The sequence below is a fragment of the Delftia sp. NA_296.1 genome, assembly GCF_052692095.1.
On sequence record NZ_JBQZGF010000009.1, the window covers coordinates 167435 to 223573 of the forward strand.

Genomic DNA, 56139 nt, shown 5'->3' on the forward strand with positions numbered 1-56139 from the left:
CCCACCCAGGCCACGCGGCCCTGCTGCACCACGATGCAGGCATCCTCCCCGTCACCCACGGCCTGGCCGGCCTCGAACATGTCAGGCGCCAGGCGCAGGTTCTGCCAGCAGCCGTCGGCCGAAGAGGATGGAGCGAGTGCGGAAGCGGGTGCGTGGGACTCGGTCATGGGTGGATTCCTTGGATGTCGTGGGTCGTCAGCAGGCTTGCAGCAGCACCTGCACCAGCCGCGCGTCGTCGGTCTGCGGCGCCAGCTGCTGCGGGTCGGGCTGCGGCGCGCTCCACCACAGGCCCTGGCCGGGGATGAGCGCAGCGCCATCCGCCTGCCAGTTGCCCTGCAGCACCATGCACAGGCCGGCGTCGGCGCGGCCGGCGTCGGCAGCGCTGTCCAGCACCTGGACCTGCGCCCGCCACCGGCCGCGCCGCGCCATCACGTTGAAGTCGGTGGAAGTGCCGCCCAGCAGCGAGCAGCCCAGCGCCACATCGCCGGAGAAGGCAAACGGCTGCCAGCGCGCGTCCAGCACATGGTCGATGCCTTCGCCGCGCAGGTGCACGCCGTCGCCATCGAGCAGCATGATCTGCCGGTCCACGCCCGCAAAGGCCGAGAACGGGCCGGGCTGGTCAATGGTGGCCACGCTGATGCGCCAGCCGAAAGCCTCCATGCCCGCCCCGGGCGGCCAGCAGGCGATCTCGCGCGTGCTGCCGCCCCCGTTCTTCCAGGGGCTGGCGGCGATCTGGTTCAGGTCGAAACGCTGCATTGCCGTGGTGTCCTGCAAGCGGCTCACTTGACCATGGGCAGGTTCAGCTGATGGCGCTTGGCCGCAGCCACGGCAATGTCGTAGCCCGCATCCGCATGGCGCATCACGCCGGTGGCCGGATCGTTCCAGAGCACGCGGCCCAGGCGGGCGGCGGCCTCGTCCGTGCCATCGGCCACGATGACCACGCCCGCATGCTGGGAGTAGCCCATGCCCACGCCGCCGCCGTGGTGCAGGCTGACCCAGGTGGCGCCGCCTGCGGTGTTGAGCAGGGCGTTGAGCAGCGGCCAGTCGCTGACGGCGTCCGTGCCGTCCTTCATGGATTCGGTCTCGCGGTTGGGGCTGGCCACGGAGCCGCAGTCCAGGTGGTCGCGGCCGATCACGATGGGGGCCTTGAGTTCGCCGTTCTTCACCATCTCGTTGAAGGCCAGGGCCGCCTTGTGGCGCTCGCCCAGTCCCAGCCAGCAGATGCGCGCGGGCAGGCCCTGGAAGCTGATGCGCTCGCGCGCCATGTCCAGCCAGCGGTGGGTGTGCTTGTTGTCGGGGAACAGTTCCTTGATCTTGGCGTCGGTCTTGTAGATGTCCTCGGGGTCGCCGGACAGGGCCACCCAGCGGAACGGGCCCTTGCCTTCGCAAAACAGCGGGCGGATGTAGGCGGGCACGAAGCCGGGGAAGTCGAAGGCGTTCTTCACGCCCTGGTCCAGGGCCACCTGGCGGATGTTGTTGCCGTAGTCCACCGTGGGAATGCCCATGGCCTGGAAGTCCAGCATGGCCTGCACGTGCTGGGCGCAGCCCTGGGCGGCGGCGGCCTTGAGCTGGGCATGGCGCGACGGGTCGGCGGCGGCGGCACGCCACTCGTCCACGGTCCAGCCCACGGGCAGGTAGCCGTTGATCAGGTCATGGGCCGAGGTCTGGTCGGTCACGATGTCGGGGCGGGCGCCGCCGGCCTGGGCGCGGCGCACCAGCTCGGGCAGGATTTCGGCGGCATTGCCCAGCAGGCCGATGGAGATGGCCTCGCCCGCAGCCGTGTGCTGGGCGATGAGCTCCAGCGCGTGGTCGATGTCGCGCGCCTGCTTGTCCAGGTAGCGTGTGCGCAGGCGGAAGTCGATGCTGCTTTGCTGGCATTCGATGGCCAGCACGCAGGCACCGGCCAGCACGCCGGCCAGGGGCTGGGCGCCGCCCATGCCGCCCAGGCCCGCCGTGAGGATCCACTTGCCCGTGAGGTCGTTGTTGTAGTGCTGGCGGCCGGCCTCGACAAAGGTCTCGAACGTGCCCTGCACGATGCCCTGGGCGCCGATGTAGATCCAGCTGCCGGCCGTCATCTGGCCGTACATGAACAGGCCCTTCTGGTCCAGCTCGTTGAAGTGCTCCCAGTTGGCCCACTGGGGCACGAGGTTGGAGTTGGCCAGCAGCACGCGCGGTGCGTTCTCGTGCGTCTTGAACACGCCCACGGGCTTGCCCGACTGGATCAGCAGGGACTCGTCGGCCTCCAGCTTTTTCAGCGACTCCAGGATCTGGTCATAGCACTCCCAGTTGCGCGCCGCGCGGCCGATGCCGCCGTAGACCACCAGGGCCTTGGGGTTCTCGGCCACGTCGGGGTCCAGGTTGTTCTGCAGCATGCGGTAGGCGGCCTCGGCCAGCCAGTTCTTGCAGTGCAGTTCGCTGCCGCGCGGGGCGCGGATGACGCGGCTGGCGTCATAGCGGGGATTGGTGGCAGCCGTGGCAGCGTTGGCGTTGAGGATGGCGTCGTTGGCGTTCATGGCGATCTCCTGGATGCGGGGGGTGAGCGGTTGCGGGGTTCAGGCAGCCTGGTGGCTGGGCAGGTGGCGGACGATGGCCTGGGGCCAGTCCGTGGCAAGCGCCCACTGGCGCATGGTTTCGATGTCGGGTGCCAGGTAGCGGTCACGGTCCAGGTGCGGAACCTGGCTGCGGATCAGCGCGTACTGCGCCTCGATCAGCTCGGAGCTGTTCAGGCTGCGGTCGAAGTCCATGCCCTGGGCGGCGGCCATGGCTTCCACGCCCACGATGACGGCCGTGTTGCGCGCCATCTCGCCCAGGCGCCGTGCGCCGTAGGTGGCCATGGAGACATGGTCTTCCTGGTTGGCCGAGGTGGGCAGGCTGGTGACGCTGCTGGGGTGGGCCAGGCACTGGTTCTCGGCAGCCAGGGCGGCGGCCGTGACCTGGGCGATCATGAAGCCCGAGTTCACGCCGCTGTCGGCAATCAGGAAGGCCGGCAGGCCCGACAGGCCGGTGTCCAGCAGCAGGGCCATGCGGCGCTCGGAGATGGCGCCGATCTCGGCCAGGGCCAGGGCGATGATGTCGGCCGCGAAGGCCACGGGCTCGGCGTGGAAGTTGCCGCCCGAGATCACGTCGCCGTTGTCGAAGACCAGCGGGTTGTCCGAGGCGGCGTTGGCCTCGATCACCAGCACGCGGGCCGCATGGCTGAGGTTGTCCAGGCAGGCGCCCATGACCTGGGGCACGCAGCGGATGGAGTACGGGTCCTGCACGCGGCCGCAGTGGGGGTGGGAGGTGTCGATGGCGCTGCCGTCCAGCAGTTCGCGCACGGCGGCGGCCACGGCGATCTGGCCGAGCTGGCCGCGCGCCTCGTGGATGCGGGCGTCAAACGGCTTGACCGAGCCCTTGATGGCCTCCAGCGTCAGGCAACCCGCCACCAGGCCGGCCGCGAACACGCTCTCGCCCTGGAACAGGCCCACCAGGGCCAGGGCCGTGGATACCTGGGTGCCGTTGAGCAGGGCCAGCCCCTCCTTGGGGCCGAGCACGAAGGGCTCCAGGCCCACGTGGCGCATGGCCTCGGTGCCGGACACCACCTGTCCATCGATCTTGGCCTGCCCTTCGCCGATCAGCACGCAGGCCAGGTGCGACAGCGGCGCCAGGTCGCCCGAGGCACCCACCGAGCCCTTGGCAGGGATCACGGGCAGCACGTCGGCATTGGCCAGGGCCAGCAGCGCATCGACCAGCTCGGGGCGCACGCCCGAGTGGCCGCGCGCCAGGCTCACGGCCTTGGTGGCCAGCACCAGGCGCACCACGGCGTCAGGCAACGGATCGCCCGTGCCCACGCTGTGCGACAGCACCAGGTTGCGCTGCAGCTCTGCCAGGCGTTCATGGGCGATCTTGGTGGAGGCCAGCTTGCCGAAGCCGGTGTTGATGCCATAGACGACCTGGTCCTCATCCACGATGTGCTGCACATGGGCCTGGGCGGCGCGCATGCGCTCGTAGGCGGGCGCCGCCATAGACAGGCGCACGCCGCCCTGCTGGATGGCCCGCAGCTGGGCCAGGCTGACCTGGCCGGGCTGCAGCGTCAGCGCGGTGCCGGGACGAGAGGTGAGGCCGGGAGTCGTGATGGTGTTCATGGTGATGCCCTGTCGGTGTCTGGGAGGGTGTGCCGGGATGAATGTCTATGCCTGTCTATACAATATCAATCGAAGCGGAACAGCGCAAGAGCGGGAACCCCGCCTTTCAGGCCTCAGCCGTCGTGCGATCCGCCGTCGGTGCGAAAGCGGCTGCCCAGCCGGTAGCGCATGCCCGGATGCACGCAGTGCACCCAGGTCACGGGCGTGCCCAGGTACCAGGTGCGGCGCGTCAGCGTCAGGCAGGGCTGGTCGGCGTCCATCTGCAGCCAGCGCGCCTGCTCGGGCGTGGGCAGCATGGCGTCCACCACATGCTCGATCTGGTCGAAGGGCACGTTGCGCACCAGATACACCGAAGGCTGGATCAGCGAAAAGTCCTGCTCCATGAAGTCCGGCGCCATGCGCGGGTTCACATGGCGGTCTTCCAGCTGCACGGGCACGTCGTTCTCGAAATGCACGCCCTGCAGGTGGAACACCGAGCTGCCCGCAGACAGCTGCAGCGAAGCTGCCGCCTCGGGCGAGGCCGACTCGCGGCGCACGCTGATCAGCTCGAAGCGGTGGTCATGGCCGCGCTGGCGGATTTCCTCGGCGATGTTGGCGATGCGCAGCAGCGTGGACTGCGGCTTTTCCTCGGCCACGAAGGAGCCCACGCCGGCCACGCGCACGATCACGCCCTGCTCGGCCAGCTCGCGCAGCGCGCGGTTGGCCGTCATGCGGGCCACGCCGAACTCCTGCACCAGCTCCTGCTCGGACGGCACGCGCTCGCCGGCCGACAGCGAGCCATCGGCGATCTTGCGCAGCACATGGTCCTTGACCTGCTGGTACAGGGCCATGGGCACCTCCGCCGTCGTTGCGGAAAGTCGGGAAGCCGTGGAACGCGAAGACATGGTGTGGGCAGTGGTCATGGAAAAGCGTCAGTGTGCAGCAGCGGCCAGCGACTCTGCGCGAATCTCTTCGGTCAGCCGGGCTTTCAGCTCCATGAACTCGGGCGAGGTCTTGACCGTGTAGTGGCGCGGATGCGGCAGGTTCACGGGGATATCGGCCTTGATGCGGCCCGGGCGCGCGCTGAACACGGCCACGCGGTTGGCCATGAAGATGGCCTCGTCGATGTCGTGGGTGACGAACATCACGGTCTTGCGCTCGGCCTCCCAGATGCCCAGCAGCAGCTCCTGCATGAGCACGCGGGTCTGGTTGTCGAGGGCGCCGAAGGGCTCGTCCATGAGCAGGATCTTGGGATCGTTGGCCAGCGCGCGCGCAATGGCCGTGCGCTGCTGCATGCCGCCCGACAGCTGCTTGGGAAAGTGGTTCTCGAAGCCGCGCAGCCCCACCTTGGCGATGAAGTAGTCGCTGCGCTCCTTTTGCAGCGCCTCGCTCACGCCCTTCTCGCGCAGGCCGAAGCGGATGTTCTGGGCCACGGTCAGCCACGGAAACAGCGTGTAGCTCTGGAACACCATGCCCCGATCGGCGCCCGGCCCGTCCACGGCGCGGCCGTCCAGCAGCACCTGGCCCGTGGTCGGGAAATCCAGCCCCGCTGCAATGCGCAGCATGGTGGACTTGCCGCAGCCCGAGGGGCCGAGGATGGTGACGAAGTCGTTCTCGCGGACCTCGAAATCCACAGGCAGCAAGGCCTGCGTGCTCGTGCCCTTGTGGCTGGTGAAGGTGCGCGAAACACCTTGAATGGACAGCAGATTCATCACAGGGTGCTCCACTCGAACATGCGACGGTTCAGAGATTTGAAGATGAAATCGGACACCAGGCCGATGAGGCCGATCACGATGATGCCGAAGATGATCTGGCCCGTGTTCAGCAGCGCCTGGCTGTCGGTGATCATGTGGCCGATGCCCGAGGACGAGCCGATCAGCTCGGCCACGATCACATAGGTCCAGGCCCAGCCCAGCACCAGGCGCAGCGTCTCGGCAATGCCGGGCGCGGCGCCCGGGATCAGCACGCGGCGCACCACGCCGGTGTTGGAGGCGCCCAGCGTGTAGGCGGCCTCCACCAGGTCCTTGCGCGCGCCGCCCACGGTGACGGCCACCATCAGCGTGATCTGGAACACCGAGCCGATGAAGATGACCAGCAGCTTCTGCGTCTCGCCCACGCCGGCCCACAGGATCAGCAGCGGGATGAAGGCCGAGGCCGGCAGGTAGCGGCAGAACGAGACAAAGGGCTCGAAGAAGGCCTCGACCGGCTTCCAAGCGCCCATGGCAATGCCCAGCGGCACGGCCACGACGGAGGCCAGGATGAAGCCGCCCATCACGCGCCATACCGTCATGCCGATGTCGTGCAGGAAGCCGTACTCGGTGAACAGCAGCACGCCCTCGCGCGCCATGGTCATGGGGCTGGCCAGGAAGGTCGGGGAGACGAAGCCGCCCAGCGTCACAGCCGCCCAGACGAGAAAGAACAGCACGAAGAAGGCCACACCCAGCACCCACTTGGCCGTGGGGCTGACGGGCTCCAGCGGCGCCATGCGGCGGCGGCGGACGGGGGCTGGCGCCGCGGCGGGCGCGGGAGCGTGCGGTGTGGCGTGGGTCATGGGCTTGTTAGCCGGCTGGACTGCGGAAGTGGATGCGGCTTGCATGGTCATCCCCTGGCGGGCTTACTGGATGAAGCTGGCGTCGTACATCACGCCATAGTTCTCGGGGATGGAGCGGATGATGCCGGCCTCCTTGAGGATCACGGCCGATTCCTTCATGAACGGCACCAGCTCGTTGGCGAAGAATTTCTGGTTGGCTTCCTTGTCGGACCACTTGAGGTAGGAGGCCGACTTGCCGAACTGCTCGCCACCCTGCTTGACGGCCGCGCCCATGATCTCGAAGGACTTGGCCTTGTCGGCCTCGATCATGGCCACCGCATCGAAGTACGACTGGGCCAGCGCCTTGGCGGCGGCCGTGTTCGCCTTGAGCCACTTGGGATCGCAGCCCACCGTGTCCATGACCATGGGGTAGTCGATGGTGGTGGCCAGGATCTTGCCCGCCGCCGGGTTGGCACGGATGGTGGACAGGTAGGGCTCGTAGCTCATGGCCGCATCGTTCTGGCCGGCCACGAAGGCCTGGGCCGCGGGCTGGGGCTCCAGCGAGACGGTCTTCACATCCTTCATGGTCATGCCGTTCTTGTGCAGCATCCAGGCCAGGCCGAAGTACGGCGCCGTGCCCGGCGCGCTCACGGCCACCGTCTTGCCCTTGAGGTCGGCAAAGCCCTTGACGTCATTGCGCACGGCAATGCCGTCGGCGCCATAGGACTTGTCCATCTGGAAGATCTGCACGATGGGCACGCCGTTGGTGTTCCAGGCCACATGCGTCTCGATGGTGGTGGCCGCGCACTGGATGGCGCCCGAGGCCAGGGCCAGGTGGCGGTCCTTCTGCGGAATCATCTTCAGGTCCACCGCCAGGCCGTTCTTCTTGAAGATGCCGGCCTTGTCGGCCAGGGTCAGCGGCGCGAAGCCGGTCCAGCCCGACATGCCCAGGGTGATCTTGGTCTCCTGCGCGGCAGCGGGCTGCAGTGCGGCGGCAAGGCAGAGGGCGGCGGCCAGCGGCCCCAGGGGCAGGCGGCGGAACGTGGGGATCGAACTCATGTGGCACTCCTCGGTCGGGAAAGCAAGTTGGCGATGGCAGTTTCGGGGTCCGCAGGCAGACAAGTGCGGGAGCCCGAAGTGTGTTTTTGCCGACCGGACATGTATATACAGGATTACCCGGCAAACCGGTGATGGAGCGAGCATCCTGCATCTACCTGCGATCAACACGGAGAGCAACAGCAAATGCCGTGCCAACCAAGCTTGTCCATACAACCTGGGGAAAATCCCGGGTAACCGCTCACCACCGTGGTGCATGCCACGGGGCTGCGCGCCGCTACGGTGCAATCACGGCACGCGCCACCTTCAAGAACGGTGCAATCAGCGGCGAGGCATTGCCCGCCGGCACGGCCAGCACCACGCCCTGGGGGGCCACGCGGCCCCGGATGCGGCGGCAGGCCAGGCGCTGGCCATCGTGGGCGCGGTCCACCACTGGCCGCGTGGTCAGCACGCTCAGGCCGTGGCCATTGGCCACCATGGAGCGCAGCATCTCGATGGAGGCGAACTCATGGGCCACCAGCGGCGTCACGCCGGCCTCGCGGAACAGCGACAGGAAATACTCGCGGCTGTGCGGCAGGTTGATCAGCACCAGCGGGTAGCGGGCCACCTCGGCCAGCCCCACGCTGGTCCTGGCCGCCAGCGCATGGCGCTGCGGCAGCAGCACATAGGGCGGCAGCGCCGCCACGGGCAGCAGCTCCATGCGGGGGCGCGCCAGGCCCGTGTCGTACTGCAGGGCCGCATCGAGCTCGCCGCGCTCCACCTGCTGCGTGAGCGAGGCGATATCGCCCTCCACCAGCTCCAGCGCAATGCCGGGGTGCAGGCGCTGCATCTGCGCCAGCAGGGCCGGCACCCAGCGCGCGCCCAGCGTGCTCAGAAAACCCAGGCGCAGCACGCCCGCCATCGCCGCCGTGCGCGGCCCCTGCAGGCTGCGTGCGCCGTCCAGCAGCGCCTGGGCCTCGCGGCTGCGCACCGCGCCGGCCGCCGTGAGATCCAGCCCCTTGGCATGGCGGCGCACGAACAGCGCCTCGCCCCACAGCGCCTCCAGGTCGGCGATCGCCTTGGAGATGGACGGCTGGGACACGCCGATGGCCTCGGCCGCGCGCGCCGTGCTGCCATGGCGTGCGGCGGCCACGAAATACTCCAGCTGGCGCAGGCTGATTTGGATCATCTTTTTGAATGCAGTGAATCAGGAATGAATATTTTCCATTGATTCAATCACGCGCCAGCATGCAGCCATAGACCACCCGTCCAAGGCTGCACCCATGACCGAGTCCACCCCCCTTACCGCCCGCCCGCTGGACGGGGTGCGCATCCTCGACTTCACGCGCGTGCTGGCCGGGCCGCTGTCCACGGCCCTGCTGGCCGACCTGGGCGCCGAGGTCGTCAAGATCGAGCCGCCGCAGGGCGACGACTACCGCGCCATCGGCCCCATGAACAACGGCGAAAGCGCGCTGTTCACGGTGATGAACCGCAACAAGCAAAGCCTGGTGCTGGACCTCAAGCACCCTGAGGCCGTGGCCCTGGTCCACGAGATGGCCGCCCAGGCCGACGTGGTGGTGGAGAACTTCCGGCCCGGCGTGGCCGAGCGCCTGGGCATAGGCGCAAGCCAGTTGCGGGCACTCAATCCGCGCCTGGTCTACGTCAGCGTCTCGGGCTTCGGCCAGACCGGGCCGCTGGCCCACCGGCCGGCCTACGACATCATCGTGCAGGCCATGAGCGGCCTCATGGAGGCCACGGGCGAGCCCGATGGCGCGCCCACCGTCGTGGGCGAGGCCGTCAGCGACGTGGTGGCCGGCCTGTTCGCCTCCTGGGCCACGCTGGCCGCGCTGCTGCAGGCGCGCGCCACGGGACAGGGCCAGCAGGTGGACGTGGCCATGTTCGACACCACGCTGAGCTTTCTGGCCACCTCGGTGGCGCGCTACCTGTTCACGGGCCGGCCCGCACGCCGTGTGGGCAACCGCCATCCGCTGTCCGCACCGTTCGGCGTGTACCGCGCAGGCGACGGCCACTTCGCGCTGGCCGTGCTCAACAACAAGCTGTTCGCCGCCGCCCTGCAGGCCATGGAGCTGGGCGGGCTGGCCGGCGACCCGCGCTTTGCCAGCGACGAATCACGCTCGGCCCACGAACCCGCGCTGCGCGAGGCCATCGAGGCCTGGGCCGGCAGGCATGAAGTGGCGCAGGTGGTGGCCGCGCTGGATGCGGCCGGCGTGCCCGCCGCCCCCATCTGGAACATTGCCCAGGCGCTGGAGTCGCCCCAGAGCCAGGCGCGCGGCCTGCTCGGCGCGGTGCAGGACCCGCGCCTGCCCGGCCTGCGCCTGCCCACCCAGCCCGTGCATTTCAGCGGCGCCGCACCCAACCGCGCCGAGCGCGCACCGGCCCTGGGCGAGCACACCGAGGCCCTGCTCTCGCAGTGGCTGGGCCGGGGCGCCGAAGCCATTGCCGCGCTGCGCGCATCCGGTGCCCTGGGCACCGCAGGCGCGGCCCCCTCTTCCCCATCACATTGAGCCAACCGACATGAACCTCCAACGACTGGGCACCACCGCCGACGACCACGCCATTGCCGATGCCGTGGCCCGATTTGCCGACGACGCACTCGCCCCGCTGGCGCAGCGCATGGACGAAGAGGCACTGTCCGCCACCTGCCATGTGCCGGGCCTGTCGGCCCTGGGCGTGATGGGCATGAACCTGCCCGAGGCGCTGGGCGGCCCCGGCGTCACGCCCACGGCCATGCTGCTGTCCCTGGTGGCCATCTCGCGCGCCTGCGCGGCCACCTCGTCCATGATCGGCGCCCACTACCTGGGCACCGATGCCGTGCTCATCGGCGGCGACGACGCCCAGCGCCAGCAGTGGCTGCCGCACTGCGCCAGCGGCCAATGGCTGGCCGCCTTTGCGCTGACCGAGCCGCGCGGCGGCTCCCACCCGGCAGACATGCGCACGCGCGCCGTGCGCGATGGGGACGACTATCTGATCACGGGCGTCAAGCACTTCATCTCCAACGCCGCCGAGGCGCGCCTCATGGTCGTCTTCGCCAAGACCGACATGGAGGCTGGTGCACGCGGCGTCAGCGCCTTCATCGTGCCGCGTGACCTGCCCGGCATCCAGATCTCGGCCCCCGAAAAACTCATGGGTATCCGCGGCGGCCATGCCTTCGAGGTATCGCTGGACGGCGTGCGCGTGCCTGCCAGCCACCGGCTGGGCGCCGAGGGTACAGGCTTCAAGACGGCGATGAAGGTGCTGGACAACAGCCGCCTGGACGTGGCGGCCACCGCCCTGGGCGTGGCCGAGGCCGCCCTGGCCGCCGCCGCGCAATGGGCCAACCAGCGCCTGGTCGGCGGCGAGCCGCTGGCCACGAAACAGGGCATCCAGTGGAAGCTGGCAGACATGAAGCTGCGCCTGGAAGCATCGTGGGCACTGACCATGCAGGCCCTGGCCTTGCGCCAGGCCGGCCAGCCCTTCACCCAGCACTCGGCCATGGCCAAGCTCCATGCATCCGAAATGGTGGGCTTCGTCACCGACGAAGCCCTGCAGATCCACGGCGGCTACGGCTACACGCGCGAAATGCCGCTGGAGCGCCTGGTGCGCGATGCACGCATCCTGCGCATCTACGAAGGCTCGTCCGAAGTGCAGCGCAGCATCATTGCGCGTGGGGTGCTGGGCGGCAGCTGAATGCAGCAGCGGGTGGCTAGGAGAAATCTGAAAATGGCACCCTCGCGCCTGGAAAAGGCCGTTGATGCAGTGCGGCTCAAACCCCAGGTCTTCCCTGGACCTTGCGAGGGGGCGCAAAATGGCGGCTGTTGCGGCCTTCGGGCCGCAGCGCATTTTTTGCGGGAAGCGCCCGCATCCCGCTCCCTCCCGCGCCAGCCGCCTCTGCCGAAAGAAGTCCCCGTTGTCCGCCGCGCATTCCGTCCTGCAAGCCGTGTTCGGCTACGAACAATTCCGCGGTCCGCAGGAGGCCATCGTCTCGCACGTGGTCGCCGGCGGCGATGCGCTGGTGCTCATGCCCACGGGCGGCGGCAAGAGCCTGTGCTACCAGGTGCCGGCCATCGTGCGCCAGCAGCAGGGCCACGGTGTGGCGGTGGTGGTGTCGCCGCTGATCGCGCTCATGCACGACCAGGTCGGCGCGCTGCACGAGGCCGGCGTGAGCGCCGCCTACCTGAACTCCACGCTGTCCTATGACGAGACGCAGGAAGTCGAATGGCGCCTGCAAAGCGGCGACATCACATTGCTGTATGCCGCGCCCGAGCGCCTGAACACGCCGCGCTTCCTGGGCCTGCTCGACGACCTGCATGCCCAGGGCAAGCTGTCGCTGTTCGCCATCGACGAAGCCCACTGCGTGAGCCAGTGGGGCCATGACTTCCGGCCCGAGTACCGCGCGCTGAGCGTGCTGCACGAACGCTATGCGGGCGTGCCGCGCATCGCGCTCACGGCCACGGCCGATGCGCTGACGCGCGCCGACATCGTCGAGCGGCTGCAGCTGGAGAGCGCGCGGCACTTCGTCAGCAGCTTCGACCGCCCCAATATCCGCTACCGCATCGCCGAGAAGAAGGACGTCAGCAACCAGCTGCTGCGCTTCATCGAGCGCGAGCACGAGGGCGAGGCCGGCGTGGTCTATTGCCAGTCGCGCAAGCGCGTGGAGGAGCTGGCCCAGACGCTGAGCCAGGCCGGCGTGCCCGCCCTGCCCTACCACGCGGGCCTGCCCTTCGAGACGCGCCAGCTGCACCAGGACCGCTTTCTGCGCGAGGACGGCATCGTCATCGTCGCCACCATCGCCTTCGGCATGGGCATCAACAAGCCCGATGTGCGCTTCGTGGCCCACGTGGACATGCCCAAGAACATCGAGGGCTACTACCAGGAAACCGGCCGCGCAGGCCGCGACGGGCTGCCCGCCGATGCCTGGATGGCCTACGGCCTGTCCGACGTGGTCAACCAGCGCCGCATGATCGACGAAAGCCCGGCCGAGGACACCTTCAAGCAGGTCATGCGCGGCAAGCTCGATGCCCTGCTGGGCCTGGCCGAGGCCACGGACTGCCGCCGCGTGCGGCTGCTGGCCTACTTCGGCGAGCAGTACGGCCTGGGCGCACCGGGAGAAGACGCAGAGACGGACCTTGAAGGCAGGCCGCTGCAGCGCGTGGCAAAGACCGCCTGCGGCAACTGCGACAACTGCATGGAGCCCCCGGCCCTGTGGGATGGCACGGACGCCGCGCGCAAGCTGCTGTCCACCATCTACCGCGTGCACGAGGCCAGCCAGCTGACCTTTGGCGCGGGCCACATCATGGACGTGCTGCGCGGCAAGGACACCGAGAAGGTGCGCCAGTACGGCCACGAGAAGATCTCCACCTTCGGCCTGGGCAAGGACTACAGCGAGCCCCAGCTGCGCGGCGTGATGCGCCAGCTGCTGGCCACGGGCGCCCTGGGCCTGCACAAGATCACCAGCGAGAACAGCGGCCACAGCTTCGACACCCTGTGCCTGGCCGATGGCTCGCGCGACGTGCTGCGCGGCAATGTGCCCGTGCAGCTGCGCGAGGCCGTGGCCGCGCCACGCACGCGCACCTCCAAGCGCGCCACCCAGCCCAACGCGGCCGCCGCCAGCCTGGGCCCCGATGCCCAGGTGCGCTTCATCAACCTCAAGGCCTGGCGCGCCGAGGTCGCGCGCGAGCACAACCTGCCGGCCTATGTGATCTTCCACGACGCCACGCTGGCCGCCATTGCCGAACGCAACCCGGCCTCGCTGGACGACCTGCAGGGCATCAGCGGCATGGGCGCCAAGAAGCTCGACGCCTACGGCGCCGAGGTGCTGCGGGTGGTGGCCACGGGTTGAGGCGCATAGCCCTCATGCACATCGCATGGGGCTGGGCTTCACCATGAGAAAAGGCCTGCACATGGGGGCAGGCCTTTTTCGTGAAACCGGAACCCCTTACTGCGCCAGCACCCTGAAGGTCAGCGTGTAGTTGTTGCCGTACTGCGGCGCGGCGGCGCCGGCGGGGGCGTCGGCGCGGTAGCGCACCAGGGCCAGGTAGATGCCGGACTTGGGCAGGGCGTAGGAGATGCGGCCCTCGCCATCGGTAGTCAGTGCATCCACGCTGTGCTGGCTGGCCAGGTCCATGGCCGAGCGGAAGATTTCCACCTTCTGCGCAGCCAGCGGCTTGCCGTCGTACTGCACGGTGAAGTCGAACTTCTCGCCCGCGAACAGGTCGGCCGGATGCGTGACAGGCACGATCTCCAGGCCCTTGCCTGAGGGCGCGAGCGCGGCCCGGCTGGGCTTGCCCACCGTGATGTAGGTCTCGGAGACCGACAGCGACTGGTAGTGGCTCAGCAGCCTGGCATCGGCCGGCGTGGGCGTGGCGGGATCACGCGCCGTCTCCACCTTGCCGTTGCGCTCCCACGAACGGAAGACGGCGCCCAGGCGCGGGCCGGTGCTCACGCGGTAGGTGCCCTTCTCGTCGGGCAGTTGGTGCTCGGCCACGGTACGGGTCTTGAACTGGCGCACATCGGCCATGGGCGTGACCGAGCCGTCGGGCGCCGTCACGGTGAAGCGCGTTTCGCCAAAAGCCACTTCGGGGATGAAGAACTTGTCGGCAAAGCTGGCGTCCACGCTGATGACGGCCCGGGGCTGGGCCTCGAAGCTGGTGGGCAGCAGGTAGGGCGTGTGGGCCTGGGCGGAGATGCACACGGCCGACAGCAGTGGCAGCCACCAGGCCAATCGCTTGGATGGGGTTTTGTCCATGTCCGCTCAGGGCTTCTTGACGTCGTTCTTGTCCACGACGCCATCGGCATTGACGTCGGCTTCCTTGAAGCTGCGTTCGGCGACGGCCATGTCTTCTTCCACGGTGTATTTGCCGTCGCGGTTCCTGTCCACGATGCCGAAGCGCACATGGGCCTGCTTCATGGACTGGGCATAGCGCTCGTCGGGCTGGCGGCCCGCGTACTGCTGCTTGAGGCGGGCCTCGAACTCGTCCACGTACTCCTTCTCGCTGAGCCAGCCGTCGCCATTGGTGTCGCCTGCCAGGAAGCGCTGCTTGCGCACGGTGTCGTACTCCTGGCGCGTGACCACGCCATCACGGTTGGCGTCGTAGCTGCCCATGAAGGCAGACTGGCCATGCCCGCCCGCAGGCTGGGCCGGGCCGCTGGCGGACGGTGCCGTGGGCGATGCGCAGGCGGTGAGCAGGGCCGCCAGGCCGGCAGCGGCCAGCATGCGGTGGGACAGAGAGAACTCGATCATGAAACGACTCCTGAAGTAGGCAGATACAGCGGCGGCTGCGATGGTGGTGGAGGCTTTCCGGCCGACACCGCCGCTGTAGGGAAGGCCGGCCGGCCCCTGGAGAAACTCCTCAGATCCGCGCCACGCGGCAAGTGAAGGTGGCGTGGATGCAATGGCATGGTGCGCAGGGTGCTCAGAACGCAACGTTCATGGACACGGCGAAGGTGCGGCCCGGGTTGCTCAGCAGCTCGATGTCGCGGCGGTCGCGCGCCACGCCGGGCTGCAGGCTGCGGGTGCTGGAATAGTCCCAGTAGCGCTTGTCGCCCAGGTTGTAGATGCCTGCGTTCAGGCGCACGTTCTTTGCGACCTGCCAGTAGCCGGCCAGGTCGAAGATGGCATAGCCGGGCACGCGGAACAGCTCGGTGGTCGAGTCGGTCAGGCCGGTGCCCGCGTTCTGGTAGCTGTCGCGGTTGGTGGCCACGGCCTGCTTGCCCGCGACGAAGGTGCCGGTCAGGTTCAGGCCCCATTGCCGGGCCGGTGCGTCATAGCCCACGCCCACGATGGCCTTGCGCGGCAGCACGCTGTCCAGCGGCACATCCTTGTCGCCTGCGTAGTAGGACTTGGAGGTGCCGCGGCTGATGCCCAGCGCCCAGGTGGAGTACAGGCCCCTGGCGGCGGGCATCCACTGGCCGTGGTCCAGGCGCGCGCTGGCCTCGAAGCCGTAGATCTTTGCGCTGTCGCGGTTCTCGGCCTGGTAGATGGTGCCGATGTGGGCGGGCACGTTGACGAACAGGTCGGGACGGCCCGCGCGCAGGTAGCGCGTGTAGGCGATGAAGTCGGAGTACCTGGTATAGAAGACCGAGCTGTTGAAGGTCACGCCCGGCGTGGGCGAACCCTTGAGGCCGAAGTCGAAGGCATTGCTGCTTTCCTCCTTCAGGTTGGGGTTGCCGACCAGCGCGTACTGGTTGCCGGTGTTGTAGTTGCTGGCCATGTTCCACGAGCCGAAGATCTCGCCGGCCGAGGGCGCGCGCCCGCTGCGCTTGAACTGGGCATAGGCGCTGAACGTGGGCGTGAGGTCATAGACCAGGGCCAGGCTGGGGCTGAGGATGGTGTTGCCACGCGTGCCGCCGTAGAGCTTCTGGACATCGGCGGCCGTGAGCACGCCCGAGACGAAGTTGTCCAGGTCGCGTGTCTTGATCTCCACGCGGTCCACGCGCAGCGCGGGAATCAGCGCCAGGCGGCGGCCACCGGCCTGGAAGCTGATCTCGTCCTGCAGGAAGGCGCCGTAGCGGCGGGTGGTGGTGTCGGGCTGGGGCTTCATGTTGCCGGACACGGCCCAGGGGCGCTCCGTGTCCTGTGTCGATGCATTCACGCCAAAGCTCAGGCGGTGGCGGTCGATGCGCTTGTCGCCCGTGCTCGAGAAACCCCAGGTGCGCGTCTCGTTGCCGGAGACGTTGTGCACCTTGGCGCCCGTGGCCAGCGTGGTGGTGTCGGTGACGTCGTTGGTGTCCGTGTTCTGGAAGTACAGCCGCGTGTCCAGCTGGTCCACCCAGGCGCCGGCCGGTGTCCACAGGTGCTGCAGCTGCAGCGTGTTGCGACTGGTGTCGCTGTTCTGGCGCGAGCTTTCGGTGATGCTGGTGTTGGTGGTGTCCCAGCCGTGGAAGGAGGTGTCGTTCTTGCGGCGGTACAGGTCGGCCGACAGCACCAGGCGGTGGGCCGGGTTGATGCGCAGGCCGCCCTTGAGCAGCAGCGCGTTGGAGTTCCAGTCATCGGGATAGCTGTTGACGATGGCGCTGTGGTTGCGCGTCTCGTGGCCGTCGCGGCGCGAATAGGCGATCAGGCCGTCGAGGTCGCCCGAGCGGCCAGCGGCCGTGAAGCTCTCGTTCCAGGAGCGGTCGGCCGTGTCGTGGCCGATCTTGCCGCCCAGGTAGGAGGTCTTGCCGCCCACCAGGTAGTCCTCGGCGGACTTGGTGCGAAAGCCCACCGAGCCGCCGATGCCACCGGCCGCGCGCCGCGCCGTGGTGGTGCCGGAGAGGATGTCCACGGCCGAGAACATCTCGGGGTCGATGAAGTCGCGGCCCACGCCGAAGGTGTTGGCGCCGACACGGCTCACATAGGGGCGCGTGGTGGCGTCGGGCATCTCGACGCCGTCCACATCCATGCCGATGCGGTTGCCCTCGATGCCGCGGATGTTGTAGCCCGTGGTGCCCGAGCGGTCGAAGCTGCTGCGGTTGCGGCTGGTGCCCGAGGCCGTGCCCGGCGCTGAGACCAGGGGCTGGTAGCGCACCACATCGGCCATGCTGCCGGCCTGCTCCAGCGCCGGGCCGCTGACGGTGGTGGAGGCGCCCGGCGTGCGCTGCACGGGCTCGGCTGCATCGACCACATCGACCTGGGCCAGCGCCTTGGTGGGAGCCTGTGCCATCAGCCGGGCCTCATCGTCCGCAGTCTGCACATGCGTCTGCGTCCGCGTCTGCGCCCAGGCGCCGGGCGAGGCCAGACCGATCACGGCGGCCTGCACGGCCACGGCCAGCAGGCTGGGCCGCAATGCCGGCGTGCGCGAGGGATTGCGGGAGAGGGAGAGGAAAGACGAACGCGAAGACACAGCCATGGCGGGAATCGGGGAAAGAGGGTTGCTGGCTAGCTGCCGACCTGTCCGCGGAGTGCTCTTGCGAGACCATTGCTCCCCCCGTGTGTGATTGTTCCTGCTGGCTTTCCGCGATTCTCCCATCAATTGATAATGATTATCATTTGTTTTGTCTCATTTACGTCACAGGGGCCGATCCAGTCTCCGCGCGGGCCTCCTCCACAAACCCCACACAAAGACTCGACAGCGCAGCAAGATTGCCCGCTCACACTGCGGCGGCTGAATATCTGGAGCCCTTTGCTGTGATCAATAACGCCCAACTTCTGGCCGACGAAGCCAAGTACTGCTCGTTCGGGGATACCGTCCACTACGTCAACCCGCCCAAGATCTTCTCGGGCTGCGAAGGCAGCTACATGTACGACGAGGCCGGCACGCCCTACCTTGATCTGCAGATGTGGTATTCGGCCGTGAACTTCGGCTACAAGAACAAGCGCCTCGAGCAGAAGATGATCGAGCAGCTGCAGACCCTTCCCCAGGTCGCCAGCCAGTACCTGCACCCCACCAAGATCGAGCTGGCCAAGTTCATCGCCCAGGATGCGGAGCGCAAGTGGGGCCATGCCGGCCGCGTGCACTTCAACGTGGGCGGCGCCCAGGCCATCGAGGACTCGCTCAAGGTCGTGCGCAATGCCAGCGGCGGCAAGAGCCTGATGTTCGCCTTCGAGGGCGGCTACCACGGCCGCACGCTGGGCGCCTCCAGCATCACCTCCAGCTACCGCTACCGCCGCCGCTACGGCCACTTCGGCGACCGCGCGCAGTTCATCCCCTTCCCCTACCCGTTCCGCCGCCCCAAGGGCATGACGTCCGAGGAATACGCGGACTCCATCGTCCGGGAATTCGCGCGCAAGTTCGAGAACGAATACCACGCCATCTGGGACCCCAAGACCAACCAGTGCGAGTACGCGGCCTTCTACGTGGAGCCCATCCAGGGCACGGGCGGCTACGTCGTGCCGCCGCCCAACTTCTTCAAGGGCCTCAAGAAGGTGCTGGACGACCACGGCGTGCTGATGGTGGTCGATGAAATCCAGATGGGCTTCTGGCGCACCGGCACGCTGTGGTCGGTGGAGAACTTCGGCGTCAAGCCCGACGTGCTGGTCTTCGCCAAGGCGCTGACCAACGGCCTCAACGCCCTGTCGGGCCTTTGGGCGCGCGAGGAGCTGATCAACCCCACCATCTTCCCGCCGGGATCGACGCACTCCACCTTCGCCTCCAACCCGCTGGGCACGGCCCTGGGCCTGGAAGTCATGAAGATGACCCACGAGATGGACTTCGGCCGCCAGGTGCGCGAATCGGGCGCCTACTTCCTCGAAGGCCTCAAGGAGCTGCAAAAGCGCCACAAGGAAATCGGCGACGTGGACGGCCTGGGCCTGGCGCTGCGCGCCGAGATCTGCACCGAAGACGGCTTCACGCCCAACAAGGCGCTGCTGGACAAGATGGTGGACATCGGCCTCGAAGGCGGCCTGGAATACCAGGGCCAGAAACGCGGCCTGGTGCTGGACGTGGGCGGCTACTACAAGAACGTGATCACCTTCGCGCCCTCGCTGATGATCTCGCGCCCCGAGATCGACGAAGCCATGGTCCTGCTGGACCAGTTGCTCACGAAAGCCAAGGCGGCCTGAAGGCGCGATGCCCGCAGAGCGCCTGCACAACCAGCTCGAACCCCCAGGCCTGCTCGCGCAGTTCGCGGCCCATCCTCCCGAGGGCTTCGCACTGCTGCAGGACTGGCCGGCGCCGGCCTTCACGGCGCCCTTCGATCTTCTGACCACGGCGGACGACGCGCTCAAGGCGCGTCTTTTGTCGTTGCCCGGTGGCGGCTGGCTGTCGCGCCGGCTGCGCCTGTCCACCGACTTCGTGGGCACCACGGTCAGCGAGTACGCCGTGCTGCCCATCGGCATCCCTGCCGCCCAGCAGGCTGCCGCGCTGCGTGCGCGCGCAGGCCGGCGCATGCTGACCATCGTCAAGGACCTGCCCCAGGATTCACCGCTGCTGCCGGACGCCGACAACGCCCACGCACGGGCGCTGGCGCAGGCGCTGGCCGATGCGGGCTTCATCCTGGTCGAGGGCCAGGCCCTGGCCCATGTGCCCATCGACTTCTCCAGCCTGGACGAATACCTTGCGCGCCTGCCCAAAAGCCGCCGCCAGAACCTGCGCCGCAAGCTCAGGAGCCGCGCGCAGCTGCAGGTGCAGCGCATTCCCACGGGCGCGGCCTTTGCCGATGACGCCTGCGTCGATGCCTACTACGCGCTGTTCGATGCGGTGTATGCGCAAAGCGAGATCCACTTCGACAGGCTCACGCGCGATTTCTTCGCGGCCCTGCTGCGCGATGCAGGCAACGGCGGCACCGTGTTCGAATACCGCGCGCTGCAGGACGACGGCACGCCCGGCGCGCTGCTGGGCTGGAACCTGTGCTTCGAGCACGGCGGCAAGCTGATCGACAAGTACATCGGCCTGTCCTACCCGGCCGCGCGCGAGGCCAATCTCTACTTCGTGAGCTGGATGGTCAACCTTGAATACGCCATCGAACGCGGCCTGAGCCACTACGTGGCCGGCTGGACCGACCCCGAGGTCAAGGCCCAGCTGGGCGCCAGCTTCACCTTCACGCAGCATGCGGTCTTCATCCGCAATCCGCTGCTGCGCGCACTGGGCCGGCGCTTTGCCGGCCACTTCGAAAGCGATCGCCAATGGAGCGAACAGAACTGAATGCCCAGCCGGTCGTGCTGGATGTGGATGGCTCGGTGGGGACCTTGCCCGGCGAGCTGCGCCTGCCGCTGCAGGACTGGCAGGAGCAGGTGCGCTTTGGCTGCGGCCTGCGCCGGTTTGCGCAGTTCCGCGCGGCGCTCGACGCGCAACTGCCCGCCGCGCATGGCACGGCCCTCATGGGCAGTGGCGACTTCCACCACCTGAGCTGGCCGCTGATCGAGCGCTGCATCACCGCCCAGGCCCTGTCCGCAGGCCGGCCGCTGCGCGTGGTCGTGCTGGACAACCACCCCGACAACATGCGCTTTCCCTGGGGCGTGCACTGCGGCTCCTGGGTGCGGCGCGTGGCCCTGCATCCGGCCGTCTCGCATGTGCATGTGGCCGGCATCACCTCCGGCGACATCGGCCGCGCGCACGCCTGGGAGAACTACCTCACGCCGCTGCGCGCCGGCCGCCTGAGCTACTGGAGCGCAGGCGTGGACACGGGCTGGGCGCGCCGCCTGGGCGTGGATGCCGCCTTTCGCGGCTTTGCCAGCGTGGCCGACCTGTCGCGCACGCTGGCGCGCATGCTGCGCGAGCAGGCCCAGCCCACCTACCTGAGCATCGACAAGGACGTGTTCGCGCCCGAGGTGGTGCGCACCAACTGGGACCAGGGTCGCATGCAGGAAGGCGAGGCCCTGGACATCATCAGCGCGCTGGCCGGCCAGATCGTGGGCAGCGACATCACGGGCGATGTGTCCTCCTGGCGCTACACGACCTGGTGGAAGCGCTGGATGAGCGCCGGAGACGGCCAGGACACGCAGATCGACGCGCAGACGCTGGCCACCTGGCAACTGGGCCAGCATGCGTTCAACGAACGCCTGGTGGAGCGTCTGCAGCAGGCCGGCTGAGGCCCCACCGGGGCTGCGGCGACCGGGGCTGCGAGGTCAGGCGGCGGCCTGCTTCGTGGCGCTTTCCAGCACCTGGACCAGATCGCCAAAGCGCGCGTCGTCGAACCACAGGCTGTTGCCCACCGCCACCAGGCGCTGCGCCCAGTCGCGCCCCTGGTCCACCACGTCCTGGCGTGCCAGGCCCAGCACATGGTCGTAGCGTCCATAGTCGGGCAGCACATGGACGAAGGGCAGCGACAAACCCCAGCCCCGCCCCCATTGCGCGCGCAGCAGCGCATCGCGCGTGGCGGCATCGCGCAGGCGCAGCAGCAGCACGGGCCAGACGCCTTGCGCACCCGGCACGGTGTCGCCCACCACCTCGATGCCATCGATGGCCGACAGCCAGGCGCCGCGCTCACGCGCCTGGCGCTGCAGTTGCTGCTGGAAATCCGCCAGCCGCGCCAGTGCGCGCCGGCCCACGCGGCGGCGCCAGGCGCCCAGTTCATGGCGGGGAATGGCGTCGTCGAAATCATCGCCGGCGGCCTGCACCCAGTCGCTGCGCGACAGCGCATCGCGCAGGGGACGGCCATAGGCCAGGTCCAGCCCGGCGGGGCGGTACAGCGCCGCATAGCCCAGCAGCTCCAGGCTGCGGCGCAACTCCCAGCCCCGGTCCTGGCGCACGCTGGCCGCATGTGTCTCGCGCAGTGCCTCGCGCAGCGCGGGGTCGCGCGCCAGCAGCACGCCGCCCTCGAAGGTGGTCAGGCCCTTGCCCACGGCCAGGCTGTAGAAGCCCACATCGCCCTGCCAGCCCACGGGCTCGCCGCGCAGGCGTGCGCCCAGGGCCTGGGCCGCGTCCTCCACCACCCAGGCGCCCACGGCGCGCGCGCAGTCCACGGCCGTGGCCACGTCGGCCACGCGGCCGCACAGATGCGTGGGCAGCACGGCCAGGGTGCGTTCGCTGCACAGGGCGCGCAGGCGCGCGGGCTCCATGTCCAGCGTGTCGGGATGCAGATCGCACAGGCGCAGTTGCAGGCCGCAGTGCGCCACGGCCAGGGCCACCAGCGGGCAGGTATAGGCGGGTGCGATGACTTCGCTGCGGCCCGGCGCCAGGCGGCGCAGGGTCTGCAGCGCCACCATCAGCGCCGAGGTGCCCGAGCATTCAAGCTGCACGGCGGGCACGCCCAGCCACTGCGCCAGCGCCGTCGCCAGGTCCGCGTCGCCCCAGGGCAGCAGGTCGGCCGCGCGCAGCGGCAGGCCCGCCGTGGGCGGCAGCACGCGTTCAGCCACGGTGCGAGCCGTGCTCGGCCGAGGCCGCCAGATGCGCGGCGCCCGCGCTGGCCGAGCCCGCGCCCGGGTTGCCGCCCGCATGGCCCGGCGTGTCATCGTCTGCGCCGGGCCCCTCGGCCTCCTGCGTCTCGCTGACGGCCAGGCAGGCGATGCCGGCCACGATGAACAGGCAGCCGATGATCTGGGGCATGCCTATGCGCTCGTCGAACAGCCAGTACGACAGCGCCAGCACGGAAAGAATCTCCAGGTGCGATGCCGCAAAGGCCGGGCCGATGGGCGCGCGCTTGAGCAAGGTCATCCACGAGAAAAAGGCGCCGATGTAGCCCACGAAGGCGCCATAGATCCAGGGCTGGCCGAACACGCGCGCCAGCCAGTCCACCGAGAACTCCAGCGGCAGCGCCGCATTGCCGGCCTGCTTGAAGCTCAGCTGGGCCAGCGTGTCGAAGGCCATGAGCACCAGAAAGCCGATGAAATAAAAGCGCTTCATTTCAATGGAGGCCCACGATGGCGACGCCGATGGACACCAGAACGATGCCTGCCACGCGCATGGGTGCCAGCTTCTCGGCAAACAGCAGCCGGCCCGCGATCATGATGGCCACGATGTTGATGGAGCCCAGCAGCACGCCTTCGGACAGCGGCACCAGCGAGAGAAAGGCCAGCCACAGCACGAACTCGGCCACGTAGCAGCCCACGCCCAGCCACAGCCAGGGCCTGGAGGCCATGAAGCGCCAGCGTGCCAGGCCGTCGAGGTCACCGGGCTGGCTGGCGGCGGCCTTGAAGGCCAGTTGCCCCCCGCTGTCCACCAGCACGTTCAGCACCCACAGCGTGATGACCAGCGGCGAGAGATCACTGCCCATGCCGTGCGGCCTCCGCAGCCCGCACCTCGCGGGGGGCGGCACCGCTGGCGATGCGCGCCACGAATTCGGTGGTGCGCGCGATCACGGTGCGGCGGTCGCGGTCGATGGTGACCATGTGGTAGCTGTTGTCCAGCAGCACCAGCTCGACATGGGCCTGGCTGGCGCCATGCACGATGTCATGGGCGTTGGCCACCGACGAGATGTCGTCGTTGCGCGCATGGATGACCAGGCAGGGCGAGCGCAGCTGGGGCAGGCGCGCCAGCACATGGGCCGAGAGGCGGCGCAGCTCGATGATGGACCACCAGGGATTGCCCGGCAGGCCGGCCGCCGCGCTGTCGCCCGAGTGCATCTGCTCGACCACGCGTGCGCGCAGCGCCTCGTCCTTGATGCCGTAGGGCGGCTGCTCCATGAACACGCTGCGGCGGCCAATGCCCAGCGCGCGGAACAGCGGCAGCAGGAAGGCCAGGCGCGTGTAGAAGGGAATGCTCCAGCCGTCGTAGCGGAAGGTGGTGGACAGGGCGCAGACGCCGTCCACCTTGTCGGGGTGGCGCTGGGCCACGGCCAGGGAGAGCACGGCGCCCATGGACAGGCCGCCGACCACCACATGGTCCATGTGCTGCGACAGTCGCTGCAGCCCGGCCTCCACGCTGGCCAGCCAGTCGGTCCAGCGCGTGTCCACGAGATCTTCCATGCTGCCGCAATGGCCGGCCAGCTGGACCGCATAGACGGTGAAGCCCTGCTTGTTCAGCCCCTTGGCCAGCAGGCGCATCTCGGCAGGCGTGCCCGTAAGCCCGTGCACCAGCAGCACGCCGGTGCGCGCGGCCGCGCCCGTGCCGGGCATGACGAATTCATGCTCGGTCACGCAGACGCTGTCCAGCCCCGTGGCAGGCTCGCTGCGCTGAACCAAGGAGAGCCCATCACTCAAATTCATGTCAATTTTCCATGACGCTGCGCGTCGCCCTCTGACCATGAAAATGGCGTGCCCTGAAGCCAGAGACACCAAGGAAGGGCCTTGGCCGGCCGCGCCGCCCCGCACCGAAGGTGTCGTCCCCCTTGGGGGGCGCCGTGCAACGGGAAGGCGCGAAGCGACTCAGGGGGTGGTATGTCATGCCAGCGCCTCCAGGCCCAGGACGACCTTGTCGAGGAGGGCCGTGGCCTGCTCGAAATGCTCGAAGGGCGCATGGGCGATGCCCCGGCTCTCGCAGTGGGCGATGAGCTTGTACTTGGCCAGCACGAAGTCGGCCCGGCCCGAGACGCAGAAGTCCGAGGTGCTGTCGCCCACGTAGAGCACGCGGCCGTTCAGGGCCTGCTGCTCGGCCAGGCGCTCGCACTTGCAGTTGCCGCTGGCGCGTGCGCACTGCGCGCTGGCCCAGGGAGAGTCCAGGCGCCAGTTGCGCTCGCCGGTCTGCACCAGGCGGTTGGCGATGACCTGCAGATGGCCCAGGCCATGGCGCTCCAGCACATGGCGTATGGCGTAGTCGATGCCGTCGCTGACCACCTGCACCACCATGCCGTGGGCCTGGGCGGCCGCCACGAAGCCGGCAAAGCCGGGGTCGATCTCGATGGTGTCCAGGTGGGCGCGCAGCTCGGCCTCGTCCATGTCCAGCAGCGCGACCTGACCCTTCATGCATTCGCGCGAGCCGATCTCGCCGCGCTCCCAGGCGTCTTCCAGTTCCTGCCAGCCGGGCTTGCCGAAGCGGTTGAGCAGGGTGTCGGTCACGTCCAGCAGGCTGATCGTGCCGTCGAAGTCGCTTTGCACCATCCAGCCGGGGGCGGCGGTGTCCAGATACAGGGGAATGCGCTTATTCATGAAACTGCACCCTTACGTTTTGACCCACGCGCACGGCGGCGGCGGGAGCTTGCTCGAAGACCAGCACGCACTCGATGACACGCACCGGCCCGCGCTGCTGGTCGTCCTGCAGCCGCGCCGTGCCATAGACGGGGCTGATGCGCAGCACGCGTGCCGAAGGCAGCTGCTGCTGTGCGGCGCCATCGGCGTCCAGCGTCACCGTGGCCCGCATGCCTTCGCGCACGGCGGCGGCGAAGCTTTCGTTGATTTCGGCGCGCACCTGCAGCGGGCGCTGCGGCAGCACCACCACGGCCGGCGTGCCGGGCACGGCCTGGCTGCCCGCATGGGTGGCCAGGCGCACCACGGTGCCGGCCTCGGGCGCGCGCAGTTCCTGGCGCTTGTGCTGGGCGCGCAATTGTTCGAGCTTGCGCTGTGCCACCTGGGCCTCGGCCGCGGCCACGTCGATCTCGGCCTGGGCATCGCGCAGCGCCTGCGCGGCCTCGTCCACGTTCTGCGCATCGGCGGCGCCCTCGCGCGCTGCGGCCTGCCAGCGAGACAGGGTCTGCTTGAGCTGTGGCAGGCGCGCGGCGCGTGCCTTCTGGCGGGCCTTGGCCAGCTGGGCCTCGGACTCGGCCACGGCCAGATCGGCCTGGCCCGTATCGTCGGCCAGCCTCAGCAGCAACTGGCCGCGCTGCACGGACTGGCCTTCCTTGACGGACAGCTGCTGCACCACGCCGGCCACGGCGGGCGACAGGTCCAGCAGGCCGCCTTCCACCTCGATCTTGCCGCGCGCCACGGCCACGGCCGCCGGGCCGTTTTGCTGCGCCTTGGCGCTGGCCTGGCCGGCATTGGCAGGCGCATCGTGCGAAGGACCGCAGCCCGCCAGCAGCGCGGCGGCGGCCAGCGCCGCAGCCAGACCGGCAGTGGACGCGGCAAGGCCGCTCAGGGGGTACTTCATTCTTTTTCCTTCAACGGGGAGGTCTGGCGCCAGTCGCTGCGGATGGCGCCGTCCTCCATGCCGAGCACGCGGTCGGCATGGCGCACCAGGCGCGGGTCATGGCTCACGCACAGCACGGTCGTGCCATGGTTGCGCGCCGCGCGGTGCAGGATGTCGATGACGCGCTGGCCGCTTTCGGCATCCAGCGCACTCGTGGGTTCGTCGGCAAACAGCAGCTGCGGCGCCTTGGCCATGGCGCGCGCGATGGCCACGCGCTGCTTTTCGCCGCCCGACAGTTCGGCCGGGCGCATGTGGGCGCGGTGGGACAGGCCGACCTCGTCCAGCGCCTGCTGCGCGCGGCGCAGGGCCTCGTCGCTGCGCAGGCCCATGTAGCCCAGGGGCAGCTGTACCTGCTCGATGGCCGTCAGCGCCGGGAACAGGTTGAAGCCCTGGAAGACGAAGCCCGTGTGGCGCAGGCGGAATTTCTCCAGCGCCCGCGTGCCCAGCTTGCCCAGGTCCTCGCCCAGCGCCATGGCGTGGCCGCTGTCGGGCGCCTGCAGGCCCGACATCAGCGACAGCAGCGTGCTCTTGCCGCAGCCCGAGGGCCCGGAGATCAGGCTCAGCTCGCTCGGGTACAGCGACACGGACAGGCCTTGCAGCACCTGCACGCTGACCATGCCCGACAGAAAGGACTTGCACAGGCGCACGGCCTCCAGGCTGGGTGCCGTGCGGGGCGCCGCCGTGGGCGCTGGGGAGTGGGCATTCATCACGTTCATGGGGTCTGGCCGTCTTCAGCGCAGCAGCGTGGCCGGGTCGGCACGCAACAGGCTGCGCATGGCGCCCAGGCCCGACAGCAGGGACAGCACGGCCACCAGCACGGCGCAGGCCAGCACGGCCGATGCGTTCAGCGCCACGGGCACGCGGTAGGCCATGGCCAGGGCCAGCAATACGGCGCTGGCCAGCGCGGCCATCACAAAGCCCAGGCCGCCGATCCAGCAGGCCTGCTCGACCACCACGCGGCCCAGTGCCGCGCGGCTCACGCCCAGCGCGTTGAGCACGGCGTACTCGCGCGAGGAAGCGGCCACCACGGCCTTGAGCGACTGGCTGGTGACCACCGAGCCCACCAGGCAGACGATGACGGCCATGAACAGCACGCCCGCGCCGGCGCCCGTGTCGAACATCCAGTAGCGCTGCGAGCGCCGCGCGAATTCCCTGGCCGTCCAGGCCTCGTAGGGGCCGAAGCTGGGTGTGGGCTGGTTCAGGCGCTGCTTCACGGCCTTGGCCGAGGCGCCCGGGCGCACGCGCGCCACGAAGTAGGTGCTGCCCTGGCCGGGGTCGCCCGCAATCTCGCGGGCCGTGGCCAGCGAGGCCAATACGTTCACGCCGCCCAGGCCACGCAGGCCGTCCACGGCCGCCACCACCTGCACGCGGTGGTTGTTGACCCAGGCCACGCCGCCTTCGCTGGTGCCCAGGGTCTGCAGGTCGGCCCGGTCCACGATCACGGCGCCGGTCTCGCGCAGGCGCTGGCGCTGCCAGGGCTGGAGCACGTGGGAAAACAGCATGGAGGCGTCATCGGTGGCAATGCCCGACAGGTAGACCGACACGCCGCCGCCGTGCTCGCTCGCCGCGCCGCCGGCCGCCGAGTCCGAGCGCCAGTCGCCGTCCACCCAGACATAGGGCTCGACCGCCGCGACATCGGGGTCCATGCGCAGGCGCATGTCCACGTCGCGGCCGATGGTGCGGCCGAAGTTCACGCTCTGCGTGCCCGGGTAGCCGATCCACAGGTCGGCCGAGGAAGCCGTCACATACAGCGCGGCCGAGCCGAAGATGCCCAGCACCAGCGCGGCCTGCATGGCCAGCAGCACGCCGGAGAAGCCCACGGCGAAGACGGAGGGAATGAAGCGGCGCCACTCGTGCACCAGCGTCTTGCGTGCCAGGGCGATCATGAGGGCGCTCCTTGTGCGAGCGGAGCCAGTGGAGCCATGCCGCTGCCGGCAGCGTCCTGGTCCTCGGCCGGCAGCGGCGCGCCGCCCAGGGCCTTGTACAGCGCCACGTAGGCCAGCGCATGGGCAGCCAGGGCCGTGGTCTGCTCGCTGCGCGCCTGCAGCGCGGCGCGCCGGGGCGCCAGGCCCCCGAATTCGCTGTCCAGGCCCAGCTTCAGGCGCTGGTCCTGCACGCGCTCGCGCTCGGCCAGCACCTGCTGGGTGGACTGCAGCGAGGCGATGCGCTCGCGCTGGGCGTCCAGCGCGGCCAGTGCGGACTCGACCTCGGCCACGCCGTCGAGCACGCTCTGGCGGTAGGCCTGGATGGCGGCCTGCAGCGCCAGCTCGCTGGCGTCGGCCTGGGAGCGGCGGCGGCCCCAGTCGAACAGGGGAATGTCGATCTGCGGCCCGAAGGTGGGTGCGTTGTCCTGCGTGGTACGCAGGTTCTGGGTGATGTTGAACGAGTACAGCAGCGAGCCGCCGATCACGAAGCGCGGATACAGCGCCGCATGCGCAATGCCCTGCTCGGCCGCCGCGCGCTCCACGGCGGCCTGCGCCACCTGGATGTCGGGGCGCGTGCGCAGCAGGTCGGCCGGCAGGACGGCCACGCCCAGCGCCTGGGGGCCGGGCAGCGGGGCCTTGGCATCGGCCTGCAGCCACTGCGCATCGGGCCGCGTGCGGCCCAGCAAGGCGGCCAGCATGTGGGCGCTGCGGGCCTGGGTTTCGCGCAGGCTGGCACGCAAGGCCGCGCTCTGGCCGGCCTGCAGTTGCAGCTGGTGCACGGCCTCGGCCGTGCCCAGGCGCTGCTGCTGGCGCACCTGGGCCAGTTGCAGGGCACGCGCATCCAGCAGTGCCTGTTCGTCGATCAGGGCGCGCTGGCGCTGGGCCATGCGGATGTCCAGATAGCGGTGGACCACATCAGCCACCAGGGCCACGCGGGCCGCCTGCAGGCGGCCCCGTGCGTCAAGCACGGAGGCGGCGGCATTGCGCTCGCCGGCCTCGCGGGCGCCGAACAGGCCCAGGTCCCAGCTCACGTCGATGCTGGCGTGGAAATACGAGTCGATGGCCGCAATGTCCTGCAGCGTGCGCGCACCGGCCGTGAACACGGGCCGGAAGGCCGAGCCGGCCGTGCCGGCCAGCAGCCGTTGCTGGCGCAGGCGCGACTGGGCCTGGGACAGGTCGAGGTTGGCGGCCAGCGCCTCCTCGACCAGGGTGTTCAGGGATTCGTCGCCCCAGGCCTTCCACCAGCCCTGCAGGTCGGGCGCTGCGGCCGAGCCAGGTGCACCCGGCGCGGCGGCGGGCAGGGGCTGCGTCCACTGCGTGGGCACCGAGCCGTCAAGCTGCGCCGGCGGCGGCGAGGAGCAACCGGCCAGCGCCAGGGCGGCGCCCAGGCACAGGCTGGAGAGGCGATGCGTCGCGGCGGCGTGGTTCACGGGATGGGCAGGCGGGAGGGGATGATCGAGGGGAGGACCGGGAAAACGAGGCCAGGGAACCATGTCCCCGGATAGCCATTGGACGCGGCCAAGCTTGCGCGAGGTTGCAGGCTTTATGGAGGAAACATGGAGAGCGCGACGCCTTGCGGGAGCCTCTCTGCCCCAACCCGGGCAAGAGCCAGTTGCGGACCGCCCGATCACCGCGGACTCGGATGATTCCGAGTTTATTTTCAGAACGCTCCAATTCCATGGCCGCATGCAGGTCAGTACATTGGCCGGATATCGCGCCCTATGCCACCCGTCCCAAGGCATTGATCCATATCTTCCAGGCTGGAGTTCACAGCATGTCTTTCACAGCCATCTTGCGCCATGCATTGGCCACGCCTCTCCTCTTGATTTTCTTTATGGCCCCTATTTCATCCTGGGCCCGTTGTTCCTCCCAGGGCTGGAATGCCCAGTTTCCAGGTTCAGCCAACACCCCCACCATCGTCAATGAAAATTATCCGATTGGCAGCGTTGTCTATTCCAGGACAATGAATTTACAAAATACCGGGGCCGGCAGCTACCACATCTCTTGCGACAATGATTTTTATTACATAGAAGGCATTGGAACGGAAAGCGGTGGAATATATTCCACCGCCATCCCCAACCTGGGCATGAGAATCACGTGGGAAAGAGCCGCGCCTTATTCAGGGTCCATGCTGAAACAGGGCATATTCCATTCACTGCCAAGCAACAACATGACCCTCGAGCTCGTGAAAACCGGAGAACTCACATCTGGCGGTTCCCTGAATGGCAGCTTCGCACGAATCTACTCTGGGACCAGCAATGCCCGTGACTTGCTGGCCACGGTATTCTTTTCGAGTGGCATCACCGTCAACGTCAGCAGCCGCCCCAGGCCGCCGACCTGCCGGGTGTCCACGGGCAAGATCGACGTGACCATGGCCCCCACCCCGTTCGCCGATTTCAAGGGAATCGGGTCCGTCACGGCAGCCAAGGACTTCAGCATCGAGTTGACCTGCGCGGGAGGCGAAGCCAATACACGCCTTACCGCCTTCATCACGCTGACGGATGCCACCCAGGCGACCAACCGATCGAGCACGCTGACGCTGGCCCAAAATTCCAAGGCTCGGGGTGTCGGCATACAGGTACTGAGAAACAACGTGCCCGTGAGCTTCGGCCCTGACTCCGGCAGCCTGGGCAATGCCAACCAATGGAATGCGGGCCAGGTCGCACAGGGGCAGAACAGCCTGAAGATTCCGCTGAGCGCGCGCCTGGTGCAGACAGCCAGCAGCGTGACACCTGGCATGGCCTATGGCAGGGCGACCTTCACGATGAGCTACCAATAGCCGCTGATGGGTCCGCAGGAAATGAACAGCGCCAGCCTTGCGCGCGATTGCAGACTTCGTGGAGCCAATATGGAGGGGCGGCGGCATCCAGGGCATCGCACCATAATGTGCGCCTGGCCCTGCCAGCTTTCCCATGAACTCCACAGCACAGCCAACGGCAACCACCCCCCTCGTGCTCGTCGTCGAAGACGAGCCCGCCATCGCCAGCATCCTGACGGCCTATCTCGAGCGGGACGGGCTGCGTTCGCGCATGGCCTCGGACGGCCAGGAGGCTCTGCAGCTGTTCCGCCTGCTGCGGCCCGACCTGGTGCTGCTGGACATCCACCTTCCCGGCATGGATGGCATCGACGTGCTGCGCGCCATCCGCGATGACAGCCAGACGCCCGTGATCATGGTCACGGCGCTGGCCGACGATGTGGACAAGCTGCTGGCCCTGCGCCTGGGCGCCGACGACTACGTGGTCAAGCCCTTCAATCCGCCCGAGGTCGTGGCGCGCGTGCGCGCCGTGCTGCGCCGCACCCAGGCACGCAAGAACCCGGCGCCCGCGCCCATCCGCGTGGGCCCCATCGAGATCGACTCCGAGGCGCACAGCGCCGTGGTCTACGACAACGAGGGCCGCGCCCTGCCGCTGCCGCTGACGCTGACCGAATTCCGCCTGCTGGCCTGCCTGGCGGCCCAGCCCCGGCGCTGCTTCTCGCGCTCCCACCTGATCGAGCACTGCCTGCCCGAGAGCGATGCGCTGGAGCGCGTCATCGACTCCCATCTGTCCAAGCTGCGCCGCAAGCTGCAGCTGGCCGGCCAGGAAGGCCTGATCGAGACCGTGCGCGGCATTGGCTACCGGCTATGGCCCTGGGACTGAGGCCCAACCGCATCTGGGTGCGCTTCGGCCTGTGGATCACGGCCACCGTGCTCAGCACCATTGCCCTGCTGGCCATCGGCGTGCTGGTGTTCTCCGAGATCCAGTACCGCGACTTCTACAGCAGCCTGCCGCCGGCCGTGCAGATCGAGCTGGACGAACTCAACGCCCAGTCGCTGGAAGACAGCCCACGCGCCATGCAGATCTACGGCCAGTACTGGACGGGCGATCTGCTGTTCGGCGAGAAATGGTCCCTGGTCATCGGCCTGCTGGTGTGCCTGCCCTTCGGGCTGGCTGTGGGCTTCTGGGTCTCGCGCCTGGTGACGCGGCCCCTGGCGTCCATGGTCGAGGTGGCCAAGCGCGTGGAGCTGGGCGACTTCAGCGCGCGCGCCCTGCCCGGCAAGGCCCATGGCGAGATGGCCGAGATGGTGGTGGCCTTCAACCGCATGATCGATTCGCTGGAGACGCTGGAGGCCGAGCGCCGCGCCACGGCGGCCTCGATCTCGCACGAGCTGCGCACGCCGCTGACCGTGCTGCAGGCGCGCCTGCATGCCATCTGCGACGGCGTCATCGCCGCAGACGACACCGAGCTGAACACGCTGCTGTTCCAGGTCGAGCACCTGGGCCGGCTGGTCGGCGACCTGCACACGCTGTCCATGGCCGATGCCGGCCAGCTGTCGCTGCAAAAGCAGCGCCTGGACCTGGCCGAACTCGTGGCCGAGACGCTGGACCACCTGCACCCCCAGCTCCTGCAGCATGGCATGCAGCTGGAGATGCACCTGCCCGCGCCCAGTGACATCGGCATGGCCGACATCCGTGCCGACGCCGACCGCATGCGCCAGATCCTCTCCAACCTCGTCAGCAACGCCATCCGCCATGCGGCCAGCGGCGCATGGCTGGGCGTGGCGCTGACGGTGGAATCCGATATCGAGGGCCGTGCCTGGGCCGTGCTGCGCATCAGCGATGCCGGTCCCGGCCTGCCCAGCGAGCTGCGCGCCCACCCCTTCCAGCGCTTTGCCCAGGTGCCCGGCAAGCGCCGCCGCGAGGGCTCGGGCCTGGGCCTGTCCATCGTCAAGGCACTGACCGTCTCCCAGGGCGGCAGCGTGGAGGCCGACGACTCCGAGCAGGGCGGTGCCCGCTTCACGCTGCGCTTTCCGCGCGTCTGATCCCGCGCCGCTGGAGGCCGCTGGAGGCCGCCGGGGGCCGCTGCGGGGTCCGCTACGCGGACGGAGCCTGCGCCTCGCGCAGCAGCGCATGGATGGCCCAGCCCAGCGGCGCGCGCAGCTGCTGCAGCGTCTGCTGCGGCCCCAGCGCCAGCAGCGATTGCGACACCCAGCCATAGGTCAGCGTGTGCAGCAGCCGTGCCAGGGGCTGGGCCGGCGCGGGCAGCGGCGGATCGCAGTCCTGCAATGCCGTGCCCCACAGCTGTACATAGGCCTGGTAGTGGCGGCGGAAGGGCTCGGGCGCGGACACCTTACGCTCCAGCATGAACAGCGCGGCCCACATCGGCGCCTCGCGCGCAATGCCGTCGACCAGGGTGTCCAGCAGGCGGTCCACGCGCGTGGCCAGCGGCATGCCGGCACTGTCCTGCAGCGTCTGCAGCCCCTGGACGTGCAGGGCCTGCACCTGGCGGTGGATGCACATGGCCGCCAGCGTGTCCATGTTGCCGAAGTATTCATAGAAGGTGCCCAGGCCCACGCCGGCCACGGCGGCCACCTCGCGCACCGTGGTGCGCTCGTAGCCCTGCTCGATCACAAGCCGAACAAAGGCGTCCTGCAGCGCCTGCGACGTGGCCTGCGCGCGCGATTGCAGGGGGCGGCGCCGCACTTTGGGCGGCTGCGGCTGCTGCCGTGAAACCCGAACACCTTTGCTGGGCATTTTTCCTAGACTTTTGCGTTGAGACCAACGATCACGGAGACACGCATGAGCACCGGCCAGACATTGCAGACAGGGCACACCTGGAACACGCACGACGTCCTGAACCAGGTCGACGAACTCACCGACTTCAACCTGCTGGAGGCCGACCCTGCCCTGGCCGAGGCCCTTCAGCGCAACGGCGCCGCGCGCCACATTCCTTCGCTGTCGCGCTATGCGCAGCAGCTGGGCGAGCGCGCCACCTGGGAGCTGGCCGAGCAGGCCAACCGCCACACGCCCGAGCTGCACCGCTTCGACGCGCGCGGCCGCATCATCGACGCCGTGGAGTTCCACCCGAGCTGGCACACGCTGCTGGGACTATACCGGCAGCAGGGGCTGATCTCCCTGCCCTTCGAGGACAGCAGCGCGGGCCGCTGGAGCGCCTGGGCCGCAGGTTTTTACCTGCACGGCCAGGTCGAACAGGGCACGCTGTGCCCGGCCACCATGACCACGGCCGCCATCCCGCTGCTGCAAAAGGAACCGGCGCTGTGGCAGCAGCTGCAGGGCAAGCTGTTCAGCCACGAATACGATCCGCGCGACCTGCCCGTGGCCGACAAGGCATCGATGTGGCTGGGCATGGGCATGACCGAGAAGCAGGGCGGCTCCGACGTGCGCGCCAACACGACGGTGGCCATGCCGGTGCACGCCGGCGGGCGTGGCGGCGAGTACCTGCTGCGCGGCCACAAGTGGTTCTTCTCGGCACCCATGTGCGATGCCCACCTGGTGGTGGCGCGCATGGGGGAAGGCGGTGGGCAGGCCTGCTTCTACGTACCGCGCTGGCGCCCGGACGGCAGCAGGAATGCCGTGCGCGTGCAGCGCCTGAAGGACAAGGTGGGCAACCGCAGCAACTCCAGCAGCGAGGTGGAGTTCGAGGACGCCTGGGGCATCCTGATGGGCGAGGAAGGCCGGGGCATTCCCACCATCATCGAGATGGCCACCTACACGCGCCTGAACTGCGTACTGGGCAGCGCCGCCATCCTGCGCTCGGCCACGGTGCAGGCCCTGGCCTATGCGCGCCGACGCAGCGTCTTCGGCAAGCAGCTGGCCGAGCAGCCGCTAATGCGCACCGTGCTGGCAGACCTGGCGCTGGAAAGCGAGGCCGCGCTGCAGATCGCCATGCGCCTGGCCCAGGCCTATGAGCGTGGAGGCGACGAGGGCGATCCGCTGGAGCGGGCCTGGAAACGCATCATGACGCCAGCGGCCAAGTTCTGGGTCTGCAAGCGCGGCGTGGAGCTGACGGGCGAGGCCATGGAGGTGCTGGGCGGCAACGGCTATGTGGACACGGGCGTGATGGCGCGCCTGTTCCGCGAGGCGCCCGTGAACTCGATCTGGGAAGGCTCGGGCAACGTCATGTGCCTGGACGTGCTGCGCGCCATCTCGCGCGAGCCCGACGGCGCACAGCTGCTGCTGCAGGACCTGATCGACACGGCAGCGGGCGAGCCCGCGCTGCTGCAGCAGGCGCAATCGCTGGCACGGCGCCTGTCCGGCCCGCCTGACCAGCTCGAGGCCCAGGCACGCCGCCTGGTGCAGGACCTGGTGCTGCTGGCCCAGGCCTGCCTGCTGCGCCGCCATGCGCCGCCCGCCATGGCCGACGGCTTCATCGCCACGCGCCTGGGGGCGCAGCAGGGCGCCATGGTGGCGGGCGCCTTCGACCCCGCAGGCCTGGACATCGCCGCCATCCTGCAGCGCGCGCTGCCCGCCTGAAGCGGCCGCCGGCCCACCACACAACAAAGCACAAGGAGACAAGACATGAACCTGCTCGACGCCTTCGACAGCGCCGTGCGCAAGACGCCCGCCAAGGCCTTTCTGCGCGACCGCGGCGCCTCCATCAGCTATGCCGACATGCAGCGGCGCTCGCAGCGCGCGGCCGCCGTGCTCCAGGCCCAGGGCGTGGGCCGGGGCGATACCGTGGCCCTGATGTGCCTGAACACGCCGGGCTTTGTCGAAGCCCTGTTCGGCGCCTGGCGCCTGGGCGCCGCGCTGGTGCCCGTCAACCACAAGCTGCAGGCGCCCGAGCTGCAGTACATCCTCGACCACGCGCAGTGCAAGGCCCTGGTGTTTGATGCCGCACTCGCGCCCGTGGTCGCCGCCGCGCCACACCCCTGCGCCCGCCTTGTGACCGAGGCGCAAGAGGCCGTCCCGGGTGTCCAGGACTGGGACACGCTGGTGGCAGCCGCCAGGCCCCTGGAAGGCACGCGGCCCGCCGATGGCGACATCGCCCAGGTGCTCTACACCTCGGGCACCACGGGCCGGCCCAAGGGCTGCCTGCTGAGTCACCGCGCCGTCACGCTGGCGGCGATCACGGCCGCACTGGGCCTGTCCATCACGCGCGAGGAACGCACTCTGATGGCCATGCCCATCTGGCATTCATCGCCGCTCAACAACTGGTTTGGCGGCACGCTGTACATGGGCGGCACCGTGGTGCTGCTGCGCGAGTACCACCCCCAGCATTTCCTGCAGGCCGTGCAGGACGAGGGCGTGACGCTGTACTTCGGCGCGCCGGTCTCCTACTTTGCGCCGCTGCAGATGCTGCCCGACTTTGCCCGCTACGACCTGAGCAGCGTGCGCGCCTGGGTCTACGGCGGCGGCCCCATCGGCGCCGACATGGCGCGCAAGCTGGCCACGGCCTACCGCAGCGACCGCTTCTACCAGGTCTACGGCATGACCGAGACCGGCCCCACGGGCACCACGCTCTACCCCGAGGAGCAGGTGGAGCGGGCCGGCTCCATCGGCCGCGTGGCCCTGCCCGGCGTGGACATGCGCGTGGTGCGCGACGACGGCGAGGATGCCGGCCCGGGCGACACCGGCGAGATCTGGCTGCGCACCGGCAGCGTGATGGACGGCTACCTGCACGACGCCCAGGCCACGGCTGCCGCCTTCGCGCCCGGCGGCTGGTACCGCACGGGCGATCTTGCGCGCCTGGACGACGCGGGCTATCTCTTCATCGTGGACCGGACCAAGGACATGGTCATCACGGGTGGCGAGAACGTGTATTCCAAGGAGGTGGAGGACGCGCTGTCGGCCCATCCCCAGGTCGCCGATGTCGCCGTCGTGGGCAGGCCCCACGCCGAATGGGGCGAGACCGTCGTCGCCCACGTGGTGACGCGCGGCGAGGCCGCGCCCGATACCGAGGCACTGCAGCAATTCCTGGCCGACAGGCTGGCGCGCTACAAGATCCCGCGTGAATTCGTCTTTGCGGCCAGCCTGCCGCGCACGCCCACAGGCAAGCTGCAGAAATTCCTGCTGCGTCAGGAGCGCAGCGCCACCTGAGGTGCCGGCCTCCTGCGTGGCTGCGTGGCCTACTCCGCGGCCTACTTCGCTGCCTTGAAATCCGACTCGCTCATGCCGCGCCGCCAATAGGCCACGACCAGCTGCTCGTGCTTTTCCAGCCCGCGCTCCTCGCGCGCCCACTGGCGCACGGCCTGGGCGGTGTCGAACTCGCCAGCGGCCCAGACGAAGCGGCTGGCGGGATGACCGGCCAACGCATCCGGCCAGCGCACGGCGCGCAGCGCGTCGATCAGCAGCGTGGTGGTGCCGGCCTCGGCAGCGCCCCGGTGCAGCCAGTGCCATTGCAGGCCTTCGGGCGCCTGCACGGGCTGCTCGTCCTGCGGACCCTGGACTTCGGCAAACACATGGCCGCGCGTGTGCGCCGGCAGGGCGGCCGCAATGCGCAGCATGGCCGGCAGGCCGGTGTCGTCGCCGGCCAGCAGCATCCAGTCGGCCGGGGTGGCCGTGCGCCCGCCGGGGCCGGTCATGCCGATGCGCTGGCCCGGCTGGGCGCGCGCGGCCCAGGCCGACCCGGGGCCTGCATCCTCGTGCAGCACGAAGTCCACGTCGATCCATCCGTTGGCGCCGTCTTGGGCCATTCCCATCGCACGCATGGTGTACGTGCGCATGTCCAGGCGCCCGTCACCCTCGGGCAGGCGCAGCAGGCCGCTGGCCGACAACGTGGGCCATTCGGGCTCGGTCACGCCCGGCTGCGGAAACAGCAGCTTGACGTGGATGTTGGTGTCCTGCGCATAGCGCGCCATGTCGTCACAGGCAAAGCGCACGCGGCGCATGTGCGGCGTGAGATCGCGCACGGCCAGCACCCGCAGCTCGCGGAAGGCCGGCGGGCGCTGCAGCGCGGCGCCGTCACCCTCCCAGGCCAGGGAGCCGTCGGCGGCGCCCGTGGCCTCCAGCAGCAGGTGGGCCAGCATGAGCTTCATGTCCTGCAGCAGCTCCACGCCGGGTGCCGCCACCTCGGCATGGACCTGCCTGCCCTCCAGCCACAGCTGGCCCCGGCCGCCTTCGTAGTCGGCCACCCAGCGCGCGCCTTCGCGGCGCACGGTGATGTCGTGCTCCTGCATGTGCCCGACGATGGCGGCGATGGCCTCCTCGGCCTTGTCCATGCGCACCGAAGTGCGTGCCTGCAGCTGTGTCATTGACGAATGTCCTTTCGTTCGGTGATTGCAGCATCGCCCGGCGCCCGCGGGGTTTGCGCCAGCCCCGCCGACGTTTGCGCAGCGCGCCCATAAGCCCATAAGCCCATCAGGCCCTCAGAGCCTGGCGCGCACCAGCTTGGGAGAGATGCCGAAGCGGCGCTTGAAGGCCGTGGAGAAATTGGCGGCGCTGGAATAGCCGGCCGCATGCGCGACCTCGGAGACGCTGCAGCCCGTCTGCTCCAGCGCGGCCCAGGCGCGTTCCAGCCGCTGCTCGCGCCGGTACCCGTCGATGCTCGATCCGTACGCCAGGCGGAACTGGCGCTGCAGGGCACTGGCGCTCAGGCCGACCTCGCGCGCGATTTCGGCCAGCGGGCGGCAGCCCTCGCCGCCGCTGTCCAGCAAGGCCTTGAGGCGCGCCATGCGCCGGTGTTCGCGCACGCCCAGCACGCCCGGCACGGTCTGCGCCGGATCGGGCTCGGGCGCGTCGAGCGCCTGCACGGCCTCGTGCACCAGCTCCAGCGTGCGGCTGGCCAGCAGCAGGGGCGCAGAGCCTTCGCGCGCCAGCTGGATGATCTGCTCGGCCACCGCCACGGCGCGCGGCGATGGCTGCCAGGGCTGTATGGCCAGCAGCTGCTGCTCCATCCAGTGCCGCAGCAGCGGTGGCGCGACCATGGGCAGCGCCTGGGCGGCAAACCATTGCGGCTGCACGGTGATGCTGAGCTTGCGCTCGAACTTGCCGCGCCGCCAGTGCCGCATGAACATGTCGCCGGGCCGCGAATGGATGACGGCGCCGCAGGCCTGCACATGGGCGCCGGCCGGGCTGGCGGGCGCCACCTGCATCTGCAGGCCCTGGCTGCCGAAGGCCACGTCCACGCAGCCCTCCAGCAGCACGACCAGATGCAGCCCCGGCACGGCCGGCGAACGCGTGCTCATGGTGCGCAGGTCACGCGCCTCCACGCCATGCAGCCACAGGCCGGGCTGGACCTGCCAGGACTGCAGGTGCCCGGCCAGCAGCGCGTCCTCGGCCGTGACCTCGGTGTCGAGGATGCGGTAGTCGGGACCGCTGAAGTCGCAGGCACGCAGCGTGCCCCGCCCCAGCCAGCGTGGAGGGCGTGCAGGTGTTTGGACAGAGGAAAGAGCCATGGCCAGCCGGAGCGGTGCGCGCCCCACAGACAAGAATGATTCTTATTTTATGGATCGCGCCGGTGCGGCGCTTTCTGCGGGGAATCCATGGCGTGCCCTGCCGCGCGCCCGGGCCGCCGTGCGCCACAATGCGTGATGCTCAGCCTCCAAGACATCCAGAACGCCGCCGACCGCCTGCGCGGCGCCGTGCTCGAAACGCCCTGCGTGGAATCGCGCACGCTGTCCCAGATCACGGGAGCGCAGGTCTATCTCAAGTTCGAGAACCTGCAGTTCACGGCCTCGTTCAAGGAACGCGGCGCCCTCAACAAGCTGGCCCAGCTCTCGCCCGAGGAGCGCGCACGCGGCGTGGTCGCCATGAGCGCCGGCAACCATGCCCAGGGCGTGGCCTACCACGCGCAGCGCCTGGGCGTGCGTGCCGTCATCGTCATGCCGCGCTTCACGCCGGGCGTGAAGGTGGAGCGCACGCGCGGCTTCGGCGCCGAGATCGTGCTGCACGGCGACTCCCTGGCCGAGGCGCGCCAGCACGCCTACACGCTCGCCGAGCAGCAGGGCCTGTGCTTCGTCCACCCCTATGACGACGAGCAGATCGCGGCGGGCCAGGGCACGCTGGCGCTGGAGATGCTGGCCGAGCAGCCCGACCTGGACCAGCTCATCGTGGCCATCGGCGGCGGCGGCCTGATCGCGGGCGTGGCCACGGCGGCCAAGGGGCTGAACCCGGGCATCGAGATCATCGGCGTGCAGACCCAGCGTTTTCCGTCCATGTTCAATGCCGTGCGCCAGGCCGGGCTGCCCATGGGCACCTCGACCATCGCCGAGGGCATTGCCGTCACCCAGCCCGGCGCGATCACGCAGGAAGTCGTATCGCGCCTGGTGGACGACATGCTGCTGGTCGACGAAGGCGACATCGAGCAGGCCGTGCTCATGCTGCTGGAGATCGAGAAGACCCTGGTCGAGGGTGCGGGCGCCGCGGGCCTGGCCGCGCTGCTGCGCCATCCGCAGCACTTCGCGGGCAAGAAGGTGGGGCTGATCCTGTCGGGCGGCAACATCGACCCGCTGCTGCTGGCGGCCATCATCGGGCGCGGCATGGTGCGCTCCGGGCGGCTGGCGCGCATCAAGGTCAGCGCACGCGACGTGCCCGGCGTGCTGGCGCGCATCACGGCCACGGTGGCGGCGGCGGGGGCCAATATCGAGGAAGTCCACCACCAGCGCGCCTTCACCATGCTGGCCGCGCAGAGCGTGGAGATCGAGCTGGTGCTGCAGACCCGCAACAAGGCCCATATCGAAGAGGTCATCGCTGCCCTGCAGGCCGAAGGCATGCAGGTCAACGCCGTCTAGAGCCCTAGCAGGCCCCTGGCCCCTTGTGTCATGGCTTTCCCCGAAGGCGCGGGCGGGCAGGCCTGCCTAGAATGGGGCATCCCCATTGGCAGCCAGGAGCTTTTGCATGTCGCATGATCCCGCAGCGAACCACGGCGAGCAGTCGCCCCCCGAAGACGCCACCGAGGCCATCGTCCCCTACATGCCCGTCATCCTGCCCCTGGCGGGCGCCGTGATGATGTTTCTGCTGGCCTTCATCGCCGTCAACATGGCCTGATACGGCCCCTTCGCCCCCTGCACCGAGCCCCGCTTTGCGGGGCTTTTTGTTTGCCTATTGCATAGGCAAACAGACAGATCATCTTGCATATTTCAATGCACAGAATGCATAGTTTTTGCCATTCGTTTGCTGACAAATTCGTGACCGCTCCCTAGAATCGAATCCCCAGCCGGTGCGCCGCCAGCTTCCGCCAGCGCCGCCTCGCCGCCCCGAGAAGAGCTTCCTTCGCGCGCCGACTGAACAAGAGCCCGTTTCTCAAAGTTGGCGCGGCAACAGGCGCGTCCCCTTTGAAAAACTGGTTTTTTCAATTGAAGGAAGCTCCGCGATGAACGCACCCGTCATGCAAGGCCTGAACATCCAGGCCCCTGCCTACGTCAAGAACAGCCGACTGATCGCCTGGGTGGCCGAGATGGCCGCACTGTGCAAGCCCGCCCGGATCCACTGGTGCGACGGCTCCCAGGAAGAGTACGAGCAGCTGTGCCAGCAGCTCGTCGATGCCGGCACCTTCAAGAAGCTCGATCCCGTCAAGCGCCCCGGCAGCTACCTGGCCTGGTCCGACCCGTCCGACGTGGCGCGCGTCGAGGACCGCACCTACATCTGCTCGGCCAACAAGGAAGATGCGGGCCCGACCAACAACTGGATGGCCCCGAACGAGATGCGCGCCACGCTGCAGCCGCTGTTCGACGGCTGCATGGCCGGCCGCACCATGTATGTGGTGCCTTTCTCCATGGGCCCCCTGGGCTCGCCCATCGCCCACGTGGGCGTGGAGCTGTCCGACAGCGCCTATGTGGCCGTCAACATGAAGATCATGACCCGCATGGGCCGTGCCGTGTATGACGTGATCGGCGTCGAAGGCGAGTTCGTTCCCTGTGTGCACACCGTGGGCGCGCCCCTGGCCGAAGGCGAGAAGGACCAGACCAGCTGGCCCTGCAACAAGACCAAGTACATCGTCCACTACCCCGAGACGCGCGAAATCTGGAGCTATGGCTCGGGCTACGGCGGCAACGCCCTGCTGGGCAAGAAGTGCTTTGCGCTGCGCATCGCCTCCACCATGGGCCGCGACCAGGGCTGGCTGGCCGAGCACATGCTCATCCTTGGCGTGACCAACCCCCAGGGCAAGAAGTACCACGTGGCTGCGGCCTTCCCCAGCGCCTGCGGCAAGACCAATTTCTCGATGCTGGTGCCGCCCAAGGTCTTCGAAGGCTGGAAGGTCACCACCATCGGCGACGACATCGCCTGGATCAAGCCCCAGGCTGACGGCTCGCTGCGCGCCATCAACCCCGAAGCCGGCTACTTCGGCGTGGCCCCGGGCACGAACTACCACACCAACCCCAACTGCATGGCCAGCCTCGACAAGAACGTGATCTTCACGAACGTCGCGCTGACCGATGACAACGACGTGTGGTGGGAAGGCATGGACAAGGACACCGGCAAGCAGCCCGATCACCTGATCGACTGGCAAGGCAAGGACTGGACGCCCCAGATTGCCCGCGAGACCGGCGCCAAGGCCGCCCACCCCAACGCCCGCTTCACCGTGGCCGCGACCAACAACCCCGCGCTGGACGAAGCCTGGGACGATCCCAAGGGCGTGAAGATCGACGCCATCATCTTCGGCGGCCGCCGCTCCACCACCGTGCCGCTGGTGACCGAGGCCCGCAACTGGACCGAAGGCGTCTACATGGCCGCCACCATGGGTTCGGAAACCACGGCCGCCGCCTTCGGCGCCCAGGGCGTGGTGCGCCGCGACCCCTTCGCCATGCTGCCGTTTGCGGGCTACAACATGAGCGACTACTTCCAGCACTGGCTCACGCTGGGCGCCAAGATCGAAGGCCAGGGCGCCGTCCTGCCCAAGATCTTCACCACCAACTGGTTCCGCAAGAACGCCGACGGCAAGTTCGTCTGGCCCGGCTACGGCGAGAACATGCGCGTGCTGAAGTGGATGATCGACCGCCTCGAAGGCCAGGCACAGGGCGAGCAGACCGCCTTCGGCATTGCGCCCCAGTACGCCGAGATCAACTGGACCGGCCTGGACTTCTCCGCCGACCAGTTCGCCAGCGTGACCAGCATCGACAAGGCCGCCTGGGCCGAGGAAATGCAGCTGCACACCGAGCACTTCGACAAGCTGGCCCACAAGCTGCCCCAGGAGCTGCTGGTGACCAAGGCCGAACTCGAAAAGCGCTTGGCGGCCTGATCTGGCGCCAGCCCATAGAAAAAGCCTCGCAGTGCGAGGCTTTTTTGTGGCGTTTCAACGACGCCCCCCAGACAACAAAAAAGCCGCGCCTTGTGGGCAGCGGCTTTTTTGGAGGAGCGCCGAAAGGCGCCCCAGGCAGAGATCAGTTGCCTTGACGATCCATGGCGCGGGCCAGATCGGCCATCAGACGGGCGTCCTGCAGGGCGGCATTCCAGATGCGCTCGTCGGCAGCGGCCTGCTGGCGGCTCTCGGTCCAGGCGCGGTAGCCGGCGCGGGCCATCATGGCAGCGCGGCGGGCGGGAGCGGAGAACAGGGCCAAGCCCATGAAGGCGGCGACCCACAGCACCACCCAGGCGCCCAGCATGTGGCCGTCGGTCCAGTTGTGGGCGACCTCGTTGACCACCACCATCAGCGCGGCCACCAGGGCAGCGAGCAGCAGGGCGCTGGCGCCACGCTTGCCGGAGAAACGCTTGGCAGCGCTCTTGCGGTCATCGGCGGCTTGATAGACATGCACCACACCAGGGTGCTCGACACAGTAGGAGTTGTAAATGAAGTTGCTCATGGCAGATAAACCCAGTTAAATAGCCGCTTTTGACGGCGTGGCGGGCGACTAGGTGTAACTATAGGGTTTACCCTAGAGCTCTTCAAATTTATATCTTGAATCTGTAGCATTCACGCCAGTGATGACTCAGCGCCCGCCGCCATGTCTGCCCTGAACTTCCGCACACTGGATCTGAACCTGCTGCGCGTCTTCGACGAGGTGATGGCAGAGCGCAGCCTGACGCGGGCGGCCCACAAGCTGGCCATCACCCAGCCGGCCGTGAGCAACGCCCTGCGCCGCCTGCGCGAGGCACTGGGCGACGAGCTCCTGGTGCGCCAGGGCCAGGGCGTGGAGCCCACGCCGCGCGCGCTGGCGCTGTGGCCCGTGATCCGGGAGGCGCTGCAGCAGCTGCAGGACACGCTGACGCCGGGCGAATTCCATCCTTCCACCGCCACCGCCACCTTTGTGCTGGCCATGGCCGACGCCACGGCGGCCACGCTGATCCCGCCCATGTTCAGCCTGCTGGAGCGCGAGGCGCCCGGCGTGGGCATCCGCGTGCTGCCGCTGACCACGCGCGACCCGCGCGGCCTGCTGGAGGCCGGCGAGGCCGACATGGCCGTGGGCTACTTCCCCGCCGCGCTGGCCGACCTGACGGCGCGCGCGCAGTCGGGCGCTCTGGTCGCCTTCGACAGCCGGCGCCTGTATGAAGGCGAGTACCTGTGCGTGATGCGCCAGGGCCATCCCCTGGCCGATGTGCCGCTGACGCTGGACAACTACTGCGCGGCGCGCCACATGCTGGTGAGCTTCTCGGGCCGCTCCTTCGGTTTCATCGACGAGGCCCTTGCCTCGCTGGGCCGCACGCGCCAGGTGGTGCTCACCGTCAACCAGTTCTTCACGGCCGGGCGCGTGGTCATGAACTCCAACCTGCTGACCATCCTGCCGCGCCACTTCGTGCCCGTGACCGGCATGGCCGACAAGCTGGTGCTGCGCGAGCTGCCCTTCGACGTGCAGCCCGTGCACGTGGACGCGCTGTGGCGCCGGCGCGGCCAGCATCCGCTGGCCTACGACTGGCTGCTGCGCACGCTCACGCGCTCGGCCGAGGCGACCTTCCCGCACACCTGAGCGCCTGTTGCGGGGGCGCGGCCATGCAGGTTCTACACTTGACCGCATGAAGATCCAGCTGCTGTCCGACCTGCACCTCGAGGCCCATCCGCATTTCATCGCCGAGCCCGCACCCGATGCCGACGTGCTGGTGCTGGCCGGCGACATAGGCTCCTACCAGAGCGGCAGCCTGCTGCCGGGCCAGGATTTCGGGCTGGAGCGCTTCTCTCCCCTGCCCCAGTACGCGGGCTGGCCCTGCCCCGTGATCTTCGTGCCGGGCAACCACGAGTACGACATGCAGGACTTCGACGCCGCCCATGCCCGCCTGCGCGCCACCTGCGAGCGCATGGGCATGGTCTGGCTGGAACGCGAGACGGCCGTGCTGGACGGCGTGCGCTTCGTGGGCACCACGCTGTGGAGCGACTACGACGCCATGTCCATGCATGAAGGCGTGACCGACCTGGCCCGGCTGCTCAAGCTGCGCGAGAAAGCCTTTCGCGCCGCCAACTTCTACCTGCACAAGACCGGCGGCACGCGCGGCGGCGAGCCCTTTCTGGCCGAGCCCATGCGCGAGCAGTCGCTGGTCTGCCAGCAATGGCTGCGCCAGGCGCTGGCACGGCCCTTCGATGGCCCCACGGTGGCCGTCACGCACTTCGCTCCCAGCCTGCGCAGCGCCGATCCGCGCTATGGCCTGGTGCCGGGCACGGCCGGCTTTTGCAATGTGCTCGACGACCTGCTGCCCTTTGCCGATCTGTGGCTGCACGGCCACCTGCATTCGCCCAGCGACTATTTGGCCGAGGGCCTGCGCGGCGATGGCAGCGCCTGGCGCTGCCGCGTGGTGGCCAACCCGCTGGGCTATGCGCGCAAGGGCGAGCAGGAGGGCTTTTTCCCGCGCTCTACCATCGAGTTGCCGGTGCACATGACCGCAGGGGCGGCAGAGGAGGCAGATGCGCCGGTCCGCGCTTGACCTGGATCAAGCACTCCATCCCGGCTTGGGCTTAGTCTTGGGCCATACCAAAGGAGGACTTTCATGAACATCCTGCTCGCAGTCGATGGCAGCCCCTACACCCAGAAGATGCTGGCCTACCTGACCTCGCACCCCGAGATCCTGGGCTCCGCCCACAGCTACAGCGCCATCACCGTCCAGCCCCAGCTGCCGGCCCGCGCGCGCGCCGCCCTGGGCAAGGAGGTGGTGGACGAGTACTACGCCGAGGAATCGACCAAGGTGCTGGACCCCGTGTGCAGCTACCTGGCCGAACACGGCGTGCAGGCCACGCGCCTGAGCAAGGTGGGCCCGGTCGCCGACTCCATCATCAAGGCCGCCGAGGAAGGCAAGTTCGACCTGCTGGTCATGGGCACGCATGGCCATGGCGCGCTGGGCCGCCTGGTCATGGGCTCGGTCAGCACCCAGGTGCTGGCCGGCAGCCAGGTGCCGGTGCTGCTGATCCGCTGATCCGCTGCACCGTGGACATGCGGCGCCCATAACCAGAAAAAGCAAAGCGCAGGCTTCACGGCGCAATGAACCAAAGACGGCTCCCGCGGGGGAGCCGTCTTTTTTTTCATCGCAGCTTGCCGCCGTCGTGCATGGCCTGCCGTCACCGGGCTGTCACAGCCGCCTTTTACAGTCGCGCGATTTGTCACACAGGGGATGGTGAGCATGCGCATGGATACTTTGGATTGGCGGCACAAGGCAATTGCAACGGCCTGCCTGGCCCTGTGTGGCGCTGCATGGTCCGCGCCGTTCACCCCGGGCAACCTGGTGGCCTACCGCGTGGGCACCGGCACGGGCGCCCTGCCTGTGTATCTGGACGAGTACCGCGTGGACGGCACCCTGGTGCAATCGCTGCCGCTGTCAGGCGGTGCAACGCCGCTGACGGCCAGCAGCACGGGCTCGGAAGGCCTGCTCAACCGCTCGGCCAACGGCCTGTGCCTGACGGTCCCCGGCTATGCGGTGGCACCGGGCGGCGCCGATCCCAAGACGGCGGCGGCACGCGGCGTGGCCTTTGTCGATGCCGACGGTGTGGTGGGCAATGGCACGCGGCTGGGCGGTACGGCCCTGGTCGGCGATGCCTTTCGCAGCGTGGTCAGCGACGACTGCAGCCGCGCCTGGGCCAGCGGCAGCGGCAGCCCCAACGCCAACCGCGGCATCTGGTTCGTCCAGAAAGATGCCACCAGCGCCAGCCAGCTGAGCAACAAGAACACCCAGGGCATCACCATGGCCGATGGCCAGCTCTACGCGGCCTTTGCCAGCGGCGACACGCTCAACAGGATCGGAACCGGGCTGCCCACGACAGGCACGCCCGCAGTCAGCGCGCTGCCGGGCCTGGCGGGCAACAACCTGCGCGGACTGGCCTTCCTCGATCTCGATGGCACGCCGGGCGCAGACACGCTCTACGTGGCCGCCAACAACGATGGCACCGGCACGGTACGCAAGTACACGCTGGAAGCGGGCACCTGGGTGGCCCGGGGCTCGGCGCCGCTGGCAGGCGCCCATGGCCTGGCAGCCGTGCATCTGGGCCAGGGCGCGGTCATGCTGCTGGCCACCGGCTCCGACGGGCAGTTGTATCGCCTGTTCGATGCCTCGGGCCGCACCGGCACGCTGGCTGGCACGCCGCAGCCGCTGGCGTCGGGCATCGACGGCGTGCTGTACGGCCTGGCCTGGGCACCCGAAGTGTCCCCGCCGGCTGCCGTGCCCGCAGCCCCTGCCAGCGTCAATGCCAGCGCCTCGGGCAACAGCGTGCAGGCGCAGTGGGCCAGCGTGAGCGGCGCGTCCTACTACCTGGTCGAACTGTCCAGCGACGGCTTCGCCACCGTGTCGCACAGCCTGGCGGTATTCGGCACCAGCCAGACCGTGAACGGACTGGCGGCCGGCAGCCACCAGGTGCGCGTGCGCGCGGTGAACAGCCTGGGCGGCGGGGCGGCCGGCATTTCGGCGCCCGTCACCACCAGCCCGCCCCCGACGACTTCCCTGCCCGCGCTGACCGCCTATTCGGGCGTGGTCGGCGATGCCAGCGATGTCCTCGCGGGCACGGGCCTATCCTTCACCGTCAGCGATCCGGCCGCCACGGTCAGCGCCACGTCCAGCAATCTCGCCGTGGTCGCCGCCAACGGCCTGGTGGCGACGCAAAGCGGTGGCAACGCCGTGCTCAAGATCACGCCCACCGGCGTGGGCTATGCCGACATCACCGTCACGCTGACCAACGCGGGCGGCGCCTCCGTCAGCCGCACCATCAAGTACGCGGCCTCGGCCAACACCGCAGCCAACACCAGCCCGCGCTGGCTGGCCGGGCGCTCGGACGCATCGACGGCCATCGTCATCGATGCCGCCACCATGCTGGTGGGCGACGACGAGGCGCCCGCCCAGGATGCCTCGGGCAATGCACTGCCGGCCGGCAACTCCTTCTCGGCCTATGGCCCGGCCGGCGGGCTGCCCATCAAGCCGCTGATGCTGGACAGGACCGCCCTGGGCCTGGCCGATGCCGCCGCCTGCACCGGCGCCGGCCTCACGGGCCTGGACAGCTGCAAGAGCGACGAGGAAATGGACATCGAGGCCAGCTTTGCCCTGGGCAGCCGCGTGTACGTGGCGGGCTCGCACTCCAACAACAAGAGCGGCAAGTCGCGCACCGACCGCTGGCGCCTGGCGGCGATGGATGTGACCGGCTCCGGCGCCTCCACGGCGCTGACCGCCAGTGGCTACTACCGCTGGCTGCGCGAGGACCTGCGCAGTTGGGACGCGGCCGCGCATGACGGCCTTGCCGCCAACTACCTGGGCCTGGTGGCCAGCTCGGACGGCGGCGCCACCAAGGCGCCCGAGGCCGAGACGATGAGCGGCTTTTCCATCGAAGGCATGTCCACCAGCCCCGACAACGGCGCCGCCTGGCTGGGCTTTCGCGCGCCGCTGGTGCCGGCACCGGGCGCGCCAGCCGTCACGGCCGACGACGCCACGGGCCGCACGCATGCGCTGATCGTGCCCGTGACCAACTTCGCGGCCCTGCCTGCGGCCGATGGCGGCAGCAAGGGCAGCGCGTCCATGGGCCAGCCGATTCGCCTGGACCTGGGCGGCCGCGGCATCCGCGAAATCCGCAAGAACGCGGCCGGCGAGTACTTGATCATTGCCGGTCCCTCGGCCAGCGCCACGGGTACCGCGCCGCGCAACTTCCAGCTCTATTCCTGGGATGGCCGCGTGAACAGCGCTGGCCTGGCACTGAACCTGCGCCCGCGCGCTGCCGACCTGGCCGCCATCACCGTGCCCAATACCGCCTGCTCGGCCGAAGGCATAGGCGCCATGCCGGCCAGCTTGGACGCAGGCGGCAGCGTGGACATCATCAGCGACTGCGGCGATGCCGATTTCTACGGCGATGGCACCGTGGCCAAGGACCTGCCCTATGCCGCCTGGAAAAAGGCGCGCCTGGACAGCCTGGCGGTGCCGGCGCTGTCCACCGTGGCCCTGTCCGCCCAGGCCGTGGACCAGACATCGGCCGTGGTCCAGGCCACGCCCAGCATGGGCGGCAGCCTGCGCGCCGTGGCCCTGCCCGCCAATGCGCCCGTCCCCAGTTGGGAACAGGTCATGGCCGGCCTGGATGCCGCCGGCCTACTGGCCCCTGCCAGCAACACGGTCAGCACCGTGGCCAACACGGCCGCCACGCTGTCCTTCACCGGCCTGGACCCTGCCGTGAGCTACCGCGTGCATGCGGTCAACCTGCCGGCATCGGGCACGGCCAGCGCGCCGGCTATGCTGGCCCTGAGCAAGCCCACGCCCATCGGCACGCAGATCGGCACGGGCAGCAACACCGCAGGTGTCAGCAACGGCACGGGCAATGTGGGTGCAGACCAATGGCAGTTCGCCTCGAACTCGGCAGGCTTTCAGCCTGCGCCCTCGCAAAGCCCGCTGCCGGGCAACCTGCGCATGCCCTACGGCAGCCTGAGCTTCGTGCTCATGGGCGGCACGCCAGGCTCCATGGCCACCATCCGCATGGACCTGCCCGAAGCCGCGCCCGCCCAGGCCACGCTCTGGAAGTACGGCCCCACGGCCGCCACGCCCACGGCGCACTGGTATGAGCTGGCCGCGTCGGCCTATCGCTTCGCACCCGACCGCCGCTCGGTGAGCTTTGACATCACCGACGGGCAGACGGGCGACAGCGACCTGACCGTCAACGGCGTCATCGTGGACCCCGTGGCGGTGGCCGCGCCTGCGGCCCTGCCGCCCGGCGCCACGGCCACCCCCGTGCCCGGCCTGTCCACACTGGCTCAGGCGCTGCTGGCGCTGGCCCTGGGAGGCATCGCCACACTGCGCCGCCGCCGCGGCTGACGCCCGCGCGCGTTCTGCACCGGCCGCACCTGGCCGCACCCGGTACCCCCACCAAGCCCCTGCACGGTTCGCCGCGCAGGGGCTTTTTGCTGCGGCCTGGGAAAACCCTGAATCCACCGTGTTGACGGGGCTTGTTGCAAAAACAATAATTACCACGTTAACTAAATTCACACCATGCAGATTCAGCCCTTTCTCCTGGATGACGGCCTTGCGCTGGGCACGGTCTACGGCACGCTGCTCAACGAGCGCGCCACCGTGCAGCGCCTGTCGCCGCAGTTCGACAGCGCGCCCTACAAGGCCGCTCCGCGCGCCCCCGTGCTCTATCTCAAGCCCCGCAACACCTGGGCACGCGATGGCGCTGCGGTGGCCCTGCCGGCCGATCCCGGCGAGGTCCGCGTCGATGCCAGCATCGGCCTGGTGATCGGCCGCAGCGCCACGCGCGTCAGCGAAGCAACGGCCATGGACCATGTGGCCGACTGGCTGATCGCCAGCGACCTCACGCTGCCGCACGAGAACTACTACCGCCCCGCCATCCGCCAGCGCTGCCGCGACGGTTTCTGTCCGCTGGGCGCCCTCGTTCGCGGCGCAGGCTTTGACGCACAGGCGGCCACGCTCACGGTGTCCATCAATGGTGAACAGGTCTGGCAGCGCGGCTTTGCCGACCTGGTGCGCTCGCCCGCAAGGCTGCTGGCCGACGTGACCGAATTCATGACGCTGTCGCCCGGCGACGTGCTGCTGCTGGGCCCGGGCGAAGGCGCGCCGCTGGCGCGGCCCGGGGACCGCGTGGTCATCGAGGTGCCCGGCCTGGGCCGGCTCACGCATTCGGTGGTGGCAGAACAGGGAGCAGCAGCATGAAGCACGGACGCGTCATCTTCGATGGACAGACCCTGCAGGTCACCGAAGGCCCGCACGGACAGGTGCAGTTGCCCGATGGCCGCCTGGTGGCGGAGACCGCCGTGCAGTGGCTGCCGCCGCTGCAGTTCGGCACGGTCTTCGCGCTGGGCCTGAACTATGCGGACCATGCCAAGGAAATCGCCTTCAACAAGGCGCCCGAGGAGCCGCTGGTCTTCCTCAAGGGACCGAACACACTGAACGGCCACCACGGCCGCACGTACCGCCCAGCCGACGTGGCCTACATGCACTTCGAGTGCGAGCTGGGCGTGGTCATCGGCAAGACCTGCCGCAACGTGCGCCGCGAAGACGCCTACAGCGTGGTCGCCGGCTACTGCACGGCCAACGACTACGCCATACGCGACTACCTGGAGAACTTCTACCGGCCCAACCTGCGCGTGAAGAACCGCGACGGCGCCACGCCCGTAGGCCCGTGGTTCGTCGATGCGGCCGATGTGCCCGACCCCATGAACCTGCGCCTGCGCAGCTGGGTCAACGGCGAGCTCAAGCAGGACGGCAGCACGCGCGACATGGTGCATGACATCCCCTCGCTGATCGCCCACCTGTCGGGCTTCATGACGCTGAACCCCGGCGACCTCATCCTCACCGGCACGCCCGACGGCGTGGCCGACTCCCGCGTGGGCGACGAGATCGTCACCGAGATCGAAGGCCTCGGCCGCCTGGTCAACACCATCGTCGGCGACGCGCCGGCCGCCTCCTGAACCCACCGCACACGCCAAGGAATCCCCATGCGCATTGACCACCTGATCGACGGCAAGGCCGTCGCCGGCAAGGACTATTTCGAGACCGTCAACCCCGCCACCCAGGAGGTGCTGGCCGAGGTCGCCGCTGGCGGCGAGGCCGAGGTGCAGGCCGCCGTCGCCGCCGCGAAGAACGCCTTCCCGAAATGGGCCAACACGCCCGCCACCGAACGCGCCAAGCTCGTGCGCAAGCTGGGCGACCTGATCGCCCGCCATGTGCCCGAGATCGCGCAGACCGAGACCAACGACTGCGGCCAGGTCATCGCCCAGACGGGCAAGCAGCTGGTGCCGCGCGCGGCCGACAACTTCTACTACTTTGCCGAGATGTGCACGCGCGTGGACGGCCATACCTATCCCACGCCCACGCACCTGAACTACACCCTGTTCCACCCCGTGGGCGTGTGCGCGCTGATCTCGCCCTGGAACGTGCCCTTCATGACGGCCACCTGGAAGGTGGCGCCCTGCCTGGCCTTCGGCAACACGGCCGTGCTCAAGATGAGCGAGCTGTCGCCCATGACGGCCGCGCGCCTGGGCGAGCTGGCGCTGGAGGCCGGCATTCCGCCCGGCGTGCTCAACCTGGTGCACGGCTACGGCAAGGACGCGGGCGAGCCCCTGGTGCGCCACCGCGATGTGCGCGCCGTCTCGTTCACGGGCTCGACCCAGACCGGCAACCGCATCGTGCAGGCCGCCGGCCTCAAGAAATTCAGCATGGAGCTGGGCGGCAAGAGCCCCTTCGTGATCTTTGACGATGCCGACTTCGAGCGCGCGCTGGACGCGGCCGTGTTCATGATCTTCTCCAACAACGGCGAGCGCTGCACGGCCGGCAGCCGCATCCTGGTGCAAAAGGGCATCTACGCGAAGTTCGTGGACCGCTTCGTGGAGCGCGCCAGGAAGATCACCGTGGGCGATCCGCTGGACGAGTCCACCATCGTCGGCCCCATGATCAGCGCCAGCCACCTGGCCAAGGTGCGCCACTACATCGAACTGGGCCAGAAGGAAGGCGCCAGCATGCTGTGCGGCGGCCTGGACGCGCCCGTGCTGCCCGAGCGCGTGCGCAAGGGCAACTACGTGCTGCCCACGGTGTTTGCCGACGTGGACAACCGCATGCAGATCGCCCAGGACGAGATCTTCGGCCCCGTAGCCTGCATCATTCCGTTCAGCGACGAGGCTGAGGCCGTGCGCCTGGCCAACGACATCCAGTACGGCCTGTCCAGCTACGTCTGGACCGAGAGCGTGGGCCGCGCCCACCGCGTGGCCGCCGCCATCGAGGCCGGCATGTGCTTCGTCAACAGCCAGAACGTGCGCGACCTGCGCCAGCCCTTCGGCGGCACCAAGGCCTCGGGCACGGGCCGCGAGGGCGGCAGCTGGAGCTACGAGGTCTTCTGCGAGCCCAAGAACGTGGCCGTCTCGCTGGGCTCGCACCATATTCCGCACTGGGGCGTCTGAACGGGCGACCAACGACAACGACAAAGAGAACCGAGGAGACAAGACATGCAACGCCGCCATTTCCTGCAATCCACCGCAGCCACCACGGCCGCAGCGCTGATGCTCCCGGGCCTTTCCCAGGCCCAGCCCGGTAGCCCTGCCGGCACCTGGCCCGCCAGGCCGCTGCGCATCATCGTGCCCTTCACGCCGGGCGGCACCACCGACCTGGTGGCGCGCCTGGTGGGCACCGAGCTGGGCAAGTCCCTGGGCCAGCCTGTGATCGTGGAGAACAAGCCCGGCGCGGGCACGGTGATCGGCGTGGACTATGTGTCCAAGCAGCCGGCCGACGGCTACACCCTGGTGTGCGTGGCCAACAGCTTCACGGCCAACAAGACGCTGGTGAAGAACCTGCCCTACGACACCACGCGCGACCTCAAGCCCGTGGCGCTGATGGGCCTGTCCGAGCATGTGCTGGCCACCCACCCGGGCAGCGGCCTGAAGACGCTGGCCGACCTGCGCAGCCGCGCCAAGGCCAGGCCCGGCGAGCTCAGCTATGCCTCGTTCGGCAACGGCACCTCGGCCCATCTGTCGGGCGCGCTGCTGTGCCAGGAGATGGGCATCGACATGGTCCACATCCCCTACAAGGGCCAGGGCCCGGCGCTGGCCGACCTGCTGGGCGGCCAGGTGGACGTGATGTTCGGCAACTGGCCCGAGTTCCGTGGCCATGTGCAAAGCGGCAAGCTGGTGGCACTGGGCATGGCCACGCGCCAGCGCTCGCAGTTCGCTCCCCAGGTGCCCACGCTGGCCGAGCAGGGCGTGGCGCTGGAATCCAACTCCTGGCAGGGTCTGCTGGCACCCGGCGCCACGCCCGATGCGCTGGTGCAGCGCATCAACGCCGCCGTGGTCAAGGCCCTGGCCGAGCCCGCCGTGGTGGACGCCTTCGCGCGCGGCGGCATCGTCTCGCAGGCCGGCACGGCGCAGCAGTTCGCGGCCTTCGTCACCAGCGAAATCGCCAAGTACGAAGCCATCATCCGCCGCGCCAACATCACGCTGGGCTGAGGCCGACACCGGGAGCCGCCATGAGCCTGTACACCATGCAGAAATTCCTGTTCCAGCTCAACCGCGAGCCCGAGGTGCAGCGGCGCTTTGCCGAGGACCGCGCCGCGCTGCTGGCCGAGTACGCGCTGGAGCCCGAGGAGTACGAAGCCATGTTCCACGGCGACATCGGCAAGCTCTACGTGCTGGGCTGCAACGGCCAGCTGCTGATGCACTTCGCGCCGCTGCTGGGCATGCCCTGGGCCGACTACCTGCAAGCCATGCGCGATGGCGTGCAAAAGCACGGACCGGTGCGCGCGGGCGTCTACGCGATGACGACAGCCACCAACGAAAAGATCGCAGGAGTTTGAGATGAGTCTGGTATTTGCAGGCGTTTGCAGCCACGCGCCCGGCATCACGGGCCGCGCACACCTGGCCGATCCGGCCACCAAGGATGCCTTCCATGCGGCCTTCCGCGACATGGGCGCACGGCTGGAGGCGGCGCGGCCCGATGCCGTGATCGTCATCGCGGCCGAGCACTTCGCCAACTTCTTCATGAACAACATGCCGGCCTATGCCATCGGCATGGCCGACCACTACGAAGGGCCCATCGAGGACCCGTCCTGGCTGGGCATAGAGCGCCACCGCATCCCCGGCAATGCCGAGCTGTCGCGGCGCCTGATCACCGAGGTCATGCAGACCGTGGATGTGGCCTTTGCCGAGGAGTGGAAGTTCGACCACGGCATCATGGTCCCGCTGCACTTTCTGACGCCGGCCTATGACAAGGACATCATCCCCGTCAACATCAACTGCCAGGGCCCGCCGCTGACGCCGCTGCACCGCGCCTGGGCCTTTGGCGAGGCCCTGCGCCGCGCCTGCGACAAGGCGCCCGAGCGCATCGCCATCGTGGGCACGGGCGGCATCTCGCACTGGCCGGCCACGCCCGACTCGGGCAAGGTCAACTGGGAATGGGACCAGCAGTTCATGGACCGCTGGTGCCGCAACGACCGGGACGCGCTGCTGTCGTACACCGACGCCGAGACCTACCGCGACGGCGGCCAGGGCGGCTTCGAGATCCGCAGCTTCATCGCCGTGGCCGCTGCCGCGCGCGGCGCGGGCCAGGTGCTGTACTGCCAGCCCATTCCCATCTTCGCCGTGAGCTGCACGGCCGCCACCATGGAGGTGGCCTGAATGCCGCACGTGGTCATCCTCTACACGGCCAGCCTGGACGCGTACACCGACATGACGCAGCTGTGCCGCGCCCTGGCCGACACCATGCTCACCGTGCGTGCCGAAGACGGCGCCCAGGTCTTTCCCACGGGCGGCACGCGCGTGCTGGCCTACCCCGCGCCGCACAGCGCCGTGGCCGATGGCGGGGCCGCGGGCCGTGCGGCCGGCGGCGATGGCGACTACGGCTTCATCTACATCAACCTGCGCATGGGCCGGGGCCGCTCGGCCGCCGTGCAGCAGCAGGCCGGCGACGCCCTGCTGGCCTGCGCGCGCCGCCATCTGCAGCCGCTGTTCGCGCAGCGCCACCTGGGCCTGACCGTGCAGGTCGATGAAAGCCCGGGCCAGGTCTACGACGGCAAGCACAGCACCCTCCACCCTCTCTTTTCCAGGCCTTGAAATGTTTTCCCAAGAACTGTTGACCCAACTGGCCCAGGAGCTGGACCGCAGCGAGAAGACGCGCGTGCAGGTCGAGCATTTCTCCAAGCGCTTTCCCGGCATGACCGTGGAGGATGGCTACCGCGTCTCGCGTGAATGGGTGCGCCTGCAGATCGCGGCGGGGCGCAAGGTGATCGGCCACAAGATCGGCCTGACCTCGCGCGCCATGCAGATATCGAGCCAGATCGACGAGCCCGACTACGGCACCCTGCTCGACAGCATGCTCTACCGCTGCACGCCGGGCCAGGTGCTGGACATCCCGGCCGCCCACTTCATCGCGCCGCGCGTGGAGGTGGAGCTGGCCTTCGTGCTCAAGGCGCCGCTGCGCGGCCCGGGCCTGCCCGGCGGCAAGGAGATCACGCTGCAGGACGTGCTGGACGCCACCGACCATGTGACGCCCGCCATCGAGATCATCGACGCGCGCATCGAGCAGTTCGACCGCCACACCAAGGCCATGCGCAAGGTCTACGACACCATCAGCGACAACGCGGCCAATGCGGGCATCGTGGTCGGCGCCGGGCAGGCTGTTCCCGGGGTGCTTGACCTGCCCTGGTGCGGCGCCATA

General features: G+C 68.9%; 50 protein-coding genes and 1 pseudogene (2 of these 51 only partly in view). 26 read left to right on the forward strand and 25 right to left on the reverse strand.

Going from position 1 to position 56139, the window contains the following annotated elements; genetic code table 11:
• The 9 genes from hutI to ACUTR7_RS21885 form a co-directional block, all read right to left on the reverse strand.
• Positions 1–167 carry the beginning of an imidazolonepropionase gene (gene hutI, locus ACUTR7_RS21845; protein ID WP_445609815.1) on the reverse strand. The gene continues 1120 nt to the left of window position 1, outside the view, so only the first 167 of its 1287 coding nucleotides appear in the window; the start codon lies at positions 165–167; its stop codon lies off the left edge, out of view.
• Positions 168–195: 28 nt separating this feature from the next.
• Complete coding sequence (locus ACUTR7_RS21850; protein ID WP_034399041.1) at positions 196–756, reverse strand: HutD/Ves family protein; 561 nt, start codon at positions 754–756, stop codon at positions 196–198.
• Positions 757–779: 23 nt separating this feature from the next.
• Positions 780–2513, reverse strand: a complete 1734-nt coding sequence (gene hutU, locus ACUTR7_RS21855) for a urocanate hydratase (RefSeq protein ID WP_012202089.1) — start codon at positions 2511–2513, stop codon at positions 780–782.
• Positions 2514–2552: 39 nt separating this feature from the next.
• Positions 2553–4124 carry a histidine ammonia-lyase gene (gene hutH / locus ACUTR7_RS21860; protein ID WP_445609816.1) on the reverse strand — a complete coding sequence of 524 codons (1572 nt, stop codon included), beginning with the start codon at positions 4122–4124 and terminating at the stop codon, positions 2553–2555.
• 113 nt (positions 4125–4237) lie between these two features.
• Positions 4238–5008, reverse strand: a complete 771-nt coding sequence (hutC, locus tag ACUTR7_RS21865; protein ID WP_049801468.1) for a histidine utilization repressor — start codon at positions 5006–5008, stop codon at positions 4238–4240.
• Between the two features lie 27 nt (positions 5009–5035).
• On the reverse strand, positions 5036–5815 hold the full coding sequence (locus ACUTR7_RS21870) for an ABC transporter ATP-binding protein (RefSeq protein ID WP_012202086.1): 780 nt from the start codon (positions 5813–5815) through the stop codon (positions 5036–5038).
• Positions 5815–6699 carry an ABC transporter permease gene (locus ACUTR7_RS21875; RefSeq protein WP_016447378.1) on the reverse strand — a complete coding sequence of 295 codons (885 nt, stop codon included), beginning with the start codon at positions 6697–6699 and terminating at the stop codon, positions 5815–5817. Before ACUTR7_RS21875 ends, ACUTR7_RS21870 begins: the two co-directional genes overlap by 1 nt.
• Before the next feature lie 18 nt (positions 6700–6717).
• Positions 6718–7692 (reverse strand): ABC transporter substrate-binding protein, encoded by a 975-nt coding sequence (locus tag ACUTR7_RS21880; protein WP_192368601.1) that lies wholly within the window; start codon positions 7690–7692, stop codon positions 6718–6720.
• A gap of 274 nt (positions 7693–7966) precedes the next feature.
• Positions 7967–8857: a LysR substrate-binding domain-containing protein gene (locus ACUTR7_RS21885; RefSeq protein WP_445609817.1), complete on the reverse strand. Its 891-nt coding sequence runs from the start codon at positions 8855–8857 to the stop codon at positions 7967–7969.
• A 94-nt stretch (positions 8858–8951) separates the two neighbouring features.
• On the opposite strand from ACUTR7_RS21885, the gene ACUTR7_RS21890 reads away from it, so the two are divergent.
• The 3 genes from ACUTR7_RS21890 to ACUTR7_RS21900 all read left to right on the forward strand — a co-directional run bounded on the left by ACUTR7_RS21890 (position 8952) and on the right by ACUTR7_RS21900 (position 13507).
• Positions 8952–10193 carry a CaiB/BaiF CoA transferase family protein gene (locus ACUTR7_RS21890; RefSeq protein ID WP_202757689.1) on the forward strand — a complete coding sequence of 414 codons (1242 nt, stop codon included), beginning with the start codon at positions 8952–8954 and terminating at the stop codon, positions 10191–10193.
• Positions 10194–10203: 10 nt separating this feature from the next.
• Positions 10204–11355, forward strand: coding sequence for an acyl-CoA dehydrogenase family protein (locus tag ACUTR7_RS21895; protein ID WP_445609818.1), 1152 nt, complete (start codon positions 10204–10206; stop codon positions 11353–11355).
• A gap of 220 nt (positions 11356–11575) precedes the next feature.
• On the forward strand, positions 11576–13507 hold the full coding sequence (locus ACUTR7_RS21900; RefSeq protein ID WP_428148304.1) for a RecQ family ATP-dependent DNA helicase: 1932 nt from the start codon (positions 11576–11578) through the stop codon (positions 13505–13507).
• 96 nt (positions 13508–13603) lie between these two features.
• Here ACUTR7_RS21900 and ACUTR7_RS21905 read toward each other — a convergent pair whose 3' ends face one another.
• The 3 genes from ACUTR7_RS21905 to ACUTR7_RS21915 form a co-directional block, all read right to left on the reverse strand.
• Positions 13604–14413: a DUF4198 domain-containing protein gene (locus ACUTR7_RS21905; RefSeq protein ID WP_445609819.1), complete on the reverse strand. Its 810-nt coding sequence runs from the start codon at positions 14411–14413 to the stop codon at positions 13604–13606.
• Positions 14414–14419: 6 nt separating this feature from the next.
• A complete protein-coding gene (locus ACUTR7_RS21910) occupies positions 14420–14908 on the reverse strand; it encodes a hypothetical protein (RefSeq protein WP_034397614.1) in 489 nt (162 codons plus the stop codon).
• A 172-nt stretch (positions 14909–15080) separates the two neighbouring features.
• Positions 15081–17495 carry a TonB-dependent hemoglobin/transferrin/lactoferrin family receptor gene (locus ACUTR7_RS21915; protein WP_445609820.1) on the reverse strand — a complete coding sequence of 805 codons (2415 nt, stop codon included), beginning with the start codon at positions 17493–17495 and terminating at the stop codon, positions 15081–15083.
• 278 nt (positions 17496–17773) lie between these two features.
• Between ACUTR7_RS21915 and ACUTR7_RS21920 the strand changes: the two genes are divergently transcribed.
• The 3 genes from ACUTR7_RS21920 to ACUTR7_RS21930 are packed head-to-tail and all read left to right on the forward strand — an operon-like array spanning position 17774 to position 21115.
• Complete coding sequence (locus ACUTR7_RS21920) at positions 17774–19147, forward strand: aspartate aminotransferase family protein (RefSeq protein WP_034397609.1); 1374 nt, start codon at positions 17774–17776, stop codon at positions 19145–19147.
• A gap of 7 nt (positions 19148–19154) precedes the next feature.
• A complete protein-coding gene (locus ACUTR7_RS21925; RefSeq protein WP_445609821.1) occupies positions 19155–20228 on the forward strand; it encodes a GNAT family N-acetyltransferase in 1074 nt (357 codons plus the stop codon).
• Positions 20210–21115, forward strand: a complete 906-nt coding sequence (locus ACUTR7_RS21930; RefSeq protein WP_445609822.1) for an arginase family protein — start codon at positions 20210–20212, stop codon at positions 21113–21115. Before ACUTR7_RS21925 ends, ACUTR7_RS21930 begins: the two co-directional genes overlap by 19 nt.
• 36 nt (positions 21116–21151) lie before the next feature.
• Here the strand turns inward: ACUTR7_RS21930 and ACUTR7_RS21935 are convergent, their stop codons facing one another.
• The 9 genes from ACUTR7_RS21935 to ACUTR7_RS21975 all read right to left on the reverse strand — a co-directional run bounded on the left by ACUTR7_RS21935 (position 21152) and on the right by ACUTR7_RS21975 (position 29379).
• A complete protein-coding gene (locus tag ACUTR7_RS21935) occupies positions 21152–22381 on the reverse strand; it encodes a DegT/DnrJ/EryC1/StrS family aminotransferase (protein ID WP_445609823.1) in 1230 nt (409 codons plus the stop codon).
• On the reverse strand, positions 22374–22868 hold the full coding sequence (locus ACUTR7_RS21940) for a DMT family transporter (RefSeq protein ID WP_445609824.1): 495 nt from the start codon (positions 22866–22868) through the stop codon (positions 22374–22376). The genes ACUTR7_RS21935 and ACUTR7_RS21940 overlap by 8 nt, the downstream gene beginning before the upstream one ends.
• Position 22869: 1 nt before the next feature.
• The gene (locus ACUTR7_RS21945; protein ID WP_012202070.1) at positions 22870–23238 is read right to left on the reverse strand and encodes an EamA family transporter; all 369 of its coding nucleotides are present in this window, start codon (positions 23236–23238) and stop codon (positions 22870–22872) included.
• Positions 23228–24169, reverse strand: coding sequence for an alpha/beta hydrolase (locus ACUTR7_RS21950; RefSeq protein WP_445609825.1), 942 nt, complete (start codon positions 24167–24169; stop codon positions 23228–23230). The genes ACUTR7_RS21945 and ACUTR7_RS21950 overlap by 11 nt, the downstream gene beginning before the upstream one ends.
• 174 nt (positions 24170–24343) lie before the next feature.
• The gene (locus tag ACUTR7_RS21955) at positions 24344–25048 is read right to left on the reverse strand and encodes an MtnX-like HAD-IB family phosphatase (protein WP_034397598.1); all 705 of its coding nucleotides are present in this window, start codon (positions 25046–25048) and stop codon (positions 24344–24346) included.
• A complete protein-coding gene (locus tag ACUTR7_RS21960) occupies positions 25041–25985 on the reverse strand; it encodes an HlyD family secretion protein (protein WP_088166469.1) in 945 nt (314 codons plus the stop codon). Before ACUTR7_RS21960 ends, ACUTR7_RS21955 begins: the two co-directional genes overlap by 8 nt.
• Positions 25982–26740, reverse strand: coding sequence for an ABC transporter ATP-binding protein (locus ACUTR7_RS21965; RefSeq protein ID WP_013800028.1), 759 nt, complete (start codon positions 26738–26740; stop codon positions 25982–25984). Before ACUTR7_RS21965 ends, ACUTR7_RS21960 begins: the two co-directional genes overlap by 4 nt.
• 15 nt (positions 26741–26755) lie before the next feature.
• On the reverse strand, positions 26756–27910 hold the full coding sequence (locus tag ACUTR7_RS21970) for an ABC transporter permease (protein WP_012202065.1): 1155 nt from the start codon (positions 27908–27910) through the stop codon (positions 26756–26758).
• Positions 27907–29379 carry an efflux transporter outer membrane subunit gene (locus ACUTR7_RS21975; RefSeq protein WP_349614634.1) on the reverse strand — a complete coding sequence of 491 codons (1473 nt, stop codon included), beginning with the start codon at positions 29377–29379 and terminating at the stop codon, positions 27907–27909. Before ACUTR7_RS21975 ends, ACUTR7_RS21970 begins: the two co-directional genes overlap by 4 nt.
• Positions 29380–29723: 344 nt before the next feature.
• Between ACUTR7_RS21975 and ACUTR7_RS21980 the strand changes: the two genes are divergently transcribed.
• The 3 genes from ACUTR7_RS21980 (at position 29724) to ACUTR7_RS21990 (ending at position 32750) form a co-directional block, all read left to right on the forward strand.
• A complete protein-coding gene (locus ACUTR7_RS21980; RefSeq protein ID WP_445609826.1) occupies positions 29724–30728 on the forward strand; it encodes a fimbrial protein in 1005 nt (334 codons plus the stop codon).
• Positions 30729–30861: 133 nt separating this feature from the next.
• Positions 30862–31587: a response regulator gene (locus ACUTR7_RS21985; protein WP_013800025.1), complete on the forward strand. Its 726-nt coding sequence runs from the start codon at positions 30862–30864 to the stop codon at positions 31585–31587.
• A complete protein-coding gene (locus ACUTR7_RS21990; protein ID WP_012202061.1) occupies positions 31572–32750 on the forward strand; it encodes a sensor histidine kinase in 1179 nt (392 codons plus the stop codon). The genes ACUTR7_RS21985 and ACUTR7_RS21990 overlap by 16 nt, the downstream gene beginning before the upstream one ends.
• Positions 32751–32802: 52 nt before the next feature.
• Here the strand turns inward: ACUTR7_RS21990 and ACUTR7_RS21995 are convergent, their stop codons facing one another.
• Positions 32803–33462, reverse strand: coding sequence for a TetR/AcrR family transcriptional regulator (locus ACUTR7_RS21995; protein WP_445609827.1), 660 nt, complete (start codon positions 33460–33462; stop codon positions 32803–32805).
• Positions 33463–33507: 45 nt separating this feature from the next.
• On the opposite strand from ACUTR7_RS21995, the gene ACUTR7_RS22000 reads away from it, so the two are divergent.
• Both ACUTR7_RS22000 and ACUTR7_RS22005 read left to right on the forward strand, forming a co-directional pair.
• The gene (locus ACUTR7_RS22000) at positions 33508–35202 is read left to right on the forward strand and encodes an acyl-CoA dehydrogenase family protein (protein WP_043823339.1); all 1695 of its coding nucleotides are present in this window, start codon (positions 33508–33510) and stop codon (positions 35200–35202) included.
• Positions 35203–35247: 45 nt separating this feature from the next.
• Positions 35248–36768 carry a class I adenylate-forming enzyme family protein gene (locus ACUTR7_RS22005; RefSeq protein WP_445609828.1) on the forward strand — a complete coding sequence of 507 codons (1521 nt, stop codon included), beginning with the start codon at positions 35248–35250 and terminating at the stop codon, positions 36766–36768.
• 41 nt (positions 36769–36809) lie between these two features.
• Here ACUTR7_RS22005 and ACUTR7_RS22010 read toward each other — a convergent pair whose 3' ends face one another.
• Both ACUTR7_RS22010 and ACUTR7_RS22015 read right to left on the reverse strand, forming a co-directional pair.
• Entirely contained in the window at positions 36810–37922 is a 1113-nt protein-coding gene (locus ACUTR7_RS22010; RefSeq protein ID WP_445609829.1) for a siderophore-interacting protein, read from the reverse strand.
• Positions 37923–38036: 114 nt separating this feature from the next.
• The gene (locus tag ACUTR7_RS22015; protein ID WP_445609830.1) at positions 38037–39065 is read right to left on the reverse strand and encodes a helix-turn-helix transcriptional regulator; all 1029 of its coding nucleotides are present in this window, start codon (positions 39063–39065) and stop codon (positions 38037–38039) included.
• 135 nt (positions 39066–39200) lie between these two features.
• Between ACUTR7_RS22015 and ACUTR7_RS22020 the strand changes: the two genes are divergently transcribed.
• The 3 genes from ACUTR7_RS22020 to ACUTR7_RS22030 all read left to right on the forward strand — a co-directional run bounded on the left by ACUTR7_RS22020 (position 39201) and on the right by ACUTR7_RS22030 (position 42847).
• Positions 39201–40400 (forward strand): threonine ammonia-lyase, encoded by a 1200-nt coding sequence (locus ACUTR7_RS22020; protein WP_065344929.1) that lies wholly within the window; start codon positions 39201–39203, stop codon positions 40398–40400.
• A 106-nt stretch (positions 40401–40506) separates the two neighbouring features.
• Positions 40507–40656, forward strand: a complete 150-nt coding sequence (locus ACUTR7_RS22025; protein WP_013800017.1) for a hypothetical protein — start codon at positions 40507–40509, stop codon at positions 40654–40656.
• A gap of 325 nt (positions 40657–40981) precedes the next feature.
• Positions 40982–42847: a phosphoenolpyruvate carboxykinase (GTP) gene (locus tag ACUTR7_RS22030; protein WP_088166460.1), complete on the forward strand. Its 1866-nt coding sequence runs from the start codon at positions 40982–40984 to the stop codon at positions 42845–42847.
• Between the two features lie 142 nt (positions 42848–42989).
• On the opposite strand, the gene ACUTR7_RS22035 is transcribed toward ACUTR7_RS22030, so the two are convergent.
• Positions 42990–43409 (reverse strand): hypothetical protein, encoded by a 420-nt coding sequence (locus tag ACUTR7_RS22035; RefSeq protein ID WP_047472899.1) that lies wholly within the window; start codon positions 43407–43409, stop codon positions 42990–42992.
• Between the two features lie 141 nt (positions 43410–43550).
• On the opposite strand from ACUTR7_RS22035, the gene ACUTR7_RS22040 reads away from it, so the two are divergent.
• The 12 genes and pseudogenes from ACUTR7_RS22040 to hpaH form a co-directional block, all read left to right on the forward strand.
• Positions 43551–44510, forward strand: coding sequence for a LysR family transcriptional regulator (locus tag ACUTR7_RS22040; protein WP_445609831.1), 960 nt, complete (start codon positions 43551–43553; stop codon positions 44508–44510).
• A gap of 46 nt (positions 44511–44556) precedes the next feature.
• A complete protein-coding gene (locus ACUTR7_RS22045; RefSeq protein WP_445609832.1) occupies positions 44557–45456 on the forward strand; it encodes a metallophosphoesterase in 900 nt (299 codons plus the stop codon).
• A gap of 63 nt (positions 45457–45519) precedes the next feature.
• Complete coding sequence (locus tag ACUTR7_RS22050) at positions 45520–45942, forward strand: universal stress protein (RefSeq protein WP_012202049.1); 423 nt, start codon at positions 45520–45522, stop codon at positions 45940–45942.
• A gap of 210 nt (positions 45943–46152) precedes the next feature.
• Positions 46153–49797 carry a DUF3616 domain-containing protein gene (locus ACUTR7_RS22055; protein WP_445609833.1) on the forward strand — a complete coding sequence of 1215 codons (3645 nt, stop codon included), beginning with the start codon at positions 46153–46155 and terminating at the stop codon, positions 49795–49797.
• 174 nt (positions 49798–49971) lie between these two features.
• A complete protein-coding gene (locus ACUTR7_RS22060) occupies positions 49972–50652 on the forward strand; it encodes a fumarylacetoacetate hydrolase family protein (protein ID WP_445609834.1) in 681 nt (226 codons plus the stop codon).
• Complete coding sequence (locus ACUTR7_RS22065; RefSeq protein WP_445609835.1) at positions 50649–51410, forward strand: fumarylacetoacetate hydrolase family protein; 762 nt, start codon at positions 50649–50651, stop codon at positions 51408–51410. Before ACUTR7_RS22060 ends, ACUTR7_RS22065 begins: the two co-directional genes overlap by 4 nt.
• 27 nt (positions 51411–51437) lie before the next feature.
• Entirely contained in the window at positions 51438–52895 is a 1458-nt protein-coding gene (gene hpaE, locus ACUTR7_RS22070; protein WP_017405675.1) for a 5-carboxymethyl-2-hydroxymuconate semialdehyde dehydrogenase, read from the forward strand.
• Positions 52896–52937: 42 nt separating this feature from the next.
• Positions 52938–53933 (forward strand): annotated as a pseudogene (locus tag ACUTR7_RS22075) (tripartite tricarboxylate transporter substrate binding protein); the annotation flags it as partial.
• A 20-nt stretch (positions 53934–53953) separates the two neighbouring features.
• Entirely contained in the window at positions 53954–54280 is a 327-nt protein-coding gene (locus tag ACUTR7_RS22080) for an aromatic ring-opening dioxygenase subunit LigA (RefSeq protein ID WP_012202043.1), read from the forward strand.
• Position 54281: 1 nt separating this feature from the next.
• Positions 54282–55100, forward strand: coding sequence for a DODA-type extradiol aromatic ring-opening family dioxygenase (locus ACUTR7_RS22085; RefSeq protein ID WP_445609836.1), 819 nt, complete (start codon positions 54282–54284; stop codon positions 55098–55100).
• Positions 55101–55535, forward strand: a complete 435-nt coding sequence (locus tag ACUTR7_RS22090) for a 5-carboxymethyl-2-hydroxymuconate isomerase (protein WP_445609837.1) — start codon at positions 55101–55103, stop codon at positions 55533–55535.
• 1 nt (position 55536) lies between these two features.
• On the forward strand, positions 55537–56139 hold the 5' portion of the coding sequence (hpaH, locus tag ACUTR7_RS22095) for a 2-oxo-hept-4-ene-1,7-dioate hydratase (RefSeq protein ID WP_043823361.1). The gene runs 231 nt beyond the window's last position; only the first 603 of its 834 coding nucleotides appear in the window; its start codon is at positions 55537–55539; the stop codon falls past the right edge of the window.

Bases quoted from the DNA above. Each gene is read 5' to 3' on its own strand.
- ACUTR7_RS21850 (WP_034399041.1), bottom strand. From the start codon at position 756: ATGCAGCGTTTCGACCTGAACCAGATCGCCGCCAGCCCCTGGAAGAAC.
- hutU (WP_012202089.1), bottom strand. From the start codon at position 2,513: ATGAACGCCAACGACGCCATCCTCAACGCCAACGCTGCCACGGCTGCC.
- hutH (WP_445609816.1), bottom strand. From the start codon at position 4,124: ATGAACACCATCACGACTCCCGGCCTCACCTCTCGTCCCGGCACCGCG.
- hutC (WP_049801468.1), bottom strand. From the start codon at position 5,008: ATGTCTTCGCGTTCCACGGCTTCCCGACTTTCCGCAACGACGGCGGAG.
- ACUTR7_RS21870 (WP_012202086.1), bottom strand. From the start codon at position 5,815: ATGAATCTGCTGTCCATTCAAGGTGTTTCGCGCACCTTCACCAGCCAC.
- ACUTR7_RS21875 (WP_016447378.1), bottom strand. From the start codon at position 6,699: ATGCAAGCCGCATCCACTTCCGCAGTCCAGCCGGCTAACAAGCCCATG.
- ACUTR7_RS21880 (WP_192368601.1), bottom strand. From the start codon at position 7,692: ATGAGTTCGATCCCCACGTTCCGCCGCCTGCCCCTGGGGCCGCTGGCC.
- ACUTR7_RS21885 (WP_445609817.1), bottom strand. From the start codon at position 8,857: ATGATCCAAATCAGCCTGCGCCAGCTGGAGTATTTCGTGGCCGCCGCA.
- ACUTR7_RS21890 (WP_202757689.1), top strand. From the start codon at position 8,952: ATGACCGAGTCCACCCCCCTTACCGCCCGCCCGCTGGACGGGGTGCGC.
- ACUTR7_RS21895 (WP_445609818.1), top strand. From the start codon at position 10,204: ATGAACCTCCAACGACTGGGCACCACCGCCGACGACCACGCCATTGCC.
- ACUTR7_RS21905 (WP_445609819.1), bottom strand. From the start codon at position 14,413: ATGGACAAAACCCCATCCAAGCGATTGGCCTGGTGGCTGCCACTGCTG.
- ACUTR7_RS21910 (WP_034397614.1), bottom strand. From the start codon at position 14,908: ATGATCGAGTTCTCTCTGTCCCACCGCATGCTGGCCGCTGCCGGCCTG.
- ACUTR7_RS21915 (WP_445609820.1), bottom strand. From the start codon at position 17,495: ATGGCTGTGTCTTCGCGTTCGTCTTTCCTCTCCCTCTCCCGCAATCCC.
- ACUTR7_RS21925 (WP_445609821.1), top strand. From the start codon at position 19,155: ATGCCCGCAGAGCGCCTGCACAACCAGCTCGAACCCCCAGGCCTGCTC.
- ACUTR7_RS21930 (WP_445609822.1), top strand. From the start codon at position 20,210: ATGGAGCGAACAGAACTGAATGCCCAGCCGGTCGTGCTGGATGTGGAT.
- ACUTR7_RS21940 (WP_445609824.1), bottom strand. From the start codon at position 22,868: ATGAAGCGCTTTTATTTCATCGGCTTTCTGGTGCTCATGGCCTTCGAC.
- ACUTR7_RS21945 (WP_012202070.1), bottom strand. From the start codon at position 23,238: ATGGGCAGTGATCTCTCGCCGCTGGTCATCACGCTGTGGGTGCTGAAC.
- ACUTR7_RS21950 (WP_445609825.1), bottom strand. From the start codon at position 24,169: ATGAATTTGAGTGATGGGCTCTCCTTGGTTCAGCGCAGCGAGCCTGCC.
- ACUTR7_RS21955 (WP_034397598.1), bottom strand. From the start codon at position 25,048: ATGAATAAGCGCATTCCCCTGTATCTGGACACCGCCGCCCCCGGCTGG.
- ACUTR7_RS21960 (WP_088166469.1), bottom strand. From the start codon at position 25,985: ATGAAGTACCCCCTGAGCGGCCTTGCCGCGTCCACTGCCGGTCTGGCT.
- ACUTR7_RS21965 (WP_013800028.1), bottom strand. From the start codon at position 26,740: ATGAACGTGATGAATGCCCACTCCCCAGCGCCCACGGCGGCGCCCCGC.
- ACUTR7_RS21970 (WP_012202065.1), bottom strand. From the start codon at position 27,910: ATGATCGCCCTGGCACGCAAGACGCTGGTGCACGAGTGGCGCCGCTTC.
- ACUTR7_RS21980 (WP_445609826.1), top strand. From the start codon at position 29,724: ATGTCTTTCACAGCCATCTTGCGCCATGCATTGGCCACGCCTCTCCTC.
- ACUTR7_RS21985 (WP_013800025.1), top strand. From the start codon at position 30,862: ATGAACTCCACAGCACAGCCAACGGCAACCACCCCCCTCGTGCTCGTC.
- ACUTR7_RS21990 (WP_012202061.1), top strand. From the start codon at position 31,572: ATGGCCCTGGGACTGAGGCCCAACCGCATCTGGGTGCGCTTCGGCCTG.
- ACUTR7_RS21995 (WP_445609827.1), bottom strand. From the start codon at position 33,462: ATGCCCAGCAAAGGTGTTCGGGTTTCACGGCAGCAGCCGCAGCCGCCC.
- ACUTR7_RS22000 (WP_043823339.1), top strand. From the start codon at position 33,508: ATGAGCACCGGCCAGACATTGCAGACAGGGCACACCTGGAACACGCAC.
- ACUTR7_RS22005 (WP_445609828.1), top strand. From the start codon at position 35,248: ATGAACCTGCTCGACGCCTTCGACAGCGCCGTGCGCAAGACGCCCGCC.
- ACUTR7_RS22010 (WP_445609829.1), bottom strand. From the start codon at position 37,922: ATGACACAGCTGCAGGCACGCACTTCGGTGCGCATGGACAAGGCCGAG.
- ACUTR7_RS22015 (WP_445609830.1), bottom strand. From the start codon at position 39,065: ATGGCTCTTTCCTCTGTCCAAACACCTGCACGCCCTCCACGCTGGCTG.
- ACUTR7_RS22020 (WP_065344929.1), top strand. From the start codon at position 39,201: ATGCTCAGCCTCCAAGACATCCAGAACGCCGCCGACCGCCTGCGCGGC.
- ACUTR7_RS22025 (WP_013800017.1), top strand. From the start codon at position 40,507: ATGTCGCATGATCCCGCAGCGAACCACGGCGAGCAGTCGCCCCCCGAA.
- ACUTR7_RS22030 (WP_088166460.1), top strand. From the start codon at position 40,982: ATGAACGCACCCGTCATGCAAGGCCTGAACATCCAGGCCCCTGCCTAC.
- ACUTR7_RS22035 (WP_047472899.1), bottom strand. From the start codon at position 43,409: ATGAGCAACTTCATTTACAACTCCTACTGTGTCGAGCACCCTGGTGTG.
- ACUTR7_RS22040 (WP_445609831.1), top strand. From the start codon at position 43,551: ATGTCTGCCCTGAACTTCCGCACACTGGATCTGAACCTGCTGCGCGTC.
- ACUTR7_RS22045 (WP_445609832.1), top strand. From the start codon at position 44,557: ATGAAGATCCAGCTGCTGTCCGACCTGCACCTCGAGGCCCATCCGCAT.
- ACUTR7_RS22050 (WP_012202049.1), top strand. From the start codon at position 45,520: ATGAACATCCTGCTCGCAGTCGATGGCAGCCCCTACACCCAGAAGATG.
- ACUTR7_RS22055 (WP_445609833.1), top strand. From the start codon at position 46,153: ATGGATACTTTGGATTGGCGGCACAAGGCAATTGCAACGGCCTGCCTG.
- ACUTR7_RS22060 (WP_445609834.1), top strand. From the start codon at position 49,972: ATGCAGATTCAGCCCTTTCTCCTGGATGACGGCCTTGCGCTGGGCACG.
- ACUTR7_RS22065 (WP_445609835.1), top strand. From the start codon at position 50,649: ATGAAGCACGGACGCGTCATCTTCGATGGACAGACCCTGCAGGTCACC.
- hpaE (WP_017405675.1), top strand. From the start codon at position 51,438: ATGCGCATTGACCACCTGATCGACGGCAAGGCCGTCGCCGGCAAGGAC.
- ACUTR7_RS22080 (WP_012202043.1), top strand. From the start codon at position 53,954: ATGAGCCTGTACACCATGCAGAAATTCCTGTTCCAGCTCAACCGCGAG.
- ACUTR7_RS22085 (WP_445609836.1), top strand. From the start codon at position 54,282: ATGAGTCTGGTATTTGCAGGCGTTTGCAGCCACGCGCCCGGCATCACG.
- ACUTR7_RS22090 (WP_445609837.1), top strand. From the start codon at position 55,101: ATGCCGCACGTGGTCATCCTCTACACGGCCAGCCTGGACGCGTACACC.